The organism is Paenibacillus sp. sgz302114 (assembly GCF_056120345.1).
Genome location: NZ_JBVYOI010000003.1, coordinates 403,701 through 461,371 on the forward strand (window position 1 = coordinate 403,701; position 57,671 = coordinate 461,371).

At 50.8% G+C, this 57,671-nt stretch carries 56 protein-coding genes and 1 other RNA gene (2 of these 57 cut by a window edge); 7 read left to right on the forward strand and 50 right to left on the reverse strand.

Annotated features, from left to right (window positions below):
• From sigG to mraZ, 26 genes are all read right to left on the reverse strand, one after another.
• On the reverse strand, positions 1–272 hold the 5' end (the start) of the coding sequence (gene sigG / locus AC0LWF_RS11105; protein ID WP_090573745.1) for an RNA polymerase sporulation sigma factor SigG. Its footprint begins 511 nt before the window's first position; 272 of the gene's 783 nt are visible here — the first part of the coding sequence; its start codon is at positions 270–272; the stop codon falls past the left edge of the window.
• Between the two features lie 153 nt (positions 273–425).
• On the reverse strand, positions 426–1,643 hold the full coding sequence (locus AC0LWF_RS11110) for a hypothetical protein (protein WP_474651594.1): 1,218 nt from the start codon (positions 1,641–1,643) through the stop codon (positions 426–428).
• Between the two features lie 14 nt (positions 1,644–1,657).
• Positions 1,658–2,500, reverse strand: a complete 843-nt coding sequence (locus AC0LWF_RS11115; RefSeq protein ID WP_474651595.1) for a hypothetical protein — start codon at positions 2,498–2,500, stop codon at positions 1,658–1,660.
• Positions 2,497–3,186, reverse strand: a complete 690-nt coding sequence (locus AC0LWF_RS11120; RefSeq protein WP_474651596.1) for an ABC transporter ATP-binding protein — start codon at positions 3,184–3,186, stop codon at positions 2,497–2,499. The genes AC0LWF_RS11115 and AC0LWF_RS11120 overlap by 4 nt, the downstream gene beginning before the upstream one ends.
• Complete coding sequence (locus AC0LWF_RS11125; protein WP_474651597.1) at positions 3,183–3,599, reverse strand: GntR family transcriptional regulator; 417 nt, start codon at positions 3,597–3,599, stop codon at positions 3,183–3,185. Before AC0LWF_RS11125 ends, AC0LWF_RS11120 begins: the two co-directional genes overlap by 4 nt.
• 154 nt (positions 3,600–3,753) lie before the next feature.
• Entirely contained in the window at positions 3,754–4,608 is an 855-nt protein-coding gene (locus AC0LWF_RS11130; protein ID WP_474651598.1) for a MetQ/NlpA family ABC transporter substrate-binding protein, read from the reverse strand.
• 42 nt (positions 4,609–4,650) lie between these two features.
• Complete coding sequence (locus AC0LWF_RS11135) at positions 4,651–5,316, reverse strand: methionine ABC transporter permease (protein WP_474651599.1); 666 nt, start codon at positions 5,314–5,316, stop codon at positions 4,651–4,653.
• Positions 5,313–6,317, reverse strand: coding sequence for a methionine ABC transporter ATP-binding protein (locus tag AC0LWF_RS11140; protein WP_474651761.1), 1,005 nt, complete (start codon positions 6,315–6,317; stop codon positions 5,313–5,315). Before AC0LWF_RS11140 ends, AC0LWF_RS11135 begins: the two co-directional genes overlap by 4 nt.
• 355 nt (positions 6,318–6,672) lie before the next feature.
• Positions 6,673–7,395, reverse strand: coding sequence for an RNA polymerase sporulation sigma factor SigE (gene sigE / locus AC0LWF_RS11145; RefSeq protein WP_090573739.1), 723 nt, complete (start codon positions 7,393–7,395; stop codon positions 6,673–6,675).
• Complete coding sequence (spoIIGA, locus tag AC0LWF_RS11150; protein ID WP_474651600.1) at positions 7,374–8,378, reverse strand: sigma-E processing peptidase SpoIIGA; 1,005 nt, start codon at positions 8,376–8,378, stop codon at positions 7,374–7,376. The genes sigE and spoIIGA overlap by 22 nt, the downstream gene beginning before the upstream one ends.
• Positions 8,379–8,657: 279 nt before the next feature.
• The gene (gene ftsZ, locus AC0LWF_RS11155; RefSeq protein ID WP_474651601.1) at positions 8,658–9,788 is read right to left on the reverse strand and encodes a cell division protein FtsZ; all 1,131 of its coding nucleotides are present in this window, start codon (positions 9,786–9,788) and stop codon (positions 8,658–8,660) included.
• A 17-nt stretch (positions 9,789–9,805) separates the two neighbouring features.
• Positions 9,806–11,050, reverse strand: coding sequence for a cell division protein FtsA (ftsA, locus tag AC0LWF_RS11160; protein ID WP_090573736.1), 1,245 nt, complete (start codon positions 11,048–11,050; stop codon positions 9,806–9,808).
• Between the two features lie 241 nt (positions 11,051–11,291).
• The gene (locus AC0LWF_RS11165) at positions 11,292–12,056 is read right to left on the reverse strand and encodes a cell division protein FtsQ/DivIB (RefSeq protein WP_474651602.1); all 765 of its coding nucleotides are present in this window, start codon (positions 12,054–12,056) and stop codon (positions 11,292–11,294) included.
• 96 nt (positions 12,057–12,152) lie between these two features.
• Positions 12,153–13,433 carry a UDP-N-acetylglucosamine 1-carboxyvinyltransferase gene (gene murA, locus AC0LWF_RS11170; RefSeq protein ID WP_474651603.1) on the reverse strand — a complete coding sequence of 427 codons (1,281 nt, stop codon included), beginning with the start codon at positions 13,431–13,433 and terminating at the stop codon, positions 12,153–12,155.
• A gap of 15 nt (positions 13,434–13,448) precedes the next feature.
• Positions 13,449–14,354 (reverse strand): UDP-N-acetylmuramate dehydrogenase, encoded by a 906-nt coding sequence (gene murB, locus AC0LWF_RS11175; RefSeq protein WP_474651604.1) that lies wholly within the window; start codon positions 14,352–14,354, stop codon positions 13,449–13,451.
• Positions 14,355–14,560: 206 nt separating this feature from the next.
• On the reverse strand, positions 14,561–15,667 hold the full coding sequence (murG, locus tag AC0LWF_RS11180) for an undecaprenyldiphospho-muramoylpentapeptide beta-N-acetylglucosaminyltransferase (protein ID WP_474651605.1): 1,107 nt from the start codon (positions 15,665–15,667) through the stop codon (positions 14,561–14,563).
• An 8-nt stretch (positions 15,668–15,675) separates the two neighbouring features.
• Positions 15,676–16,773 carry a stage V sporulation protein E gene (spoVE, locus tag AC0LWF_RS11185; protein WP_474651606.1) on the reverse strand — a complete coding sequence of 366 codons (1,098 nt, stop codon included), beginning with the start codon at positions 16,771–16,773 and terminating at the stop codon, positions 15,676–15,678.
• Between the two features lie 45 nt (positions 16,774–16,818).
• Positions 16,819–18,255 (reverse strand): UDP-N-acetylmuramoyl-L-alanine--D-glutamate ligase, encoded by a 1,437-nt coding sequence (gene murD / locus AC0LWF_RS11190; protein WP_474651607.1) that lies wholly within the window; start codon positions 18,253–18,255, stop codon positions 16,819–16,821.
• Between the two features lie 438 nt (positions 18,256–18,693).
• A complete protein-coding gene (gene mraY / locus AC0LWF_RS11195; protein ID WP_474651608.1) occupies positions 18,694–19,650 on the reverse strand; it encodes a phospho-N-acetylmuramoyl-pentapeptide-transferase in 957 nt (318 codons plus the stop codon).
• A 10-nt stretch (positions 19,651–19,660) separates the two neighbouring features.
• Positions 19,661–21,079 (reverse strand): UDP-N-acetylmuramoyl-tripeptide--D-alanyl-D-alanine ligase, encoded by a 1,419-nt coding sequence (locus AC0LWF_RS11200; protein ID WP_474651609.1) that lies wholly within the window; start codon positions 21,077–21,079, stop codon positions 19,661–19,663.
• Entirely contained in the window at positions 21,079–22,563 is a 1,485-nt protein-coding gene (locus tag AC0LWF_RS11205) for a UDP-N-acetylmuramoyl-L-alanyl-D-glutamate--2,6-diaminopimelate ligase (RefSeq protein ID WP_474651762.1), read from the reverse strand. The genes AC0LWF_RS11200 and AC0LWF_RS11205 overlap by 1 nt, the downstream gene beginning before the upstream one ends.
• A 106-nt stretch (positions 22,564–22,669) precedes the next feature.
• The gene (locus tag AC0LWF_RS11210; protein WP_474651610.1) at positions 22,670–24,616 is read right to left on the reverse strand and encodes a stage V sporulation protein D; all 1,947 of its coding nucleotides are present in this window, start codon (positions 24,614–24,616) and stop codon (positions 22,670–22,672) included.
• Positions 24,617–24,908: 292 nt separating this feature from the next.
• On the reverse strand, positions 24,909–27,134 hold the full coding sequence (locus AC0LWF_RS11215) for a penicillin-binding transpeptidase domain-containing protein (protein WP_474651611.1): 2,226 nt from the start codon (positions 27,132–27,134) through the stop codon (positions 24,909–24,911).
• An 11-nt stretch (positions 27,135–27,145) separates the two neighbouring features.
• The gene (gene ftsL, locus AC0LWF_RS11220; protein ID WP_474651763.1) at positions 27,146–27,541 is read right to left on the reverse strand and encodes a cell division protein FtsL; all 396 of its coding nucleotides are present in this window, start codon (positions 27,539–27,541) and stop codon (positions 27,146–27,148) included.
• 40 nt (positions 27,542–27,581) lie between these two features.
• Entirely contained in the window at positions 27,582–28,514 is a 933-nt protein-coding gene (rsmH, locus tag AC0LWF_RS11225) for a 16S rRNA (cytosine(1402)-N(4))-methyltransferase RsmH (protein WP_474651612.1), read from the reverse strand.
• A gap of 57 nt (positions 28,515–28,571) precedes the next feature.
• Entirely contained in the window at positions 28,572–29,009 is a 438-nt protein-coding gene (gene mraZ / locus AC0LWF_RS11230) for a division/cell wall cluster transcriptional repressor MraZ (protein ID WP_116187456.1), read from the reverse strand.
• 224 nt (positions 29,010–29,233) lie between these two features.
• Between mraZ and AC0LWF_RS11235 the strand changes: the two genes are divergently transcribed.
• Positions 29,234–29,485, forward strand: coding sequence for a hypothetical protein (locus tag AC0LWF_RS11235; RefSeq protein WP_474651613.1), 252 nt, complete (start codon positions 29,234–29,236; stop codon positions 29,483–29,485).
• A gap of 89 nt (positions 29,486–29,574) precedes the next feature.
• Here AC0LWF_RS11235 and AC0LWF_RS11240 read toward each other — a convergent pair whose 3' ends face one another.
• From AC0LWF_RS11240 to AC0LWF_RS11265, 6 genes are all read right to left on the reverse strand, one after another.
• On the reverse strand, positions 29,575–30,645 hold the full coding sequence (locus AC0LWF_RS11240; protein WP_474651614.1) for a DUF4349 domain-containing protein: 1,071 nt from the start codon (positions 30,643–30,645) through the stop codon (positions 29,575–29,577).
• Positions 30,646–30,780: 135 nt separating this feature from the next.
• A complete protein-coding gene (locus AC0LWF_RS11245; RefSeq protein WP_474651615.1) occupies positions 30,781–32,049 on the reverse strand; it encodes an adenosylhomocysteinase in 1,269 nt (422 codons plus the stop codon).
• Between the two features lie 56 nt (positions 32,050–32,105).
• A complete protein-coding gene (bshC, locus tag AC0LWF_RS11250) occupies positions 32,106–33,758 on the reverse strand; it encodes a bacillithiol biosynthesis cysteine-adding enzyme BshC (RefSeq protein ID WP_474651616.1) in 1,653 nt (550 codons plus the stop codon).
• 135 nt (positions 33,759–33,893) lie between these two features.
• Positions 33,894–34,289, reverse strand: coding sequence for a DUF3397 domain-containing protein (locus AC0LWF_RS11255; protein WP_474651617.1), 396 nt, complete (start codon positions 34,287–34,289; stop codon positions 33,894–33,896).
• 30 nt (positions 34,290–34,319) lie between these two features.
• Positions 34,320–35,309: a ketopantoate reductase family protein gene (locus tag AC0LWF_RS11260; protein ID WP_474651618.1), complete on the reverse strand. Its 990-nt coding sequence runs from the start codon at positions 35,307–35,309 to the stop codon at positions 34,320–34,322.
• Positions 35,310–35,443: 134 nt separating this feature from the next.
• A complete protein-coding gene (locus AC0LWF_RS11265; RefSeq protein WP_474651619.1) occupies positions 35,444–36,091 on the reverse strand; it encodes an RsfA family transcriptional regulator in 648 nt (215 codons plus the stop codon).
• A 272-nt stretch (positions 36,092–36,363) separates the two neighbouring features.
• On the opposite strand from AC0LWF_RS11265, the gene AC0LWF_RS11270 reads away from it, so the two are divergent.
• Positions 36,364–36,600 (forward strand): DUF2626 domain-containing protein, encoded by a 237-nt coding sequence (locus tag AC0LWF_RS11270; RefSeq protein WP_090573717.1) that lies wholly within the window; start codon positions 36,364–36,366, stop codon positions 36,598–36,600.
• 91 nt (positions 36,601–36,691) lie between these two features.
• Here the strand turns inward: AC0LWF_RS11270 and AC0LWF_RS11275 are convergent, their stop codons facing one another.
• A complete protein-coding gene (locus tag AC0LWF_RS11275; protein WP_474651620.1) occupies positions 36,692–37,882 on the reverse strand; it encodes a class I SAM-dependent methyltransferase in 1,191 nt (396 codons plus the stop codon).
• Positions 37,883–38,004: 122 nt separating this feature from the next.
• On the opposite strand from AC0LWF_RS11275, the gene AC0LWF_RS11280 reads away from it, so the two are divergent.
• A complete protein-coding gene (locus tag AC0LWF_RS11280; protein ID WP_474651621.1) occupies positions 38,005–39,090 on the forward strand; it encodes a coiled-coil domain-containing protein in 1,086 nt (361 codons plus the stop codon).
• Here AC0LWF_RS11280 and AC0LWF_RS11285 read toward each other — a convergent pair.
• Positions 39,061–40,422, reverse strand: a complete 1,362-nt coding sequence (locus tag AC0LWF_RS11285) for an ABC transporter substrate-binding protein (RefSeq protein ID WP_474651622.1) — start codon at positions 40,420–40,422, stop codon at positions 39,061–39,063. The two genes, AC0LWF_RS11280 and AC0LWF_RS11285, sit on opposite strands and share 30 nt — an antisense overlap.
• Before the next feature lie 170 nt (positions 40,423–40,592).
• Between AC0LWF_RS11285 and AC0LWF_RS11290 the strand changes: the two genes are divergently transcribed.
• Positions 40,593–41,105, forward strand: coding sequence for a hypothetical protein (locus AC0LWF_RS11290; protein ID WP_474651623.1), 513 nt, complete (start codon positions 40,593–40,595; stop codon positions 41,103–41,105).
• Positions 41,106–41,111: 6 nt separating this feature from the next.
• Here the strand turns inward: AC0LWF_RS11290 and AC0LWF_RS11295 are convergent, their stop codons facing one another.
• Positions 41,112–42,443 (reverse strand): PhoH family protein, encoded by a 1,332-nt coding sequence (locus tag AC0LWF_RS11295; RefSeq protein WP_474651624.1) that lies wholly within the window; start codon positions 42,441–42,443, stop codon positions 41,112–41,114.
• Positions 42,444–42,561: 118 nt separating this feature from the next.
• Between AC0LWF_RS11295 and AC0LWF_RS11300 the strand changes: the two genes are divergently transcribed.
• Complete coding sequence (locus AC0LWF_RS11300) at positions 42,562–43,110, forward strand: YhcN/YlaJ family sporulation lipoprotein (protein WP_474651625.1); 549 nt, start codon at positions 42,562–42,564, stop codon at positions 43,108–43,110.
• A 75-nt stretch (positions 43,111–43,185) separates the two neighbouring features.
• Here the strand turns inward: AC0LWF_RS11300 and AC0LWF_RS11305 are convergent, their stop codons facing one another.
• From AC0LWF_RS11305 to AC0LWF_RS11335, 7 genes are all read right to left on the reverse strand, one after another.
• Positions 43,186–43,650 (reverse strand): PNPOx family protein, encoded by a 465-nt coding sequence (locus AC0LWF_RS11305; RefSeq protein ID WP_474651626.1) that lies wholly within the window; start codon positions 43,648–43,650, stop codon positions 43,186–43,188.
• 81 nt (positions 43,651–43,731) lie between these two features.
• Entirely contained in the window at positions 43,732–44,748 is a 1,017-nt protein-coding gene (locus tag AC0LWF_RS11310) for an LCP family protein (RefSeq protein WP_474651627.1), read from the reverse strand.
• 14 nt (positions 44,749–44,762) lie between these two features.
• Positions 44,763–45,035: a hypothetical protein gene (locus AC0LWF_RS11315; protein WP_474651628.1), complete on the reverse strand. Its 273-nt coding sequence runs from the start codon at positions 45,033–45,035 to the stop codon at positions 44,763–44,765.
• 2 nt (positions 45,036–45,037) lie between these two features.
• Complete coding sequence (locus AC0LWF_RS11320) at positions 45,038–45,337, reverse strand: YlaH-like family protein (protein ID WP_474651629.1); 300 nt, start codon at positions 45,335–45,337, stop codon at positions 45,038–45,040.
• 176 nt (positions 45,338–45,513) lie between these two features.
• The gene (typA, locus tag AC0LWF_RS11325; protein WP_474651630.1) at positions 45,514–47,358 is read right to left on the reverse strand and encodes a translational GTPase TypA; all 1,845 of its coding nucleotides are present in this window, start codon (positions 47,356–47,358) and stop codon (positions 45,514–45,516) included.
• Between the two features lie 78 nt (positions 47,359–47,436).
• Positions 47,437–47,919 (reverse strand): hypothetical protein, encoded by a 483-nt coding sequence (locus tag AC0LWF_RS11330; RefSeq protein ID WP_474651631.1) that lies wholly within the window; start codon positions 47,917–47,919, stop codon positions 47,437–47,439.
• A 108-nt stretch (positions 47,920–48,027) separates the two neighbouring features.
• On the reverse strand, positions 48,028–48,687 hold the full coding sequence (locus tag AC0LWF_RS11335; protein WP_474651632.1) for a TerC family protein: 660 nt from the start codon (positions 48,685–48,687) through the stop codon (positions 48,028–48,030).
• 145 nt (positions 48,688–48,832) lie between these two features.
• Between AC0LWF_RS11335 and AC0LWF_RS11340 the strand changes: the two genes are divergently transcribed.
• Positions 48,833–49,534, forward strand: coding sequence for a TerC family protein (locus tag AC0LWF_RS11340; RefSeq protein WP_474651633.1), 702 nt, complete (start codon positions 48,833–48,835; stop codon positions 49,532–49,534).
• Between the two features lie 25 nt (positions 49,535–49,559).
• Here the strand turns inward: AC0LWF_RS11340 and thiI are convergent, their stop codons facing one another.
• From thiI to AC0LWF_RS11370, 6 genes are all read right to left on the reverse strand, one after another.
• The gene (gene thiI, locus AC0LWF_RS11345; RefSeq protein ID WP_474651634.1) at positions 49,560–50,780 is read right to left on the reverse strand and encodes a tRNA uracil 4-sulfurtransferase ThiI; all 1,221 of its coding nucleotides are present in this window, start codon (positions 50,778–50,780) and stop codon (positions 49,560–49,562) included.
• A gap of 11 nt (positions 50,781–50,791) precedes the next feature.
• Positions 50,792–51,955: a cysteine desulfurase family protein gene (locus AC0LWF_RS11350; protein ID WP_474651635.1), complete on the reverse strand. Its 1,164-nt coding sequence runs from the start codon at positions 51,953–51,955 to the stop codon at positions 50,792–50,794.
• Positions 51,956–52,062: 107 nt separating this feature from the next.
• Positions 52,063–52,770 carry a lytic transglycosylase domain-containing protein gene (locus tag AC0LWF_RS11355; RefSeq protein ID WP_474651636.1) on the reverse strand — a complete coding sequence of 236 codons (708 nt, stop codon included), beginning with the start codon at positions 52,768–52,770 and terminating at the stop codon, positions 52,063–52,065.
• A 151-nt stretch (positions 52,771–52,921) separates the two neighbouring features.
• Positions 52,922–53,347: a hypothetical protein gene (locus tag AC0LWF_RS11360; RefSeq protein ID WP_474651637.1), complete on the reverse strand. Its 426-nt coding sequence runs from the start codon at positions 53,345–53,347 to the stop codon at positions 52,922–52,924.
• Between the two features lie 5 nt (positions 53,348–53,352).
• Positions 53,353–53,565: a DUF1540 domain-containing protein gene (locus AC0LWF_RS11365; protein WP_090573699.1), complete on the reverse strand. Its 213-nt coding sequence runs from the start codon at positions 53,563–53,565 to the stop codon at positions 53,353–53,355.
• A 53-nt stretch (positions 53,566–53,618) separates the two neighbouring features.
• Positions 53,619–54,119, reverse strand: a complete 501-nt coding sequence (locus tag AC0LWF_RS11370) for a YpuI family protein (protein ID WP_474651638.1) — start codon at positions 54,117–54,119, stop codon at positions 53,619–53,621.
• A gap of 170 nt (positions 54,120–54,289) precedes the next feature.
• Between AC0LWF_RS11370 and AC0LWF_RS11375 the strand changes: the two genes are divergently transcribed.
• Entirely contained in the window at positions 54,290–56,146 is a 1,857-nt protein-coding gene (locus AC0LWF_RS11375) for a S8 family peptidase (RefSeq protein WP_474651639.1), read from the forward strand.
• 73 nt (positions 56,147–56,219) lie between these two features.
• Here the strand turns inward: AC0LWF_RS11375 and rnpB are convergent.
• Both rnpB and AC0LWF_RS11385 read right to left on the reverse strand, forming a co-directional pair.
• An RNA gene (rnpB, locus tag AC0LWF_RS11380) (RNase P RNA component class A) lies at positions 56,220–56,617 on the reverse strand.
• A 58-nt stretch (positions 56,618–56,675) separates the two neighbouring features.
• Positions 56,676–57,671, reverse strand: partial view of a Nif3-like dinuclear metal center hexameric protein gene (locus tag AC0LWF_RS11385; RefSeq protein ID WP_474651640.1) — the 3' portion only. Its footprint extends 126 nt past the window's final position; only the last 996 of its 1,122 coding nucleotides appear in the window; its start codon lies off the right edge, out of view — the gene reads right to left on this strand; the stop codon is at positions 56,676–56,678.

The window sequence follows — 57,671 nt, forward strand, 5'->3', positions numbered from 1 at the left end:
AACTTAACATTCTGACTGAGATCGAAATTGTCGATTGCTTTCATGAGGCCGATGCAGCCGACTTGGAATAGATCGTCGACGAATTCCCCACGGTTGTTAAACCGTTGAATCACACTAAGCACGAGTCTCAAGTTGCCATTGACTAATTTCTCTCTTGCTGCCCACTCATTCTGTGTTTGCAATGCGGTAAATAGCTCGCGCATTTCCGCATTCGTGAGGACGGGCAGTTTCGCGGTATCCACTCCACAAATCTCGACTTTGTTTCGGGTCAACGTGATTACCTCCCAAGGAGAAACATTAATGTTCAGTATCTCCTTGAGACCCCAATTTATTCCCGATTCGACAAGAAGAAACACGAACCGAGCTATGCATAAATGGATTCAAAAAACAAGCCCCGGCGGATTGCCGAGGCTTTACTGCATCTGTCATTTATCAAGATACAACCAAGTAATCTGGAGCTTCTTCAACAGCTCTGTATGCTTGTCGCCTTGCTCATTGATATCAACCGCACCGACGAATACAACCTTGCCTTGCTTCAAGTCAGCAATAATGACTTTTGTTATATCGCCATCCGGTGTTGCCATATAAAGACGGTCGCCATAGACAACGACATTCGAAGTTGGTAAATAGGGGATTTCGAAGGAGCGCTCCGCTTTGGCCGAAATGCTGTATATCTTCGCTTTCGTACCCGCTCCACCACTTGCGAGTTCGATAATCGAATCTCCCGAGACGTATACCTGTGGATTTTGCGAGCTAGTCGACTCCGAGTTGCTTTGAGAAGTGAATGCCGGTACAGCGTCCGTCTTGCCTGATACAAGATTGTAGATGAAAATCGCTTGCTCCGAGCTTTCCACAAATTCATTGCCGTCTTTGTCCTTCGCAAACTTCTGCGTCGTCTGCTGGTACATGAGCCATTCAGATGGCGCCGATATTTGTGAGGACTGCAAAATATTATAAGTCACGATTCTCCCGTCATCCAACCGTTTATCAGCGAGAAATACACGATCCCCGGTGATGCTCTTCTTGCTCAAATCAATCGTGTAAGCGTGTATCTCCTGACCAGGGGTATTCTGCTGATTTCCATTCGCTTTGATCAGATTGTACGTGAGGACTGTCATCGTTTGACCTGTCACCTGCACATCGGAGGTGGATATCCAGTTGTACTTCTCCTGCTCAGGGATCGGGACAGTGAAGCTAGTTTTATCTTTGGTCTTTAAGTCCGATACCGTTGCGCTGATCCGGTAATTCCGGTTATCCAAGTCATTGCCGCCCTTAATATCGGCATACGCCAGTACTTGCCCGTCTTGATAGAAACCGTTGTACGTTTTCTTCCCGCGCAAAAAGTTTCTGTGATCCTTCAGCATTTGCTGTAAATCCGGACTATATTTGAACATTTCGTTCTCTCGGAACGAGTCGAAGAAGGACTTCTCTTGGAAGTACTTGCTGCCTTTCGCATTGATATCTAGTGAACCGTAATCCTTCGATTCACCTTGAAGCACAAGCGATTTCGCTTCGTTGTCGTCACCGGAAACGGTTAAGAGCTTATATTCCGGGAAGCTTCTTGCAGCTGCTGTCACGTAGTAGGTGCCCACGCTTCCTAAGATGAAGATGACGAGCAGAATAGAGAACCAATAGCGTTTCATTCGTTGTTTACCTCCTATACCGAAATCTTCTTATTCATTAAGAAGAAGCTGATTGCTAATGACATGGCACCGATGAGAACTGCAATGATGAGCTCAATGATGAACAGCTCTACCGGATACAAATAATCATAGTTGCTCCGGTTCGTAATTAATATTGGTGCGCACAGGAGCAGAATAGCGATGCCGATATAGATCAGCCCGGCAAGAATGCCCTTTAATCGGTAGCTGCGCTCCAACAGAATCGCCGTGAACAAGATCATGACGAACACTGCGCCACCGCCATACCATAAAATAAACTCTGTAAAAGTGCTCGGGATCAGGATGCGCAGCAGCGAGTGACCTTGAATAACCGTCATCATAGACTCCGTGCCTCCTCTCAAAGCTGGATCGATAATTGCTTTGTACAAGCTGTACTCGAGCGGCAAAATGAGCAGTTGGAACGATACAAGCCCGAGCACGAACAGCAGAATGGCGCTCAGCTTAGCCAAATACATATTACGTCTATCTGTCGGCAGCATCAGCAACCGGTAAATAAACATGTTCTTGCCTGTCCATTCCCTGTACCAAATCAAGAAGACATACAGCGAAAGCGCGCCGATACTGAGTGCGATCGGAGCAAGAAACCATAGGTTAGCGCTGCTTAGAAGATTCGAGAAGCTATTGACGCCGTGCTCCGCAACAAATTTCGCATACGTATCCGTTGTCGGCCCCATGCGGTCATGAACATTAGTCATAAACTTGCTGCTTTCATAATAAATGCCAAAGCCTTGCATAAGCAGTGTCACTGCGAAGAGCGATAAATACAGCTTCCAGAAACGGGCTACCTCCATATGGAGCAGCTTCAAGTAACGATTCATCCGTGGTACACCTCTCTCATAACATCCATAACCGACTTGCCATGTTCCATCCTCATATCCTCACAATTGAATTGACGAGTCACAGTCCCGTTGTCGATTAGCACGACTTCATCAATCAAATGCTCAATATCGTTGATTTCATGCGTTGTTATGATGACGCCTCGATCCTCGACAAGCTTGCTCGTGAATACCTCTGCAATCTGCTCCCTGCTAAAAATGTCGATGCCAGAGAACGGTTCATCCATCAGCACGTAATCTACATCAAGCGAAAGGCCATGGAGCAGATTCAGCTTTGCTGTGTTCCCTTTAGACAGCTCAGCGATGCGATCCGTCCGCTTAAGCTTGAAAAATGCCAGCATCTCTTCTGCACGCTCTTCGTTCCAGCTCGCATAGAAATCTTTCATAAATTGCATGCTAGCCCCAACCGTCATGTTCGGAGGCATCGTTATATTGTCAGGCACATAAGCAATATGTTCGTAAATATGTTTACCGATTGGCATCCCGTCAATGAGAATGCTGCCGCCGTCGATTGGCGTAAGTCCCATGATAGCCTTGAGGACGGTCGATTTGCCCACGCCGTTGATGCCGATGAGGCATGTAATCTTTCCTTTATCCGCCGTGAACGATACGTCCTGAAGCACTTTTTTGCGACCGTATTTCTTGCGGACCGATTTCAGTTCGATCATGCTTGCTCCTCCTTCGTGACTTGATTATACGTGCTCTCCACTTTGTTCTTTACGATGGCGAGCAGCTCTTCAACGGGTACCTGGATCTTTGCTATAGATAACACGAACGCATCCACTGCGTCGGTAATCAGTTCATTCCGAATGAGACTTAATACATGCTCATCTGTCGTTATGCGGCTAGGCGAATTCCCCTCCGTAACAATCAATGCCTGCTCCTCCATTTCTTTGTAAGCCTTCTGCGCCGTGTTTGGGTTAATCTTCAGCTTGCCTGCGATTTCACGTCGTGACGGTATGATCTGTCCCTTCTCGAGCCGTCCCGTCGCAATCTCTTCTTTGAAATACCTGACTACTTGAAGGTAGACAGGATCGCGGCTGTTAAACTTCAACTCCGCACTGCCTTCACCAGCTTGCATACGCTCCAACTCCGTCTTGTTAAGTGTGTGTACTACTTAGTTCATACACTTCATACGTGTACTATACCCGTAATACACTTTGGTGTCAACCATCGGTACCGCGAAAATAGAAAAAGCACCGCTGCCTTATTCAGGCAGCAGTGCTTCATGTTCATTATTTAAAGGCCGGAACGATCGCGCCTTTGTATTTGTCTTCGATAAACGTCTTCACTTCAGGCGATTGCAATGCTTCCGCCAAAGCTTTCATCGCTTCGGAATCTTTGTTGTCCGGACGAGCAACGAGAATGTTCACATAAGGCGAATCTGCGCCCTCGATGAAAAGCGCATCCTTCGTCGGTACAAGACCCGCTTCAAGCGCATAGTTCGTATTGATCAGCGCCAGATCTACCTCGTCAAGGACGCGAGGAAGCGTAGCTGCTTCTACTTCAGTAATTTCGAGCTTCTTCGGATTGTCAACGATGTCGTTCACAGTGCCGGAGATACCAACGCCGTCTTTCAGCTTGATCAGGTTGTTCTTCTCCATGAGCGCCAGTGCACGGCCGCCATTGGACGGGTCATTCGGGATAACGACCTTCGCGCCTTCCTTCAACTCGTCAATCGACTTGATCTTCTTCGAATAACCGCCGAACGGCTCGATATGAACGCCTGCAACGCTTACGAGATCATAGCCTTTATCTTTATTGAATTGATCGAGGTAAGGAAGATGCTGGAAGAAGTTTGCATCCAGCTGCTTCTCATACAGTTGTGTGTTTGGTTGTACGTAGTCGTTAAACTCAACTACTTCAAGGTTGATCCCTTTCTCTTTCAAAGCCGGCTTAATGAAATCAAGAATTTCTGCGTGCGGAACCGGCGTAGCGCCTACTTTCAGCGTTACTTCCTGCTTCGCGCCGTTGTTAACGCCTGCGTTTTGGTTGTTCGCTGTGTTGCTCTCATTGTTGTTTTTGCTGCCGCATGCGGACAGTGCAACGACAATGACGAGAAGCAGCATCGCTAGACTTGCTTTTTTCATCTCTCATTCCTCCATCAGTATGTCTCTCTCTATGTTGAACCCTTACTTCCGGCTAAATCGGCGAACCAGATAGTCGCCTGCCATCTGCAGGAGTTGAACCAAAATGATAAGGAGCACGACCGTTACGACCATGACATCGGTCTGGAAACGCTGGTAACCGTGACGGAGCGCCAGATCACCTAAGCCGCCGCCACCGATAACGCCGGACATCGCTGTGTAGGACACAAGTGTAACCGCCGTAATGGTAATGGATGCGAGCAGGCCCGGTCTTGCTTCGAGCAGCAGCACGCGCCGGACGATATCCCATCTGGAAGCGCCCATAGCCTGTGCCGCCTCAATAACGCCGCGATCCACTTCGCGAAGTGCAGTTTCTACGAGCCGCGCGAAGAAAGGCGCCGCCGCAATGACGAGCGGAGGGATTGTCCCTTTCACTCCGAGCGTCGTGCCTGTAATCATCTTCGTCACCGGCATAATCATAATCATGAGTATGACGAATGGCACCGAGCGCAGAATGTTCACCACAATCGACAGCAAGCCATACACGAGTCGCTGCTGAAGCAGCTGCCTACGGGAAGTCAGGAATAGAATAACGCCGAGAATCAAGCCAAGGATGATCGTGAAGAGCAGCGACACACCCAACATGACAAGCGTATCCTTCGTTGCTTTCCATATCTCTTCCGGAATGATATTACCTGTCTTCAGCATCATGACAGATCACCTACTTCCAATCCTTTGTTACGCAGATCTGCTATGACTTTCTCAATGTCTGCATCATTGCCGATAAACTCAATGACAAGCTGGCCATATGGCGTGTTTTTCATCCGTGAGACCGTTCCCTGCAGAATCGTAAATTGAACCGAAGTCTCTTTTACGGCATTGAACAGCAATGGCTCATACGTGATCTCGCCGACATAGTCGACCTTAATCAAACGTCCGCTGCGCGTCGCAATCAGCTCTCTCGGATCGAAGGAATCTGCAATTTGGCTCACAAAATCCTTCGTCACTGGATGCTGCGGCTTCAAGAACACATCCAGTACATCGCCCATCTCGACCACTCCGCCACCATCAATAACGGCAACGCGGTCACAGATCGAACGAATGACATGCATCTCATGCGTGATCAGCAGAATCGTAATGCCAAGCTTCTGGTTGATGTCCACAAGCAGCGACAAAATCGAGTTCGTCGTTTGCGGATCAAGTGCAGAAGTCGCCTCGTCACAGAGCAGTACATCCGGGTTGTTCGCTAATGCGCGCGCGATGCCGACCCGCTGCTTCTGACCGCCTGAGAGCTGCGCCGGAAACTTGTCTCCATGCTGCTCCAAGCCAACGAGCGCAAGCAGCTCGTCCACTCTCTTGTTCATTTCCGCCTTAGATAATTTCGCGAGCTTGAGCGGAAACGCAATGTTATCCCGCACCGTTGCCATCGAAAGCAAATTAAAATGCTGAAAAATCATGCCGATTCTGCGGCGCTCCTGCTGCAGCTGCGTAGTCGACAGCTTCGTCAGCTCAACGTCACCGACCTTAACCGAGCCTGTTGACGGACGCTCCAGCAAATTGACGCAACGCAGCAGCGTGCTTTTGCCCGCGCCGGAGTGGCCAATGATGCCGAAGATTTCACCTTTATCTATCGTAATGCTTACGTTACTTATTGCTTCTACTGCGGTAGAGCCGGTACCGTAAGACTTGCTTATGTCTCGAAGCTCAATCAGTTTTATTACCTCCTGCCGTCCATTCATGCGAGCAATGGTAGAATTCCCTGCAAATGCTATTCTCAACCTTATATAAAACGTCTGCAAACAAGCAAAAACGCCTTCAGCCTTCTGTCCAGGCGAAGCCGTTCTGTGTGAACAAGTGAAAACGGCTGTCGCCGTCCTTTCGGCAAAGGCTTCCGTTTCGCGGAGACATTATAGAATATAAAACGGGTGAAATTAAAAATTCTATAATGTGAACAAATTGCATTATAAACAAAATCGCTATAACCTGTCACTGGAAGCAAATGTAATTACGCGCAAAAGAAGCCCACTTTCCCCTATTCGCGGGGTGTAGTAGGCTTTTGTTCACGAATTAGACCATTTTGTTGAACTCTTTGCGCAATCGTTTAATAATCCTCTTCTCCAGCCTGGAAATATACGACTGCGAGATGCCAAGCAGGTCCGCAACATCCTTCTGGGTCTTCTCATCCCCGTCCGCAAGTCCGAAGCGAAGCTCCATAATGATTCGTTCCCGCTCCGTCAGCTTATCGAGCGCCTTGTGCAGCAGTTTGCGATCCACCTGCTCCTCGATATTGCGATAAATCGTATCATTCTCCGTCCCGAGTACATCGGAGAGAAGCAGCTCATTGCCGTCCCAATCGATGTTCAGCGGTTCATCAAACGACACTTCAGTGCGCGTTTTGCTGTTGCGACGCAGGTACATCAGAATCTCGTTCTCAATACAGCGGGAGGCATAAGTCGCCAGCTTGATTTTCTTCTCTGGATCAAACGTATTGACTGCTTTAATAAGGCCGATTGCACCGATAGATACCAAATCCTCGATATGAATGCCTGTATTCTCAAACTTCCGTGCGATATAAACGACTAGCCGCAAATTGCGTTCGATGAGCATCGCTCGGATCGCTGAATCTCCAGTGGGCAGCTTCTCCAGCAAGTACTCTTCTTCTTCGCGGGTGAGCGGTGGAGGCAGTGCTTCGCTTCCGCCAATATAATAAATTTCCTCGCTCTTTAATCCGAATAAAAACAAAACACGATAATAGTATAACTGAAGGATCAGTTTCCATTTGACGAGCATGCTGCTCCATCCCTTCCCGAAGTACTATGAATGGTTTCGACCGTGACGCTTCGATTTTGAAGTAGTGACGGATGGATAATGGCCTGGTACGTGCCGTCATGAGCCAGTTTGCCGGCATCTAGGCCAATGAGCACTTTCTTGGATTCGAACAATTCTCCATCCCGGTCTATCGTTACAAGATCGGGCTTAATGGCAAGCATGAATTGCGCACCTCGGTTAACGCCGCGGTAAGGCACCAGCCTCAGCCGATCACGCCATATGAAAGGCTCCTCATCTGTCATGCTCGCTAACAGTTTATCGACCTGTGCTTCCCGAATCTGACGAATCCAGGAAGCAGGCAACACATCCTGCCACACCGCGGCCTCCATCACCATGACAGGCGTTCGCGTCAACGGTTCATACAACTGATTGCCTGTGTCGATGAGTCCGGTGCAGGTATGCTCCACGCCATCAACTCTTACTTTCACCTCCGCAAGATGAGTAGTGACCAGATCACGCTCCTTACGCTGCGTCATCACAGAACGGTAAATGTAATAGCCGACACCGACAAGACAGAAGACAAAGAGCATGGAAGATTTGAGCATGAAACTTGGGGACCCGTTTACGGAAACAACCGTTTGCCACAGCTTATTCGAGCTGTTCATCAGCAAGTAATGCGCGCCGAGGACAGCCCCTGCTGCTGCAAAGTTAACGCCGTAGAAGGCACCTACGTTGCGGACAAAATGCTGTACGCTTCCAAATCCGAACGCTGTGAGCAGCATGGCAAACGAAAGCGCAATCTTGATGACAATCGTAAACAGAAACGACAGCGGCGGAAAAACAATCAAAATGGCATACAACGAACCGATTATCGCAGCAAGCAGCACACGCCACCACTTTGCCCGAATGCTACGCACCCAAGCGGTCAGCAGCAGATTTGAGCCGTCAATGAGCAGGTTGACCATGAATAATACGTCGATATAAACAGCATCCAGCGTATTCACCTTCCTGCAGCATTTCGTATAGCATTCCAGCTCTTAAGCGCTCCATAGCGAGGATATGCGGCTTGTGTCTAGTATAGTTAAATCCTATTACAATGTCTGTCTAAACATGCCGTCAGGAGCGATCTTTTTTTGTCGATGACGCACCAACCCAAGCTCATCGTTCACTGGCGGCAGACAGGGAATGCAGCATTCTTAATCACCAAGCCAAGCGCACAAAAAAGCCTCACACTCGTAAATGAACGAATGTGAGGCTCCGATTGTTGTCGTTATAATCGCTTATTAACGATCGTTGCGGCGGTTGCGCAGGAACGCTGGGATATCCAGCTGATCGCTCGATACCGTGTTGCCAAATGGCTTCGGACCTGTGCTTGGTGCCGATTGGCGAGGCGCTTCATTGTTGACGTTATTCGTTTCAGCAGGCTGTCCAGCTCCAGGACGGCGAACAGGTGCTGAAGAAGTGTTCTCGAAGCCAGTTGCGATAACCGTAACTTTGATTTCTTCCTTCATGCTCTCGTCAATCGATGCGCCGAAGATCATATTCACGTCTGGATCAGCAGCTGACATTACGATCTCAGCTGCTTCATTTACTTCATAAAGCGATAGATTATTGCCGCCGGTAATATTCATAATAATACCGCGTGCTCCATCAATAGACGCTTCGAGCAATGGGCTCTGAATCGCCTTCCGTGCAGCTTCCGAAGCACGATTCTCGCCAGTCGCAAGACCAATACCCATGAGGGCTGAGCCGCGCTCTGTCATGATCGTCTTCACGTCAGCAAAGTCGAGGTTGATTAGGCCCGGGAAAGCGATAAGGTCGGAAATACCTTGTACCGCTTGCTTGAGCACGTTATCCGCTTCGCGGAACGCTTCAAGCATAGGAGTCTTCTTGTCGACGATTTCAAGCAATCTTTCGTTCGGAATGACAATTAGCGTATCTACTTTTTCTTTGAGTGCCTCGATACCAATCTCAGCTTGAACGGAACGCTTGCGTCCTTCGAACATGAACGGTCTAGTAACGACACCAACCGTCAATGCGCCGCATTCACGGGCAATCTCGGCAATGACAGGAGCTGCGCCAGTTCCTGTACCGCCGCCCATGCCTGCAGTAACGAACACCATGTCTGCGCCTTTGAGCGTATTCATAACCGTCTCGCGCGACTCTTCAGCCGCTTTCTTGCCAACTTCCGGATTTGCGCCAGCGCCAAGACCGCGTGTCAGCTTATCGCCGATTTGCAGCTTCTGCTCTGATCTAGCAAGGTGCAACGCTTGCGCATCTGTATTTACAGTAATAAATTCTACGCCCTTGACACCATTTTCAATCATTCGGTTGACGGCATTGCTGCCACCTCCGCCAACGCCAATGACTTTGATTTTGGCCATTGACTCATTCTCGAAATCAAATTCCAACATCCTTACATATCCCCCGATCAAATAAATTCACTAAACATCGTTTTTAGTCGTTCGAATAGACCAGGCTTTGAGGGCGAACTCGGTGAACTCGCCTTCCGGCTTACGCTCTTCTTGGGGGCGGAGACGGTACGGCCTCGCATATACTTCGAAACATATTGGATCATCCCTACTCCGCTCGTGAAAGCAGGGTCGCGTACACCGATATAATCCGGAACTGCAATACGTACTGTCGATTCCAGCTCATGCTGGGCCAGCGAGAGCGTGCCCGGCATCGTAACCGTTCCGCCTGTCAGCACATATCCGTTCACTTTGTCAGCGTAGCCAAGCCGGCGAACCTCTTGGCGAATCAAGTGGAAGATCTCTTGCATACGCGGTTCGATAATGTTCGCAAGGTCTACTTGTGAGAATTCCTTCTCCATATTGCTTCCCATGCGCATCACTTTGAACTTCTGATCTTCGGCTGCATCATCAATCATGGCGCAGCCAAATTTCTGCTTAATCTTCTCCGCTTGATCGGTTTGAGTGCGAAGACCGTATGAAATATCGCTTGTTACATACTCGCCGCCAACAGGCAGCGTTGATGTCGCAACGATACCGCCTTGCTCAAAAATTGCAATAGTACTTGAGCCAGCGCCTATGTCGGCAAGGACAGTACCCATCATTTTCTCATCTTTGGTCAATGCCATCTGACCGGATGCCAGTGACATAAGTATGATTCCGGCAATATGCAAATTAGCTTTCTCTACACACCGGGCTAAATTATGTATCGCTGTTTTGGCCCCGGTTACTACTGTGGCTTCGACTTCGAGCCGAACGCCAATCATGCCTCTAGGATCAGAAATGCCTTCGAGTCCGTCCACCAAGTATTGCTTAGGCACCAGATTAATAATTTCTCTCTCTGGAGGCAGCGCAACTACTTTAGCCGCCTGCAACACGCGTTCAATATCTTCTTCGCCGATTTCACGATCTTCATTCGAAATGGCTACAACGCCGTGATTCGTCTGCAAGCCGATATGATTGCCCTGAATCCCCACGTAAACATCGGATATTTGAATACCGACCATCCGTTCGGCGTGATCCACTGCATTACGAATGGATTGTACCGTTTGGTCGATGTCGACGATTGCTCCTTTGCGAATTCCTTCCGAGTCGGCAGATCCAACTCCAATAATATTAATGACTCCGTTATTCACTTCGCCAATAATAGCACGAACCTTGGATGTACCGATGTCCAAACTAACGATGATGTCATTGCTGCTCACCCACTGGCACCTCCGTTTCACCAAATAATAGGGTCTTCACATAATCAAAACAATGCATGTTGCGATCTACATCTCTAGTACATTCAACGCAGTATCCAGTATCCCTCTTTTTTCTACAATTTTTTCAACATTTATTGTGTATCCATCCCATGCGCCTGGCATGTTCCGGCTATTGGAGTACCGAAAAAATGCAAAAGGGGCAAATAAAGGTGCATAAAAGAAATTCTATCATTCTTTCAAGCTATTGAGTAGTCTCTTTTTCCTGAATGCCTTGATTTTCTGCGTCTTCCGGGGTGAAAGAAGCGTATTTGTCTGCAAGCAGCATCGTAACAAGACCAGGAGGCTGAATCTCGATGACGGCATTCAGTGTCGGGATCTTCTCAGGCAGCAAGGAGACGGCTGTGATGACCTCAAACCGCGTCCTTGTGTAGATCTTGATTCGGTCTGGGTATGACGGCGATGGCGACGGTTTAATCTCGGAGAAATCAGTTATGGATTGTTCTGGAATATTCGCAAGTATTTTGCATAAATCAGCTAGAACAGGGTCACCATCCTTCCATCCGGACAAGATCGGTTTATCGACAATACTGTCGGATCCTGCTGCTATGCTCGTTCCATTCGCCAACATTGCGGTCAGTTCGCCATTCTTCGATAAGGTGTAGGCAACAGTCTTGTACTCCTTCACTTTGATCGTCACACTGCCCGGGAACGACTTCGTTACTTTCACCGCTTCGATCTGCTTCAGCTGACGAATTCTAGATTCGATCTTGCCTGCAGTTGTGCCGAAGAACGCGTCGCCTGCCACGATGCCCGCCGTCTTCCGAATCGTATCGGCCGACAGGAAATGCTGGCCTTCAATCGTCACGGTTGAAACCTTGCTGATGGATGAATTAAAGAAAAGCACGCCCAGAATGACGATAAAAAGTAAAAAGAGCACCGCTAACAGCTTCTTGCCGCCTCTGCGCCGCTTCTCTGGCTCCCGCAGCACGGGCATCTTCTCTTGCATGGCTTGTCCCCTCTTTGTATAAATGTGAGGGCGGCATCTAGCCTAATAACAGGCAATAGCCGTCCACACACATGCTGTATCTTGTTGGCATGATCGTTAAGGCACGATCGGGTTGCTTTCAACAGGTGAATAGCGGGTAATTCGGGCACCTAACCGTCCCAGCATCGATTCAATCCGGTCATAGCCGCGATCGATATGATGCACCTGCTCAACGACCGTTTTTCCTTGTGCAGCAAGCCCTGCAATGACGAGCGCCGCGCCTGCGCGCAAATCTGTCGCTTCTACGGTAGCGCCGTACAGTCTGGAGACGCCGCGGATGTACGCGGAGCTGAGGTCCACACGAATATCGGCTCCCATCCGAGAGAGCTCATCGACATGCTTGAACCGTCCTTCAAAAATCGTCTCCTTCATCACACTTACCCCATCGGCAAGTGCAAGAAGCACCATAATCTGTGATTGCATATCTGTTGGAAAGGCAGGATACGGCGATGTCACGATGCGGTCGACCGCTTTAGGCCGTGCCGCTGCGCCTACTTTGATTATATCACCGTCTACTGCTATTTGAACACCTGTGCGTCTAAGCACATGGATGAGTGAGGTTAAATGCGAAGGACATGTATTGAGCAGCGTCACTTGACCGCGTGTTGCAGCGGCTGCAACCATAATCGTCCCGGTTACGATCCGATCCGGAATGACCTGATAGCGGCAAGGCGTCAGCTTCTCTACCCCTTCAATCGTAATCGTATCGGTGCCCGCCCCTATAATTTTGGCACCCATGCTGTTCAAGAAGTTCTGCAAATCTTGAATTTCCGGCTCTCTGGCAGCGTTGCTGATCGTTGTCAGCCCTTCAGCAAGCACTGCGGCCATCATAATGTTCTCCGTAGCTCCGACGCTCGGGAGATCGAGGTGAATCTCCGCACCTTTCAGCCGTTTCGCATAACATGTGATGCGGCTGTCTTCTTCAACGATCCGCGCGCCTAATGCTTGCAGCCCGCTTAGGTGCAGATCGATCTTCCTCTCTCCGATCGCGCAGCCGCCAGGCTGATAAATCGTTACTTCGCCAAATCTTGCCAGCAGCGGTCCCATAAGAAAGATGGATGACCGCATCTGACGCATAAGTGCTTCAGGAATGTGGGAAGAATGCAAGCTTGCCGTGTCGAGCTGGACGGTTTCGTCCACGTGCTCTGCCCGGCAGCCAAGCTCTCGCAAAATGTTAAGCATGACGTCAATATCAAGCAGTTTGGGCACATGCTCGATCGTAACGAATCCTTCTACCAGCATACTTGCAGCTAAAATCGGCAAAGCGGCATTTTTCGCGCCTTGGATAACAATGGTTCCTGAGAGTGGTTTCCCGCCTTCAATCACCAATTTGTCCAATTTATCACCTCCGAGTTACCGCTCACCCACTACGTACACTTCCGCCACCAGTTCAATTCCAAAATTTTGTTGAACGGTGCTTCGAATGATTGACATGAGGGTGAGGACGTCTTCAGCTTTCGCTTGCCCGGTGTTGACAATGAAATTGGCGTGCAATGTCGAGATTTCCGCTGCGCCTTGGCGCAATCCTTTCAATCCAGAAGCTTCAATGAGCCTTGCGGCAAAATCATTCGGCGGATTCCGGAACACACTGCCCGCACAAGCGAGCGTGAGCGGTTGAGTAAGCAAGCGACGCTGTTTATAAGCAGTCGTAGTGGCCGTAATATCTTTACGGTTTCCTTGCCCAAGCTCAAATACGGCACCAATGACGATCCCCGGCTGTTCATGAAGACAGGAATGACGATAGGAAAACTTCATCTGCTCGGCATTGAACCGAACCAATTCCCCTGTTTCCAGCACAATGTCAGCTGATTTGAAGATACGTGACACATCCGACCCATGAGCGCCGGCATTCATATACACCGCTCCACCTACCGAGGCTGGAATTCCCCCCGCGAATTCAAGTCCGGTAAGACCTTCCCTCGCTGATAATACCGACAGCTTGATCAGGGAATAAGCGGCGCCTGCATAAACGAACGTGCCATCAAATCGTGCATAGTCGAAGCCTTCGCCCAGCTGAAGTACGACGCCACGGATTCCTTTGTCGCTGATCAGCAAGTTGGAGCCACGTCCGAGATTGGTCCACTGCACTCCGTGCTTATGGAGCAAACGGATGACAGCTACCAGCTGCTCTTCTGATTCGGGAATAATAAGTACATCTGCCGGTCCGCCGATCTTCCAAGTCGTAAAATCTGCAAGCGGCTTATTATAAGAGACACTTCCGGCGTCAATTTGGTTTAGTTCCGCCAAAAACTGCTCCATCTGCGTAAACCTCCTTCTGCGATAGCGCGATTGTCCTCTATACGGCACTCGTTCATTCAACTAGGGCGACCCTTATCTGTTGGCATGCATGGCGTAATGCTCTGCTTCTCAGAATCTGAGCCCGCTTAGGTGACGGTCACGATTATGCAATATACTATGCCTACTCGCATAGGAGTGTGACAATCGCCCACTTGACAGGCACATGTTCATCCTGCCGTTAATTTTTTTAGTTCATTTACAATGATTGCTGCCGATTCCGGCATGCCGAGCGTTCGCGCAGCAGCGCTCATCGCCTGCTGCTGTTCCATGCTATTCATAATGTGTGCGATTCGCGTAAACAGAAGCGAACCGCTCAGCTCGCGTTCAACGATCATTTCAGCCGCGCCTACATCAACCAAGCTCCTCGCATTCGCTTCCTGGTGATTGTTCGTCACGTTCGGCGAAGGGATAAGGATGGATGGGACGCCGAGCGCGGTCAGCTCCGCCAGCGACGATGCCCCAGATCGGCCAACAACGAGGCTCGATACAGCAAGCACCTCTGCCATGTGATGCAAATAGGGAAGCACTTGAAGATTAGGAGGTAACGTAGGCACGGCTGCCTTCAACCGGCTCATCGTACCCTCGTAATAGCTCTCTCCGGTTACAAACACAAAATGGACATCTGGCATCCGCAGCAGCTGCGGTGCCAAGTCCACCATGACGTCGTTTATCGCTTTTGCCCCGCGACTGCCACCGACTAGCAGCACAACCTTGCTGCCGACAGCTACGCCAAGCCTTGAATACCCTTGCTCTTTGCCTGCGCTGACGACGTTCGTCGCGCAAGGATTTCCGGTATAAAGCGTGTTCTTCGCCTTGCTGAATGCAGATAATGCTTCTTTGAAACTCACCGCTACGCAGTCCGCATAGCGGGATAGAAATTGGTTCGTCAGTCCAGCGACCGCATTCTGTTCATGAATAAGAGTCGGAATGCCCAGCTTGGCCGCGGCATAGATGACGGGACCACACACATAGCCACCTGTGCCGACGACGACATCTGGCTTGAATTTGCGAAGCAGCTGCTTCGAGCGCTGCACGCCTTTGAGAAACCGCATAATGGTCTTCACATTCTCGAAGCTTAGCTTCCGTCTGAAGCCTGTTATTTCAACCGGCTCGAATGCGATGCCTTGCGCGGGAACGATCCGGCTCTCAAGGCCATTCGGCGATCCGATGTAAAGGATCTGCGAACCCGGCTCTTCCTCTTCCACCTGCTTGCCAATTGCAAGCGCAGGATAGATGTGGCCGCCTGTTCCGCCGCCGGTCAATACGATACGCATCTGTTAAGTCACCTCGAGTAACGGGATATATTCAGCAAAATACCAAGCGCGGTCAGGAGCAGCGTAAGCGACGAGCCGCCATAACTTACGAGCGGCAGCGTAATGCCGGTTACCGGCAGCATCCCGATAACAACGCCGATATTAATAAAGACTTGTACGGCTACGATGCCGATAATGCCGACAGCCAGCAGGCTGCCAAACGTGTCGGGCGCCGCAATAGCTGTGCGCATGCCTCTCCAGAGCAGAATGGCAAACAGCGTAATGATCGCAGCGCCGCCGATGAATCCAAGCTCTTCAGAGAGGATGGAGAAGATAAAGTCGGTTTGCGGTTCCGGCAAGTAGTTGAACTTCTGCCGGCTCATGCCAAGGCCAAGTCCGACAAGACCGCCAGGTCCAATCGCATAGAGCGATTGAATAGATTGATAACCTGCGCCGAGCGGATCTGCCCACGGATCGAGAAAGGCGGTTATCCGCTGCAGCCGATAAGGAGCAGCCAGTATAAGACCAACGAGCCCGGCTACGCCGACAAGGGCTAGTGAACCAAGATGCGCCATACGCGCTCCGGCCGTGTAGATGACAATCAGCGAAGCGCCGATCATAACTGCGCCAGTACCAAGGTCCGGCTGCATCATGATAAGGCCGAAGGCAAGGCCGAGAATGCCGAGCGGCGGCAGCAAGCCCTTCGTGAACTGCGTCACCGCTTGCTGCTTCTCGCCAAGCAGCTTGGCCAAGAAAACAACCATGGCAAGCTTCATAAACTCTGACGGCTGAATGCCGAACGAGCTGATGCCGAGCCAGCTGCGCGCACCGCCGCGCACAACACCGATTCCCGGTATAAGGACCAGGAGCAGCAAGCCGAAGCATATGAACAGCCCGAGCTTCGCCCATTTGCGCCATATCCAATAATCCGCATTCATGGTGACGATCATTGCGCCGATTCCAAGCGCGGCAAATAACATTTGCCGTTTTACATAGTAGAACTTGTCCCCAAATTCATGGAATGCGAGCACCGCACTCGCACTGTACACCATCACAAGACCGATAGCGAGAATAAGCACGATCGAAATAATCATCCACATATCCGGGGCGGACCTGGCTTTTGCCATAGCACGAACACCTCTTGCAAGCTTAAGTAGGGACAAGCCCCCTACTTACAAGTTATGCGCCGATTGCTTAAAAATGCTCCCCCGCTGCTCATACGATTTGAACATATCCCAGCTTGCGCAAGCAGGCGAGAGCAGCACGGTATCTCCCGGCTCCGCGAGAGCTGCTGCTTCGCGGACAGCGAGCGAAAGCGTGCTCTCGGCGTCCTCCACAGGTTCGACGACTTTGATCATCGATAAACCTGCGAGCTCCGCGACATGAGCGATTTTGTGACGTGTTTCGCCAAGCGCCACGACCGCCTTGACCCGGCTACGGAAATGCGGCAGCAGCTCCATGTAATCGGAGCCGCGGTCCAGTCCGCCTGCGATAAGCACGACGCCTTTTGTGAAGGAGTGCAAAGCGATAATTGTCGATGCGCCGTTCGTCGACTTGGAATTGTTAAAGTATTTGACGCCGCCGCGTTCACAGACGTACTCTAAGCGGTGCTCAACGCCGTGGAAAGTGCGCAGCGGCTCGCGTAGCTGTTCGATGCCAGCGCCTGCTGTGAGGCATGCTGCGATGGCTGCGAGCGCGTTTGCCGTGTTGTGGCGGCCTGGCAGGCCAAGCTCGTTCACCGGAAGCACCTCATGCGTTACGCCCTGCTCATCGCGGTATACGATGATGCGCGGCGAGCTGTCCACCGGTGCTGTCAGATCCGCCGGATATGGCGGCATGACGCAAAGGCCGTATGTAAGCTCCTGTGAAGTCGAGAACGGGAGCAGCTTCGCCAAGATGGAGCCTGACTTCATCAGCTCTTGGCAGACTGGATCGTCTGCATTGAGAATGGCCGTATCCGCTGCTGTCTGGTTTGCGAACAGCTTCGCTTTGGATGCGACATAGTCTTCCATCCCGCCGTGATAGTCAAGATGCGTCTCGACGACGTTGAGCAGCATGGCGATACGCGGACGGAATTCGCAAGTGCCTTTCAGCTGGAAGCTGCTTAGTTCTGCGACGATCCAGTCCGATGGCTGTGCGGTCTGCGCAGCTTCGCACAGCGGCGTGCCGATATTGCCTGCAACGATGGGATTGATGCCCGCTGCTTCAAGCAGCTCGCCAATCCATGTCGTTGTTGTTGTTTTGCCATTGGAGCCAGTGATGCCAATGATCGGCGCCGGCGAGAGCAGATAAGCAACCTCGACCTCCGTTACCATTTCAATGCCGAGCTCCAATGCGCGCTTGACCGGCGGAGATGTGTACGGAATGCCCGGGTTCTTCACTACAAGGGCAGTTTGCTCCGTTATCAACCCTTCCGGATGACTGCCGCATATAACAGAAACACCCAAAGCGTCTAGCTCGTCCGCTTCGGGAGATAAATGGCGTTCCTTCATATCGTTGACGGTGACGTTCGCGCCGAGCTTGCGGAACAGCTTCGCGACGCTTACACCGGACTTTGCAAGACCTAATACGACTACGGTTTGATCCTTGTATAAGGATGGGTGGTTCAAATTATGTTCACTCCCAACATTTGATCCCCCTAAATCCCCCTTGGAAAGGGGGACCCCGAGGGTTTACCAACCCTCTGGACACCCGGAAGATATAACGTCCGAGTGACAGAGGCGCTCCTAGCGGTGTTTGGTGGATATGCTCGAAGTCCCTTGCGGGACTAACTTTACGATTTACGCGCCTGTGCTACCTGGACTTCGTCATGACGAACTTCCGGGCTGCAGAGGCGCGATGAGCTTCATGCGGCGATTGGATCGCTTTCGTCCCTCGCGGGACACGCTTCCAGCTGGTGCTTGAAAGTTAGTTTGTCGGCAGCTGCGCTGCCTCGTCCCTGCGGGACCTCAGAACAAAAAACTAAACCCCAAACATCATCGGCAGCTGAGCTGCCTCGTCCCTGCGGGACCTTACAGCAAGAGCCCCCTGCGGGGCTCCCACTTCCATTAGCGGCCCAACAACAACCCGATCGCCGCGAACAGAATTCCTACAATCCAGAACGAAGTGACAACCTTCCACTCCGACCAGCCGGACAGCTCGAAATGATGATGAATCGGGCTCATTTTGAAGATCCGCTTGCCTCTCAGCTTGAACGAACCAACCTGCAGAATAACCGACAGCATCTCGAGAACGAACACGCCGCCGATAATAACGAGCAAAATCTCCGTCTTCGTCAATATCGCCACAGCCGCCATGCCCCCGCCTATGCCAAGTGAGCCTGTGTCGCCCATGAACACCTTCGCCGGATGAGCGTTGAACACGAGGAAGCCCAGCATCGCGCCGATCATTGTTGCTGAGAAGATTGCCGATTCATGCTCGCTTGCATGCAGAGCGAGAATCGCAAACGCCGCGAACGCGACTGCGCCTGTCCCTGCCAGCAAGCCGTCTACTCCATCCGTGAAGTTGACCGCATTGGTCGTACCGAACAGCATAATGACGACGAACACATAGTAGAACCAGCCGAAGTCCAGATCAAACGACGTGCCTGGAATGCTAACTACCGTACTGTGATGCATCTGATGAAGCAGTATACATATAATAACGGAAAATAACAGCTGACCAATTAGCTTCTGCATCGCAGTCAGGCCGAGAGACCGTTTAAATACGATTTTGATATAATCATCTAGGAATCCGACAAGTCCAAATCCTAGCGACGCAATGAGCAGCACCCAGAATTCCGACGTCTTATCAGAGAATTTCAAGAAAGCCAGAAGCACGGCGAGCATAATAATAACGCCGCCCATCGTTGGCGTGCCTGATTTCTTCAAATGGCTTTGCGGGCCGTCTGTACGGATCTGTTGACCGAACTTCAGCCGTCTCAGCAGCGGGATGAACAAAGGTCCGAACAAAATTGCAAGCATGAAAGAAGCGCCGATAGACAGTAGAATGACCTTTACGTCCATAATTTCACCCCTACACGCTTTGCAGACTATGGACGATTTCTTCCATGCGCATGCCGCGTGACCCTTTCACCAACACGAGATCCTCCGGCGCCAATCGCGCGCGGAGCCATTGTGCAAGTTCATTTTTATCTTCGAACGCACACACTTGCTTTTCCCCCTGAACAGCTATTTTTCCCTCAAAATGCTTCGCAGCCTCTGATGCCGTATGCTGCGACAGCGGGCCGTATGTAAGTACGGCATCCACTTTATCCGGTGTCACATATGCGCCGATTTCCCCGTGCATGGCAGCTTCGTCTGGTCCCAGCTCTAGCATATCGCCGAGGACGAGCCACTTGCGTCTGTAGCCGGATAAGCCGGCAAGCAGGTCAATCGCAGCGCGGACAGCTGTCGGATTCGAGTTGTATGCATCGTTAAGCATCATTGCTCCATTATACGCACGAGTAGGTTCAATGCGCATGCCAGTCAGCTTCAGCCCATGAATTCCTTCGCGAATGACGTCATCTTGCACGCCAAGCTTCTTGGCAGCTGCAATAGCTGCCAAGACATTAGATACATTATGAGCGCCTGCAACCGGGAGTGCAATACGCAAGAGCCCATTTTGGCCTTTCACGTCAAACGTCGAGGAGATCGCATCTCCTGTCACCGCTTCTGCCGTCCATTGATTACCGCTGCCTAGCCCGAACGTCTGTACCTCTACGCCTTCAGGGAGCGCCGTCTGCGCAAGACCCTCATGCAGCAGCGGCTCATCGCCGTTAATGAGCAGCAAGCCGCCCGCCCGCAAGCCTGCGACAATTTCCAGCTTCGCTATGGCAATGCCTGCGCGCGAACCGAGCTGCTGCATATGCGCATCGCCAATATTCGTAATGATGGCAACGTCCGGCTTAGCCAGACGAGTAAGCAGGTCGATCTCGCCGAACTCGCTCATTCCCATCTCAAGCACGACCGCGTCGACATCCTCGCTCAGATCGAGCAAAGTCAGCGGCAAGCCGATGTGATTGTTATAGTTGCCGTCTGTCTTATGCACGCGGAAAGCGCCAGACAGCACTGCAGCGACCATATCCTTCGTCGAAGTCTTGCCATTGCTGCCCGTCACGCCGACGACACGCAAGTTCAGCCCATCCCGATAAGCAGCGGCAAGCTGCTGCAATGCCGTTGTTGTGTCGTCGACAAGCACGACCGGCACATTCGCCAGCGCTTCCGGAAGCTCCTTATCCCGCTGCCACAGCGTGCCGACCGCACCGTTCTCTATCCCGGACACGGCAAAATCATGCCCGTCGAAGTTTTCGCCCTTAATCGGGATAAACAGCTGCCCGGGCGTTACTTTGCGCGAATTGATCGTAACGCCGCTGACTTGCGGATCTCCGGCATTATTATGATGAATCGTCCCGCCGCACATGGCGGCAATCTCGCTAATCGTTCTTCTAATCACTATGAAAGACTCCTTATCGCTTCTTTAGCCACTTCGCGGTCGTCGAAGCTATGCTTGACGCCGCCGATATCCTGGTAGGTTTCATGGCCTTTCCCCGCAATTAATACTACATCGTCAGGACCAGCCATTTCAACCGCTTTTTGTATCGCAATCCGCCTATCTTCCAACAATTCGTAGCGATTGCTTGCGACTTCATCCTGGATAAGCCCCGCTTCGACATCAAGCAGGATACGGAGCGGATCTTCAGTGCGCGGATTATCAGATGTAATAAAGCTATAATCCGCATAACGCGCGGCTATTTGCCCCATGAGCGGACGTTTCGTTCGGTCGCGGTCGCCACCGCAGCCAAATACGCAGATAAGGCGTCCGGCCGCGAAATCCTTGACCGCAGCAAGCACGTTCTCGAGTCCATCCGGCGTATGCGCGTAATCGACGATAACCGCGAACGGCTGTCCGGCTTGCACCGCCTCGACTCTACCCGGAACGCCTGGAAGCGATTCAAGACTCTGCTTGATTTGCGACAAAGGAATACCTTCAATTAGAGCAGCACTAATCGCACAAAGCGCGTTATAGACGTTATACTTGCCGGCCATACGAAGCGTAATATCCGCCGAGCCCGCGAACGTATCGACATGGAATGCGGTTCCGTGCGCTGTAATGCGGACTGCGCTAGCCCGGACGTCAGCGTCATGGTCAAGACCATATGTGATGACTTCTGCCGCTGTCACACTCGCGTACTTCGGCGATGCATCATCATCTGCGTTGAGCACGGCATATAGCCGTTCCTCCGGAGCTGCGCCGAACTCATTGCCAAGCCTCGAGAAGAGGAGACTCTTTGCGGCTGCGTATTTCTCCATCGTCTGATGATAGTCGAGATGATCCTGTGTCAAATTCGTAAAAATCGCGGTCCGATACCGGCTTCCTTTAACTCTACCTTGCTCAAGAGCGTGCGAAGACACTTCCATTACGCAGTAATCGCAGCCGCTCTCCACCATGGAAGCAAGCGAACGCTGCAGCTGAAGCGCCTCGGGTGTCGTCCCTGACATCGGATATGTGCTGCCTGCATACCTCATCTCTACGGTTCCAATTACGCCTGGCGAATGTCCTGCATCGCTCAATATTCGCTCAATGAGATACGTCGTCGTCGTTTTGCCATTCGTGCCAGTCACCCCAATCAGCTTCAGCTGCTTGCTCGGATGCCCATAATAATGATCGGCGATGACTGCCATCGCGTGACGGCTGTCCTTCACAACAATCTGCGGGACAGGCAAATCAAGCAGCCGTTCGACGACAAGCGCCGAAGCTCCACGCTCCAGCGCCTGTGCCGCAAACTGATGGCCATCCACTTTGTGTCCCCGTAAACAGATGAACAGCGCACCGGCTGTAACTTCACGGGAATCAATCTCTATACTGCTTATTTCCGCTGAACCCTCTCCGCAAAGCACGGCGGTGAGCAGCAAAGCGGCCAATTGTTCCACTCGCACCATCTCAGTCGTCCCCTCCCATGAGCAGATCAAGCTGAGTGCGGCCCGCTAGCGAAGCGGCCTCACGCGTTCTTTCGTACGCAGCCTACTTCTCTATCTATACTCATTATGGCCTTGGAACATTGCTTTCATCTTCGTCTTTTGCCAAATAAATCCGAATGGTTGACCCTCGATCCACCCTTGTTCCTGGCGCCGGCGACTGCCGAATGACGGTATCTCCGCTGCCTGCCGATGACAGATTGAAGTTCATATTGAGATCCTCGTATATATCCGACACCGTCTTACCGACAAGGTTCGGCACTTCTACGATTGGCGTCTCGCCATACTTGTACTCCTTGCTAATCTGCGTCTTTCTAGGAGCAACCCCCAAATACGGGAGAGAATCTTCCAGGATGTTATGGACAATCGGCGCTGCCACTACGCCCCCGAATTGAATGCCTTGCGGGTTATCAACGGCGATATAGACGACGATCTTCGGATCATCCGCAGGCGCAAAGCCGACAAACGATACGATGTGCTCGTTAGGAGAATAGCGACCGTTAATAACCTTCTGCGCGGTACCGGTCTTGCCGCCTACACGATAACCGTCAATGAACGCGTTGCGTCCTGTTCCTTTGGCTACGACGCTCTCAAGCGCTTCTCGCACCTGCTTGCTCGTATCCTCCGAGATGACTTTGCGGACAACTTCCGGCTCTACTTTGCTAACCGTCTCCCCCGTCTCGGGATTTATGAAGCCTTTGGCAACATGCGGCTTATACAAAGTACCCCCATTAATCGCGGCTGAAACAGCCGTAATCTGCTGAATCGGCGTTACGGATACGCCTTGACCGAATGCAGTTGTCGCCAGTTCAACCGGTCCGACCTGGCTCATTTTGAACATGATGCCGTTCTCTTCGCCGTTCAGGTCAATACCTGTCTTCTTGCCGAAACCGAAGTTCTTAATATAGTCAAAAAGCTTCTCTTTGCCGAGTCTGTTACCAAGTGCAACGAAGCCAGGGTTGCAGGAGTTCTGCACCACTTCAAGGAACGTCTGGCTGCCATGGCCGCCTTTCTTCCAGCAGCGCAGCCGTGCCCCGCCAATTTCCACCGCGCCGGGATCGAAGAAATGGTCGGTCTTCAAATTCACTTTGCCCTCTTCAAGCGCCGCTGCGAGCGTGATGATCTTGAACGTGGAACCAGGCTCGTACGTCATCCAAATCGGCAGATTGCGGTTGTAGATTTGCGGATCGACGTCGCGATATTTATCCGGCTCAAAGGTCGGTCTGCTCGCCATGCCGAGAATTTCCCCGTTGTTCGGGTCCATCGCGATGGCGATAATATCGTCGGCTTGGAACTTCACCATCGCTTGATCGAGCTCGCGTTCAATAATGGTTTGCACCTGTTTGTCGATGGTGAGCTCCAGATTGAGCCCGTCCTTCGGCTTCAAATACGTATCCGCCGAGCCCGGCATCTGGTCGCCTTTGTTATCCGACAAGTACGAAATGTTGCCGTTTATGCCTTTGAGCTGATCATTATATTTGGCTTCAAGGCCGGTCAAGCCTTGGTTGTCGATGCCAGTGAAACCGAGAACGTGGGAAGCGAGGCTGCCCATCGGGTAATACCGTTTGTTATCCTCCGCTACGACGATGCCCGGCAGGTTCAAATCGCGGATTTGCTGCGCTTTCTCCGGAGTGATTTTGCGGCCTCCCGGCTGAATCCGGACGATGAGCTGCTTTTTCTTTATCGTGGTGAATATCGTATCCTCAGTCATGCCTAGCACGTTCGACAGCTTCGTCGCTGTCGTCTTCGCATCCTCAATCTGCGCGGGAATCGCCATGATCGTCGGTGAGCTTATATTATACGCTAGCATGGAGCCGTTTCGGTCCAATATCTCGCCGCGCTTCGCCGAGAACGGAATCTCCCTGCGCCAGGAATCCTCCGCCTTCTCCGACAGCTCGCCACCCTTGTACAGCTGCACATAGCCAAGTCTCGCAGCAAGCGAGCCGAATGCAAGTACACCAATGAGAAGCGCCGTGAACAGACGGCGCCTGATCGTAACGCTTGATACTTTCACCACATAAATCCCTCCGCTCGCTCGGTATGGACAGTACCGGTGCGCTGCTTATTTCTCGGTGGCTCCGCTCCGCACGTCAATCTCGATGGTCACTCCCGTGGTGCTTCGCACCAAAGTCGTTCCCATTCGAGATTGCCGACGCTGCGCTCCAAACCGATAAATAAGCAAAACATCGGATAGACCATGCCTCGCTCGTGCAGCAAAAACAGCAAAGCAGGCCCTTGTCCGACCGTTCCTAATCCAAGCCTATTCGCAGAGAAAGAGGGTTAGAACAAGCTAACCCTCTCACGTCTTACTCGCTATTATTGTCTTCGGCTCCGATTGTTGCGTTATCGTCAGCTTCATCCGTACTGGATTGCTGCTCGATCTGCTCTTTTGGAGGAGACAGCGTAAGCTTCAGCTGCTTGACGCCTTTTTCGTTGACTAGTGTTTGTGAAGTAACGAAGCCTTCGCCCGTGGTGACACACTTTATCTGCAATACGGAGCACATCTCCAGCGCATCGCGGAGCGATAAGCCGATCATATTCGGAACCGGCAGCTTAGAGCGGTCCTCCGTCAGCAAGTAAATCCGCTGTTCCGGACTTACAGGCGTGCCAGCCTTCGGAATTTGCTTGAGCACCGTTTGTCCTTTGCCGACGGTTTCATAATCCAGCTGCTTCGCTTTCAGCTTGTCCGTCGCTTCTTTTACACTCACATCCTGCACATCTGGAACTTCAACGGTCTGCTCCTTGTTCTCCGACCCTTCGGTCGTTGTCGTCATAGGCGTCACCGGATCAACGCCCATATGGCGAAGACTTTGCGACACGATTTGCTTGAAGAGCGGGGCCATGACCACACCGCCGGACGCCATGCGGTCATTAGGTTCGTCCATAACGAGATAAAGCACGATCTTTGGATTGCCTACCGGGGCAAAACCGATAAAGGAGATGACGTATTTGTCCTCGGAATATTTGCCGCCGATAACCTTCTGCGCTGTACCTGTCTTACCCGCCACTCGGTAACCATCGATAAAGGCTCTGCGGCCTGTACCGATCTTCTGGTCGGAGACGACTTGCTCCAGATATTCATCGACTTGATTCGCCGTCTTCTCAGAAATAACTTGGCGTACGACCTGCGGCTTAATGACTTGCACTTTCTTCGTAACCGGATCTTCGATCTCTTTCACGAGATGGGGAACGAGCAGCTTGCCGCCATTCGCTACAGCGGCAACGGCAGCAACCTGTTGAATCGGCGTTACTTGAACTCTACCTTGACCGAACGCAGCTGTCGCAACCTCTGTAGGGTAGCTCGGGTTGAAGCTGATGTCACCTTTGATTTCGCCTGGCAGCTCGATGCCTGTCTTCTGGTTGAAGCCGAACTTCAGAATATAATCCATCAGCTTGTCCGCCTTCAACCGCTCGTAGCCTAGCTTGACGAAAGCCACGTTACTCGAGCGCTTCAGACCTTCCAGGAACGTGATCGTCCCCCATCCGTTACGCTCAATATCGTGAATTTGTCCGCCGGGTAGCTTGATTTTACCGGATTTGTATGTCTCGTTCGGATTGAACATCCCTTCCTGAACAGTGCCGGAGAGTGTAACAATCTTAAACGTAGAGCCCGGCTCGTACAACGATTTTATCGAATGATCATAAAAGTTCTCTTGCGGTGCGGTCCAGTACGAATTCGGATTAAAATCCGGCATATTCGCCATGCCGAGAATTTCCATTGTTTGCGGATCAGCGGCGATTGCCGTAATGCTCTTCGGCTTATATTTCTCGTACGTTTCCCTGAGCGCATCTTCAATGTAATGCTGAATATCCGTATCGATCGTCAGCTTCACGTTTTTACCGTCAACCGATGGAGTGAAGTTGACAGTCCCATTGTCCAATATGACGCCGTTGCCGTCGCGTTCATACTTGATATGGCCTTCCACGCCGCTAAGCTCCTTATTAAGCGACGCTTCGAGTCCCATAATGGCGTTGCCGTCCTTATCCTCGTAACCGATAACATGAGAAGCGAGGTCACCTTTCGGATAAAACCGCTTCTTCTGATCAATTAAGTAGATGCCGACATCCTTCTGCCCCGTCTGCTTCTTCAGATCCTCACGGAATTTGACGATGCGATCAGCGACAGATTTATCGATCTTCCAGCCTTCCTTACGTACCTCCCGCTGCTTATAATACTCGCCGTTCTTCTGCTTCTCATCAAGCAGATCGCGAAGCGAGCTCTTCGACTTGCCGAGCACGACGTTTAATTTGTTCACGATTACATCTTCGAGCTTCAACGTATGAATGACTTGCGGATTAAGCGCGACCGTATACGCCGATACGTCCATTGCGAGCACATTACCATTCCGATCCGTAATCTCTCCTCGCACCGGAACCAATGTCTCAGACCTTGACCAAACCTCTCTTGCTTTCTCCGCCCAGAAGTCTGCCTTTACAACTTGAACCCAATAAATTCGCCCAACAAGGGAAACAAAAAGGAGGGTGATAAACCCTCCGATTAGCAGCGTCCGTAATTTTATTCGTTTTGTCATCGCCGCTTCACCTATTTCTGCGCGCTTGCTAGCGGATTATCTTTGTTAATGCTGACGGTTATCTTCTCATCACTGCGGGCTAAACCATTCTCTTCTGCTTTTTTCATAATGCTCTGGGGATCATTCAGCTTCTCATATTGCGACTTCAAATCTGCCATCTCCACGACAAGCTCGTCATGCTGCTTCGTCAGCTGCTTAATTTGCAGCTCCATCTGATAGATTTGAGCATAGCGGAAAATTATAACGCCGGCGACAACAACACATACGAGGATCGTAAACATGTACAGCAGCTTCTCTTGTACCGGCAGCGATTTGCGCCGTACGACGACTTTTTTGGTCTCGCGAAACTGCGGCTGCTGTTTCGGATCCGTTTTGCGCTTCGGCTGAAGCGCAAGGTTTCCATTCACATAAGCCAACCCTATATCCTCCTTAATTGGTTGCTGAACCTTAAAGTTTCTCTGCTATTCTCAGTTTTGCCGAGCGTGCTCTCTTGTTCTGCTCAAGCTCAGCTTCGCTTGGAACAATTGGCTTGCGATTGACAAGCTTCAGCTTGCCATTGCCGCTGCACACGCACATCGGAAAATCGGGTGGACAGGTGCATCTTTCAACAAATTTCGCAAACAGCTGTTTACAAATCCGATCTTCCAAGGAATGGAACGTAATGACTGACGCTCTGCCTCCGGAATTAAGCACGTCGATCGTTTGTGCAAGCCCTTCTTCCTCTGCGCCCAATTCGTCATTAACTGCAATTCGCAAAGCTTGAAACGTACGCTTCGCAGGATGCGGTCCTGTTCTTCTGGCAGCAGCAGGAATTGCAGTCTTTATAATGTCGACGAGCTCGCCAGTTGTGGCAATCGGCTTCGACTCTCTTGCGGCTACAATTTTGCGCGCGATGGAACGTGCAAAACGCTCTTCGCCATAATCCATGATAATGCGAGAAATTTCCCGTTCTTCCCATGTATTTACAATATCATCAGCTGTCAGCATGCCGTCTTGATCCATCCGCATATCGAGCGGCGCATCATGATTGTAGCTGAACCCACGCTCGCCCTCGTCTAGCTGCGGGCTGGAAACGCCTAGATCAAACAAAACTCCGTCAACGCCATCAATACCTAAATCGCGCAGCACATGCGCCAAGTAGCGGAAATTGCTCTTTACGAGCGTAACCCGATCCATATAAGCCGCCAATCTCACCCTTGCATTGTCAAGCGCCCAATCATCCTGATCCAGAGCAATTAGCCGGCCGCTTGGTCCTAGCTGCGATACGATCAACTCGCTATGCCCTGCTCCTCCAAGCGTACAATCCACATAAATGCCATCCGGCTTGATGGCGAGTCCATCAACCGCTTCCTCCCTTAGCACCGTTATATGTTGAAACATGCTGTATACCTCCCGGCCCTAAGGACGCCGTAAACTTCCCACTTAACGACGAACGAGCTAAAAATTAAAATCAAAATCAACCAACTTCTCTGCAATTTCATTAAAGGTCTCTTCCGACTGTTTGAAGTAGCCTTCCCAAATCGGTTTGCTCCAAATTTCCACCCGGTTCGATACACCAAGCACGATACAATCTTTATCTAGCTTCGCATATTCACAGAGCGTATTCGGTAAGTTTACCCTTCCCTGTTTGTCGAGCTCACATTCCGTAGCCCCGGAGAAGAAAAACCGGGAAAATGCCCGCGCGTCCGACTTCATCATCGGCAGCGACTTCAGCTTCTGTTCCAGCAAGCTCCACTCACTCTCAGGATAGACGAACAAACAGTTATCCAGTCCTCTCGTGACAACAAAGCGTTCACCAAGCTGTTCGCGGAATTTGGCTGGAATAATAATGCGGCCCTTCTCATCAATGCTATGTTGGTACTCGCCCATAAACATGTGACCGCTCCACCTCTTCCCCCAAAACCACCACTTGGCCCCACTTTCCACCACTTAGCTTGAACTATTCGCCACTCGACTGGATATTCCTGCTTCTTTAGCAGGATTTTAAAAAATATTTCACGGGATTAACCTTGTTACGATTTTGAAACTTTTTAGTACTTTCGTTCGTGTACACTAGAAATGTAAATGCTGGATGAATCATTCATGGAGGGGGTCTGCCTATGACTGGCGACGCTACCTTAGACGATAAAATAGTACTATTGCGCACCGTAGAACCGCTTGTTTTTCAGGTTTCGCTCTATCTGCTCGGCAATGCGAATGAGGCTGAAGCCGCAGCCAAAGAAGCTTTGCTAACCCTCTATAGCTGTCCCAAGTTCAGCTCAGCGAAGGATGAAGATCGCATGAATATAGCGAAGCGGAGCGCAATGACCGCTGCCGTCAGTCGCTCGTTGTGCAGGAGCAAACGGGCTTAAACGCCAAGAAGAGCTGCTCCGTCAGCCTTGCGGGGCTGATGGTGCAGCTCTTCTTCGAACCAAACGTATTGAAGTTAATTGTTCTTTTTCTATTCTTTGCTTTCTTTGCCTTCTTCCAATTGAACCACATCTGGCGCAGATGGCTTCGTCACGTTAACAACAGGCCGGTTGCGACGATAGTTTCTATACATCAGATAGAGTGGAATCCCGAAGATAACAAGGATAACGAGAACTGGAATGGCCCCGGCAATGAAGACGACAAGACCTTGGAAGAACGCATAGATCACATCTGTGCTCCCGTTTATTGCATCCTTTATTCGTTGAACAAACTTCGGGTCATCTTTCGTAACTTGAGGCCCAGCCTCGAGCACTTGATATAAGCGAAGGTCAATCGTCGAGTACGCAACATTGTTGTCCAAGTATTGAATGCGGCCCTTAATCCGTTCAATCTCCGTCTGTACCTCGCCAAGCTGTTTGGAAATCTCCAGCAGATCCGATGTCTTCGTCGCTTTCTCCATGAAGGCGAGCAGTCTCGCTTCTACCACTTTGCGCGCTTTCAGCCGCGCTTCCATGTCTACATACTCGGACGTAACATCTGTTCCCTGCGCGCTGCTCTCGAAGCTGACATGCTTCATTTTCTCAAGCTCGGTGATGAAGCCGTCGAAGCCGGAAGCAGGCACTTTCACTGTATAGGTGCCGCCAAGCTCGGAGGTCGTCTTCTTATCGGCGAACTTCAGCAAGTAGCCGCCTGATAAATGGATCAAATTACGAAGCGAAGTCTGTGCCTTATCGAAACTTTCCACCTCCATGTTCACGTTCGCTTTATAAATAATTTTCCGATCGACACCTTCCTCAGGTGCTGTCGTCTCTCCACTTCCCTCCACCGCGCCTACTTCACCGGAAACCGTCGCCGCTGCATCTGTTGCCGGAGCCGCATCTGCTGCCTTTTCTTCGACCGCTGAATTAGACATTGCAGCGGTATCTGTCGACGCATCATTCGTAGAAGCTGATAACGCCTTCATGTTCATGTTCGCGTTCCCGCCGTCCATGCTTGCCGATGCCGTATCATTGCTGCTGTTTCCACCGCATCCGGCCAGCAGCCCCATCAGCATCGCAACAACTCCGATTAGCACCAACCATTTCATTCTCTGTCTGTTCATAGCATGACCCCCGATATTTGGTATTTGTCTGCCTATCTACCAAACGCCAGAGCTAATACAGAAGTTGCAGCAATGCACAAAAAAAGAACGCATGGACGCTCACGCATCCACACGTTCTTATATAATTATTCCGAATTAATGCTCCTGCCAGCTGTCGAGGTATGCGATCTGTTCATCCGTCAGCTTGTCGATGCCAGTACCGATCGCTTCAAGCTTGTAGCGAGCAACCTGCTCATCAAGCGCATACGGCACGTTAACAACTTTCTTGCCGATTTCCTTATAGTTGTCGTTCACATATTTAAGCGACATCGCTTGCAGCGCGAATGTCATATCCATAATTTCTGCCGGGTGACCGTCGCCTGCTGCAAGGTTAACCAAGCGGCCTTCCGCCAGCAGGTAGATGCTGCGTCCGTCCTTCAATTGGTACTCCTCGATGTTGCGGCGAACAACGCGCTTGTTCTTCGACAGCGCTTCGAGCTCTGGCTTGTTCACTTCGACGTCGAAGTGGCCTGCGTTCGACAGAATCGCGCCATCCTTCATCACTTCGTAATGCTCGCCACGGATAACGTCGCGATTGCCTGTTACCGTTACGAAGAAATCACCATGCTTCGCAGCTTCTTTCATTGGAAGCACCGTGAAACCGTCCATGTATGCTTCAACGGCACGAATAGCATCGATCTCGGTTACGATAACTTGCGCACCAAGACCTTTTGCACGCATTGCTACGCCTTTACCGCACCAGCCATAGCCGACAACAACGACTGTTTTGCCTGCTACAACAAGGTTTGTCGTCCGATTAATGCCATCCCATACCGATTGGCCTGTGCCGTAACGGTTATCGAACAAGTATTTACAGAACGCATCGTTCACGGCAACCATCGGGAAGCTGAGCGAACCGTCCTTCTCCATCGCTTTCAAGCGAAGAATACCTGTTGTCGTTTCTTCAGCGCCGCCGCGAATATTCTCCATCAGGTCAGGACGCTCTGCGTGGAGAATCGATACGAAATCGCCACCGTCATCAATAATAAGATCCGGTTTTGTTTCGAGCGCTTTAACAAGCAGCGACTTGTACTCTTCCGGCTCTGGATTGTACTTCGCGAATACGGTAATGCCATCTTCAACGAGCGCCGCACATACATCGTCTTGCGTGGATAGCGGGTTGCTGCCTGTGATCGTTACTTCAGCGCCGCCGGCTTGAACGACTTTCGCCAGATAAGCAGTCTTGGCTTCCAAGTGCAGGGAGATTGCAACCTTGAGTCCTTTGAACGGCTGCTCTTTCTCGAACTGCTCGCGGATACGGTTCAGCACAGGCATATGCGCCGCTACCCAATCAATCTTCAGATGGCCTTCTGGCGCAAGCGCCATATCTCTAACAATACTGTTCTGTTTCGCGTTCACTGTCATGGTCCAAATCAGCATCCTTTCATAACATGCAATTGTTATCATTTCTTTAGCGGTATTTACAGATAGATTATCCAGTGTCCGCCCTGATTGCTATATGGCGCTTCCAGTAACTTGTCTACCCAGGATAAACCATAACGGTTCCAGAAGTCGGTCATGTTAAGCACTCGCTCCTGCGGCTTACCATCTGGCCATAGCGATACTGCAGCCCAGTCCATCTGACTAAGCGCTGTATCAAACCGGCGAGCATGAGCATCCTTCGTCCTTGCTTCCATATAGGCGAGCTCGCGTTCGATGCGCTGTAAATTACTCTCCGACAGGTCACGCAGCCCCTGCTGAATTCCAGCAGCCATATCCATCACAGGCTGATAGACTGCTTTGAACTGCTCCTTCACTTCAGCGAATCGCGCTTCGATGCCCAGCTCGTCCCGCTCCTTCAGCCAAGTCTCCCGACGGGCGGCATAACGGTGAGCGATATCGTCGAACGATAGCTCGAACTTCGACATGTACTTCGCAGCCGTTTGTTCCACAAGGGTATAGGACATCCGCGGAACGACAATTGGCATTTCCATTCCCAGTACGTGAAAAGCACGTCCCGTCAGCGACCAGTAAGCAATCTCGCCCGGCCCGAGTACAACGGCTAGAACCGGCAGCACATAGTCCTGCATGATCGGTCTCGTCAGGACATTGTTGCTGAGCTGCTGCGGCTTGTTTCTAGCCAAGTCCAGCAGCTCTGCGGAAGTCCATGACTTGGTCGATTTACGATTGCGGAAGCCGCCTTCTTCTTTATGCAGCAGCACCCGCTCACCTTCATCGAACATAAACAGGTTCGCGCTGCCTGGCGTTACATCGGCCGAAAGCTTAAATCCGAGCTCTTGCACATCACTTGCTGCACCGACATAGGCCGCTTCAAGCTCATCGTTCCGCGCAATCATCTGCTCGAACATCGGCGCTTCCAACGCGCGAATGACCGGATCATCGGCATCGAGGAGCACTAGGCCATACTTGCCGAAGAGCAAGCCCATCGTTGCCGCGAACAGGTCGCTGAGCGATTCTGCCTGCTTCGCGGCTTGTTCTAGCTGCAGCAGCATATCTGGCTTAAACTCCGTATCCGGCAGTTCTTGGCTCAGGCGCTGCAAAGCATCTACCCATGCATCCGACGCAAGCTTTGTCCGGCTTACCGACGTTCTGACCCCGCTCGGCCGCTTAATAGCGACGCGGCTCAGCCTCGCCGACTCCCCATTTCCGCTGATACTCGCGCTACGCACGAATGCATGGTTCGCTTCGTCCCAGTCATGATCTTCGCCAGCGATCCAGAATACGGGCACGACCGGCGTGCCTAGCTTGCTGGCCGCTTCTCTCGCAGCAGCAATAACCGTCACCGCTTTATGTATAACAAGAAGCGGACCTGTCCATAGCCCCGCCTGCTGGCCCGTTACGACGACAGGCGCGCCAGCTCGAATGGCGTCGATATTCGCATTCACGGCAGGCTGGTTGTTCGAGACTTCATTATAACGGGCTAGCGCATCTGCAAGACCACCAGCCGATGTACGCTTGTCGGCGTGGTTGTTTAGCCAGTTCAGACGCTTCTCCCAATGTGCGGCTTCGGCGGCATGGCTGCCGAACAAAGCTTCGACGCCTGGATCGCTTCTGTTTATATATGCTTCGGTAATTGGCTGACCGAAAGGCAGCTGTACAGACTCAATTTTCATGGACAGTCTCTACCTTTCATCCACGATCTATAGTTCTAATAATGAATGCAGTTTTTCTCATTCATTGTACACAACGTAAAGCACACCGTCAAAAAAAAAGTCCCCCTCAAATACGGGAGACGATTGTACGCAGCATTACACCATGAACAAGCTTTTACCAAGTCCAATACACATAAGAATAAGATAGCAGAACGCCATGACGAAAAATCCGAGGCGCCATATTGCCCGCATGATTCGGCGAAAATCAACGTTGCCTTTCAACCGATATTGCGCATTGCCTAACAATCCGCCTCCAAGCAGAAGCACGAGCAATATACCGTAAAGCCCGAAATTACTATTGAATAAAAGGTTGAACAGCACCGCAACGCAGCCAATGAGCAGCGCTGTCGTCACGTCCATCGCGATTCGGAACGCTTGCTTGCGGTCGCCAGTATATGCTGCATAGCCAAAATAAACGAGTACAAAAGGTATAATCGGAAGAACGGCCAAAAATGCATAGATGTGCTTAATGCTCTCCCAAATCCACAGCATTCTTAGATCGCTCCTCTCGTATGTAGAAGATTAATCATTAGGTACATTAATTCGCGCATGAAGTTCAAGTGTCTTAATCATCGTCACAACCGCATCATTCATTGGTGTTGGCAAGCCTAGCTTCCTCGCTAGCGAAACGATGCCTCCATTGATCCAATCCACTTCGGTGATTCGGCCGCCTAGCACATCGCGAAGCATGGACGATTCGTTGCGTGCAGTCGCTTCGCAGACCTGGAGCACACGCTGCCAGCTATCACCTTCACTTGCCATTCCGGACGCGAGCAGAATTCCCTCGCTCTCCTTATGTAGCGCCTCCATAAATGCTCTGCGCTGCGGATTAAGCGGCAGGTCGCCGTTTCGTACACCGAATATCGCCGTAAGCGGGTTAATGACCGCATTAATGAGCAATTTATGGAAAACACGATTCTCAATCTCATTCGACAGAATCAGTTCAATTCCTGCACCCTGCATCGTTTTTAGCAACATTTTTTGAGGTTTGCTCGTTTTTCCGCTACTTTTCGGCCATATGCCGAGCATGATGCTCCCGCTTCCCGTATGGTGCACCGTATGTCCGCCTTCTCGCAGTGCTCCCTCTGTCGTGACGGCCGCGTACAAAGGTGCTTGCGGCATCGCAGCGCGCAGCTTGTCCATATGCCCGATCCCATTCTGCAAGGCGATGATTGGCGCCTGACTACGACTTTCCAGCACGGCCAGCTGCGTTATCATCGCTTCATCGAGATGTGCCTGCTTCACTGCGATCCAGATCCAATCGGACTTGTCGTGCCCGTGTCTATCATCTAGCCCTGCTTCAACCGCAGCTGAATAGGCATGCAATGAAGCCGCCTTCACCGAAATTCGACTTATGAAGCTCTCAGCTTCAACCAAGGCAATCCCTTCGCCATTCAGCATCTCAGCCTGCTCTTCCGAATGCGTAAGCATCAGTACGTCCACACCTGCGCGCGCAAGTCTTGCGCCATAGAGCAGGCCGAGCGCTCCGGCGCCGACAACTATGATTTTCAACTGTGGCAACCTCTTCCCTATTTCCGCTTTAAACGTTATGTATAGCTCCATCGTATCAGATACAAACTAAAAAATCTCGCCGCTCCTTTTACAGGTCCGGTGAGATTTTTGAGAACTGCCTTCAAACAGGCGCACTATTCAATGCGTTCCAGGTTGCCATTCGCATCCATTTTGAAGCGGGGCTTTGCATCGTCTTCTTCCGTCAGCACCGTTAAACGGCGCGCACGGTCCATAATTTGAATCAATGTTTTGTAATCATCATTGACTGCACGGTAATCGGATTGCGCATTGTTCACTTCATGCGATAGCCGTTCATTCAACTCGCGCAAGGTGTAAAGCTCTTCGTCCTTCTCGCGCAAATCGCGTTCAAGCGTCTTGATTTGACGATTAAGCTCCTGGTAAGTCCCTTTCCATTGACGCAGAAACCGGATAACGGTATCAATAGATAACGATTCTTCCGTCAACGGATCATTCTTGTACGCACGCTCGTCGGTGTCGATCAAATTAATGGAGGACACATGTGGTGTAGCGACGTACGTCTGTTTCTTCATATAATTCCGCTTCTGGCGCTGCTGCTTTGCAATTTGTATCGCATCTTCATAGCGTTTGCGGACACAGCTGTTCCAGCGAAATCCGCAGGCGGCCGAGGTTCGGCCAATACGCTCTCCTACTTCTTCAAACGCGGCTAGCTGCGTACTACCTTCACGAATATGCCGCAGCGTTACCTCGGCCAGGATGAGATCGTCATCTGGACTCCAGGCATCTTGTCTGACTGCTGTCATGCAACCAAAACCTCCTAACATTAGGCGCTTACTTTATCTCTATGCCCTTGGTAGAGTTCATAGAATCTATCGGATACTAATTTGTATATCCATTTTTTTTAAGGCTCATACATGTTTTTTCACAAAATGAAGCAAACTTCTATCCGAGGGGCTAAACGAACGAAAAAGTTTGCCAATTCGTCACGTTTGAAACAGTTTACACTTGTTACCTTAAACGATATAATGGGCAATAGAAAAATGGACCAGAGACTAACAAGAAGGGGGATGAAATCATGGCACGAATGTTCCGAGTGCTCGGCTTCTGGACGCTTGTAATCGCGCTTATGGCGTTTGCAGGTCATATGACCGAGATGTCACTCTTGTTCTTTATTCAAACCGCTGTGTTTGTCCTGTTAGGCTATTTGAACTTTTCTGAAAGAACCTATATGCTGATGTTCTGGGGATATATGTTTATCGCGTTCGTCGGCTTCACGTATTGGACCGTTTTTGTAATGGGCAACCCATTCTAAAACATCACTTTCTGGCCAATAGCCAAAAGGCTGTTTCGAGGAGACAAGCTCTCCAATCGAAACAGCCTTTTTCATTTTTTTTGATTCCAGCCTATTTGCGCAGCATCAATACTTTGAAGGATTCGCTCATCCCGTCACTGAGCAGCAGCTGGCGGATCGCACGATTGCGCCTAGCCGCCTCGCTGAACGGATTCATGCCATCATGCGAAGCGAGATCCTGCAGCAGCCCATGATCAATGAGAAACTGCTTCTGCGTATCGTAATAATGGACATGCCAGCCAGATGCTTCCGCAGCGGATTTGCAACCGGTAAAGTTGACATGGGCTGTAATATCCTGCTCGCCAGGAGCGAGGAATGGCTGATCGTACGCGACATGGTCCTTATAACAGAGCATCGTCCCGTGCATCCGATGTGGCGCGGTCAGCTCCGCTGCCTCGTGGCCATAATCGATTAGCAGCAACACACCTTCTCGAATGAGTTCCCCCATCAATGCAATCCATTGCTCCGCAGCAAGATTAACCTCCGCAATCTGACCTTCCCTCAGCTGAATTCCGTCACGCTCCAGAACCACTGAAATTTTATCGTCTGTTAGCGGCATATGAACATACTCGAACGGCTCTCTATTATTTACGGATAAAGCCGATGTAACACCAAGCTCCCATAATCGTCCATGCTTCTGCTGAACTCGGTGAACCGGGAACGCATCCAGAAGCTCATTGGCAATGACGACGATATACTCGCCTTTATCCTGCACGTTACTTAATGCGATTCGCGCTTCATCGGGAGACATGAAGACGATAACGCCTTCCTCCCCTAACCTCTCTTGCACCTGTTCCATCCGGTTTCGCGCCTCGTCTAAATGCACGGGATTACTATCAACGACCACATATCGCAGCTTCGCCAGCCAAGGGAGAGAAGAATCAAGCCAAGCCGTCAGCATCTGCCTAGACAACGCTCCTGTGCCCGCTCCCCACTCCACAATGGTCAGACGACGATCCTGCTCCTCGCCATCAATCAGCTTGGCGATACAGCCCGCAAGCTTCTCTCCCATCAATGAGCCGATCTGCGAGCTCGTGTAGAAATCGCCGTCTTTGCCTACCCGGACTTTACCTGACTTATAGTATCCATCTGTCTCGTCGTAGAGACAGCGATCCATATAATCGCGAAACGAGATACAGCGAATATCCTCGCCTCTATCAGGATGCGGGGATATCCAACCATAACGATCGCTTTGCACTATCTCTCTATGTATGGAAGCGGTCAAACGCTCCGAATGATTCATGCAGACAGCCTCCAAATCAACGACAAAATTACTGCTTCAAGATATAATAGATTCGGTCATAGCATATAGTAGTGCATGCGGGCAAGCGTCCCAACAAGACAGAGCAGAAAGGGGAGCCTTGCGTGAAAGGAATAAAGCGCCGCCGGAGCGCTGCGATTGTCATCGGCCTGCTGGCCTGCTGGCTGACGATTTACCCCGTGTTCGCAGACCCAGCAACTCCTAAGGATGAAGAAATTAGACGCATCCTGGAGAAGAGTCTCTCCGTCGTCGAGATCGACAAAGAAATAACGCGGATTCAGCAGGAGCAGCAAGCGATCACCACTCAGCTAACGAATTCGAAGACCAAGCTCTCCGAGCAGGAGCAGGCGATAGAGAAACAGCGCGAAAATGCCGGCAAAGTGCTCCGCGCCTACTATACCGGTGAGCGGGATTTTCTACTCACGGCTATTTTCAACACGGACAACCTATCCGAATTGTTTACGCTGCTTGACTATTTCGATCTTATTTTCTCTTCTGATAAGCTTACCTTGAACACATACACGAAGCAATATCGAGAGCTGAAGCAAACCATCAGCAAGCTGGATACGAAGTCGCAGGAGCTTACCGAGGTCGAGACGAGGCTGAAGACGCAGCGGGATCGCGTCGTTGCCCTGCAGAATGAGGTTAATTCTGATCTAAGCGGTCGTTCCGACGCGGACAAGCTGCGTACGCTTATCAATGAATTTACGAACTATTGGCAAGATACAGGAATCGTAGAAGTAAGGCGATACTTCAATGCCCTCTCCAAAGCGATGGGCAAAATGCCAGGATGGATTCAGAACGATAAAGAGATGCTGTCCATCGACGGCCTCAATTACACGCTTACCGTGCCGGAAGCGAAGCTTAACAGCTTCCTTCGCGAGCAGAACCCGATCTTCGACAACTTCTCCTTCGTTTTCAAAGAGAACAGCGTCATCGTTTCCGGCAAACGCGAAGATATGTCCATTGAATTGGACGGCCACTATACGCTGGAGAAGAACGGCGCGATACTGTTCCATGTCGATGCGCTTATCTTCAACGGACTGGCGCTCCCTGACACAACCAGACGAGAGCTGGAGCGTGAATTCGATCTTGGCTTTAATCCGTCCAAGATGGTCCCTTTCCTTAAGACCAAGTCAGTAACGACCGAGGATGGCCAATTAGTGGTTAAGCTCGGCATTAGTTTTTAGAGACTCTTGAAGCGGCGCCTCGGCGCCGTTTTCTTCTGGTTCCATGTTCCACTGCGCGATAAACTTCGACGCAGCCGATTTACTGAAAGGCTGCGCATTGCCGCCAAGCTGAGCGCATAATTGCGAGAAGCGTTCCCATCGCTCATGCCAAGCCGGATCCGAAGTCGCTTGTGCGCTCTGCCCAAGCAAGTTCACAATAAAATGCGGCGGACGATCTGTAATCAGGCTGTACTCGTACTCCTTAGTCATCGCCGATATACGCGAAGGAAGCCGTTTCATCCGCTTATATCTGTCAAGCTGTTCGCTTGTCATCGTCACTTCGTTTATATATTCTCTGGCTTCGGTCAGCCTCTCCGTGTCAGCCATTAACACAAAGCTTCTGCCATTGGTTCGAACGATCGGTCCATTCAACGAGCTAACCAGCAGCAAGCTTCTCTGATCGTTCGATAACGATTGATAGACAGACCAAGGAATTACTGCTGACAACAACTTACCTGTTTGAAAAGCTTCCATCAGCTGCGTTCTCTGCTGCACAGGATCAAGTCGATAGATGATCGCTTCCTGTTGTGCTGTATACTGAAGCTGCTGCTTCTCGCTAAGATTGAATGCGTTCAAGTCGCCTGCTGGCTCCCCGTTCTCCCGAAACATACCAAGCCATGCAATCATCTGCTTCGCATCCGCTGTATTGAGATTGAATGGACTTACACCTTCCGGTACGATCTGCGCAAGCTGCTCCAGAACAGAACGTAGTGCCTGCAAGTTAACAGGCGGTGAAGTGAGCCCGCCAGACCTCAGCAGCTCCTTCTGCCACACAATGAGCAGTGGATCACAATCCAGCGGCACGCCCCATAATGAGCCGTTCCACTTGACAACGCTTGTTAGCGCTTCCAATTGATCGGCGGCAGCGTCACCTGTGACGACCTCATCGGCCGGAAGCAGGAAGCCCTGCACGGCGAATTCGCGGACCCGATCATTGTCGAGCAGCATCATATCGTAAGGCTCGTTCGCCTCCGCCGCCTGTTTGCGCGCTTCATCGGCATCCATGCCGCGAATATTCGTCATATTGATGCTGATCTGCGGATGGCTCCGCTCGAACAACTGATTTTGCTTCTTCCAATAGTCATATTCAGCCGTATCCATAGACACGGCAATCGACAACGTCATCTTATTCGCATCGTCACTGCCATCGATCACTTCCGGCTTGCTCGCCCAAGGGATGCCGTCGTTTGCCGGAGTGACCGGCGAACCCGGCTTGCCGAACATAGGAACAAGCAGTGCCGTACAGATCGTAAACACGCTAAGCACGAGCATGACATATCTTCTCCGTGACACCTTGTCCCTCCTTGTTCAGCACCTATTTGAGCTAAGCAATATTGTAGCAAGAAAGCGCTTTTTTGTCGCGTCTCTTTTAATGTTGATGGCGTTTCGTTGCGTCTTCGCCATAAATACAATAAGATTACCTTCAGTTATGATTAACGCCATTTAAGGAGAGTAGAATTAGGATGCAGACGGTCTACAGTGTTGAAATGCAGCTGCCCGAAGACAAACAACCCGGCTTCTATGCGCAAATCGTGAAAGGTATCGCAGACATCGCTACCCTCGTCGATCGCGACAAGACGATGCTGTTCGTGAAGACTCCTGAAGATGGCGATGCGATTATCGCGTTTGCAGCCAAATATAAGGTGCAGTGCGAATGCGGCACATGGCTCCTGCTCGACGAGCCAGGATGGCGCCCTAACCCTCAGTTGTTTACCGACTATGGCATCGTAACGCGATCGGACAACCATTTCCTCGATCTGCAGCTTGCGGCGGTAGTCAATCTCTATGCGCCGACGGCATCGGCACAAGAAGGCACCCCCGAGCTCGCAGCCGCGCTTGAACAGGCTAGTGAGCACGCTTTGGCCGAGCTGCCAAGCGAAGACGGCCCATGGCTCATTGCCATCGACCGTCATCACGTCCCGCTTATGGAAGGCATCGCCCGCGCTTATCGCTGCCGCGCTGAGCTTATCCTCTAGTTAAACTTACAGCAAGTCAGCAGCCAGCTGCGCCAGCTTGGAGCGTTCGCCCTTCTCGAGCGTCATATGACCGCTGACACTCTCTTGCTTGAACCGCTCCACGATATGCGTGAGGCCATTGCTGATCGAATCGAGATACGGGTGGTCGATCTGCTCCGGATCGCCCATCAGTACGATCTTGCTGCCTTCCCCGACACGGGAGACGATCGTCTTCACTTCATGCCGTGTTAAGTTCTGTGCCTCATCGATAATGATGAATTGCCCCGGAATGGAACGGCCCCGAATGTAGGTCAGCGCCTCCACTTGGATGCTTCCGAGCCCCATCAATATTTTATCAATATCGCCCGACTTCTTCGTATCGAAGAGGTACTCCAAATTATCATAAATCGGCTGCATCCACGGACGCAGCTTCTCATCCTTCTCGCCTGGTAAATACCCGATATCTTTGCCCATTGGGACGACCGGCCTTGCAATGAGCAGCTTCTTGTATTTATGCTCATCCTCGACCTTCATCAGCCCGGCTGCGAGCGCAAGCAGCGTCTTGCCTGTGCCTGCCTTGCCCGTCAGCGTCACGAGCGGGATATCATCGCTTAGCAGCAGCTCCAGCGCCATTCGCTGCTGAGCATTGCGTGCCGTTATCCCCCATACCGGATCATTGCTTAAGTAGAGCGGCTCTAGCCTTGCACCGTCTTGGCTCACCTTGAGCAGTGCTGACTTTGAAGTGCCCATCTCATCGCGCAGAATGACGAACTCATTCGGATGCAGCCTCGTACCAAGCAGCAGATTTTTGATGGTGAGGAACCGGTACGTGTAGAATTCGTCTATGACCGATGGGTGCACCTTCAACGTTAAATACCCCGCATATACATCCGATGGCGCTACGACCTGATCCGACAAGTAATCCTGAGCTTCAAGCCCGAGCACATCCGCCTTGATTCGCACTAGCACGTCTTTACTGACGATAATGACTGGACGGGGATTCCCCTTGTCTACTTCCTCCAAATGATAGTTGAGTGCAACGGCTAAAATCCGATTGTCGTTGGACATTTCACCGAACATTTCCTGTACCCGAATAAAACTGCGATGATTCAATTCAACTTTCAGAACGCCCCCGTTATCGAGTCCAATCCCTTCGTGCAGATGACCAATCATCCGCATCTGATCAAGCAGCCGCGACACATGTCTTGCATTGCGGCCAAGCTCATCAGCAAGCCTTTTCTTTGAGTCGATTTCTTCCAACACCACCGCGGGAATAATGACCTCGTTGTCATCGAATGCAAAGATTGCTTGCGGATCATGTAAAAGTACATTGGTGTCGAGCACGAATATTTTTTTCAATCGTGAGCCCTCCTGGCGTTGGAAATTATCATTCAAAGGCATACATAGCGCTACCGGCATTTAGGCAAACTATGCTGGAACAATGAAGTGCGATATTCAGAAAGGTCAGGTGGCGAATATGAGCAAGTGGCTGGTGTCCGCTATTATCCTTTGTTTGCTGGCAACAGGTTGTAACACTGTCGCCCGCAACGAGACATCACCCTCTCCACAGAATGATAATCGCGTACGAGCACAACAGAGCGCTCCACAGAAGAAGCAAATTAGCAGTCCAAAACAAGTTGCAGCTCATCTGGAATCATTAGCGCGCGGTGTACCCGGCGTTAAAGCCGCTCATTGTGTCGTTTTCAAAAATACGGCGGTTGTCGGAATCGACGTGGCAGGCAATCTGGATCGTTCACGAGTAGGTACGATCAAGTATGCCGTTGCGGAAGCGTTTCATAAAGACCCTTATGGCATTAACGCCATCGTTACAGCCGATATGGATCTATCGACGCGGCTGAAGGAAATACAGGCCGATATGAAACGAGGCAGGCCGTTTGCCGGCATCGCTGAGGAGATGGCCGACATTATCGGACGGATCGTTCCGCAGCTGCCACGTGATGTGCAGCCAATGAAGATGGAGGAGCCGAATAAGGCGAATCAGAAAGGCTCTCACTCCAAGCTCTAAAACTAACCATCGCACCAATGCCGCCGCTGTTTGTGAGAAACCGTATAAGAACACAAAAAGCCTAGTGATAAGTCACTAGGCTTTTCTCATCGCAGCAAACACCTGTCCATCCAGCTTGTCTGCAGCTCTTTGATCATACGTTTTCTCAAGTTCAGGTGTTGCGGACAAGCGCACGCCATCAAGCATCGCATCGCAATTGAAAGCGATTTCGTCAGCTAATTGTGCGTGCTTGTGAGGCATCTGTTGAAGAGCCTCTGGTACAAGCCCTGCTGTGCCGTAGATCGTTTGTACGGTTCCCGGCGCAAACACAGCTGTGCTTACATCATCATACGGCGAAGCCATGTGCATTGTAGGGCGGGAGCATCCGTTGAGTTCCACAGACCGCAGGGCAGATCGGTTGACCGCATCAACCTGCGATATGAAGCTCAAGGTCGGATAATCGTCGCTCGCATCCAGCGTATACGGAAGAACGAATGGCACTCCCACTTGTCGTAGGCCATACAACAGCTCGTCAGTAAGTACGGTGACGGATTCGGACATCCGCATACCCTCCTTGCTACAGTGTCGACATGTCTGCTTCGGTACTTTCATTATAGCATAGGAGGGTCTGTACTACCACCGTCATTCAGCTAGTTTTGACTGCAGTGCCGACTTCGCTTCTTCCAGCTTAGCTTCGTTCAATCTTACATATGGGCTCTTCCATACGCCTTCAAGCGGAATAAACGTAATATTGCTGCGGCTTATTCCGAAGTATGTAGAGATCATGTTCTCCACTTCGCTTGTCGGAATGTCCATACGCATATTGTTGCCAACTGCTTTAATAACCCCGGCGATCTTCGTCACGCTGGAGAACGATTTCAGCTTATCAGCAATTTCGCCTAGCACTTGGCTTTCGCGCTTATTGCGGTCAAAGTCGCTCGACATGTTCGTGCCGTCATTCGATTTACGATACCTGACGAAATCAAGCGCATCATCGCCTTTCAGCGTCTGCTGACCTTTCTTCAAGTCAATGTTCGTACCGTCTGCATTATCAACGTAATGCATATCCATATCGACGTCTACATCAACGCCGCCAAGCGCATCGACGACATCAACGAAACCTTGGAAGTTAATCGTTGCCGTGTAATCAATGGGAATGTCGAAGTACTTACTGAACATCGTGCGCATATCCTGCTTGGCTTGCTTCTCTGCTTCTTTCTTTTTCAATCCGTCTTCATGGAGAGCATTGGAAAGAAACTTCGAGTAGTACGCGTTCGCTTTTCGCACCTTATAGCCGGACAGCTCAATCATCGAGTCGCGTGGAATCGAGACAACGACTGCGGACTTTGACTGTGGATTGAATGCAGCGACCATCATTACATCGGTGTTCAAGCTGCCTGTTTCTTTGCGAGTATCGACGCCAAGCAGCATAATAGTGACTGGCTTTACTTTGACCGATTGGTCTTTCGGTATAACGATCGTCGGATCGGCATCCGTCGTTATATCACCGAGCGCATCCTTCGACACCTTATAAATATAAGTCAGATAACCTGCTACCCCAATCAAAAGTACCAGAAATACGACCATGATCCGACGAAGCAAGTATTTGCCCTTGCCCTGCTTACGTTTCTGCTCAGACTTAGCTGATCTGCTATTCATGACTTCCACCTTCGTCAATTGTATTTCGGGTTTTCATTAATATCATGGAGAAGCTGTTCACCTGATTCGCGGGGAATCATCTGAAGCTTGGCGCGGCCATCCTTGTCATACCGAAGATGAATCATCGTATCATCGACCTTATGTATGTGCAGATTCTCAACATGGTGATCTTCCGTCAAAATTTGCAAAAAAAAGTCACGTGTATCGGCAGCAGCATGATCATCCGGTCTTGCATCCGCTACAATTTGAATTTGCAGCCAGTTGAACAAGGCATCCTCAAGTCGCAAAATTATGCCCCTCCCGGATCGGAGCCGTCAGGCTTGCCATTACCTTTGAACTTATCGTATAGCTGTCTTCCGCGAAGCATCGCCATCATGAGCACTGCTACGGACATACACTGAATGATTGGCAGCTTGTCAAACTGCAGAACGAACAGTACGAAGGAGCCGAGTGCCATCACGAGATGCACGACTATTTCTTTCAGTATCGGCAAGCGGCCGAGCCGAAATACCGCGTTAAAAATATAAATCGTAAGCCCTAAAATGATTAAATACGTCAATATGGGATGACCGTGAAACCAGCTTTGCATGGTAGCTTCAACCTCCGGTTTAGCCTTTTAAAATGCGGCATGTCTTGTGACGCAAACGGCAGGGCATCAACGGCTTCACTATCGGTTGCTCACCGAAAGAAGTCGCTGTTACCCTGCCTGAACGTCATGCTTGCCGCTCTCGGCAAGGATTATTTAATTGATATATCTACTTAAGATTATACTTGCGCAGCTGCAGCTGTTTTGCGTTGTTTCTCCGCACGCTCACGCTCACTCTTGTTAAGAATCTTCTTACGAAGACGGATCGACTTCGGCGTTACTTCGCAAAACTCGTCGTCATTCAAGTACTCAAGCGCTTGCTCAAGGGAGAACAACACTGGCGTTTTCAAACGTACAGTATCATCTTTACCTGCGGAGCGGATGTTTGTCAGAGCCTTCTCTTTACAGATATTGACGATAATGTCGTTATCGCGATTGTGTTCGCCAACGACCATACCTTCGTATACTTCAGCACCCGGCTCCAGGAACAGCAAGCCGCGGTCTTCGACGCCTTGCATGCCGTAGAACGTCGATACACCGTTCTCGCTGGAGATCAGCACGCCTTGGTGACGTCCGCCAACCGACGAACCTGCAAGAGGGCCGTAGCTATCGAACGCATTGTTCATAATGCCGTAACCGCGAGTCAGTGTCAGGAAGTTCGTACGGTAGCCGATCAGGCCGCGCGCAGGGATGATGAACTCGATACGCACTTGGCCATTGCCGTGGTTGATCATGTTAACCATCTCGGCTTTACGCGTTCCAAGGCTTTCCATTACCGCTCCCATGCTTTCTTCCGGTACGTCGATAAGAAGACGCTCGTAAGGTTCGCATTTCACGCCATCGATTTCTTTCACGATAACTTCTGGTTTGGACACTTGAAGCTCGAAGCCTTCACGACGCATATTCTCGATCAGGATACCAAGGTGAAGCTCACCACGGCCGGAAACGATGAACGCATCTGGGCTATCTGTTTCATCGACGCGAAGTGCAACGTCTGTCTCAAGCTCGTTGAATAGACGCTCGCGAAGCTTACGGGATGTTACCCATTTGCCTTCACGGCCCGCGAACGGACTGTTGTTAACGAGGAATGTCATTTGCAATGTCGGCTCGTCGATCTTCAGAACCGGCAGCGCTTCTGGCTTCTGCGGATCAGCGATCGTTTCGCCGATGTTGATCTCACGAATACCCGCAATCGCAACGATATCGCCTGCGCCTGCTTCTTCAACCTCAACGCGCTTCAAGCCTTGGAAGCCGAACAGCTTCTCAATGCGCGCTTGTTTCGTCACGCCTTCACGGTTGATAACTGCAACCGATTGCCCTTGACGAACTACACCACGGTTAACACGGCCAACAGCGATACGGCCGAGGTACTCATTATAATCAAGCAGCGTTACGAGGAATTGGAATGGATCCTCTACGCTCTCTGTCGGCGAAGGAATTTGCTCGATGATCGTCTCATACAGCGCCTGCATGTTTTCGTCTTGCTTATCCACGTTCATGCTTGCAGTACCCATAAGGGCCGATGCATAAACAACTGGGAACTCCAGTTGCTCATCGTTCGCGCCTAGCTCGATGAACAGATCAAGCACTTCGTCGACAACTTGCTCAGGGCTTGCGTTCGGACGGTCGATTTTGTTCAATACGACGATTGGCGTCAGGTTGCTCTCAAGCGCTTTACGCAATACGAATTTCGTTTGCGGCATACAACCTTCGAAAGCATCAACGACAAGAAGAACGCCGTCTACCATCTTCATGATACGCTCAACCTCACCACCGAAGTCGGCGTGTCCAGGTGTATCTACGATGTTGATCAGGTAATCCTTGTAGTTAACTGCTGTGTTCTTCGCCAAGATTGTGATGCCGCGTTCACGTTCCAGATCATTGGAATCCATTGCGCGCTCTTGTACCGTTTCATGATCGCGGTACGTACCGGATTGTTGAAGAAGTTTGTCAACTAACGTTGTTTTACCATGGTCAACGTGAGCGATGATGGCAATATTTCTGATGTTTTTTCTTGCTTGCATTACGAGTATCCACTCCACTTTTTTATATTTAGTTTGTTGTCTCTGAGCTTACATCAAACGTGTTAAACAATTGCACTGCTACCAGCGGGCTTTGCGCCCTACAACCAGCCATGCGCCGACTGCCAGGAACACTGCCGCAATCAGGTACATACCCCAGCCCCACACAAGCATAATAACAAAGAATGATGCCGCTGTTAGGAGCATGACGATTGCAAGTGTGCGCGGTAATTTAGGATGATACGTGTCGAACAAATGATACTCATATAATCCTACTGCGGCCGAGACAATAAAGATAGGCCACAAATACTGCATATTGCTCCATCCAAATGCAATGCAGAAGAAGAATAAGAAAGCATTAATTGTCAAAATCGCACCAGGTATAAGCACTAAAGGCGGAAGCAGCCGTCCAAAAAACAGCACATGCAGCAAAATACCGGGGATTAACAAAAATAACGGCCAGAAGTTCGTTCCGATGAACGAGAAAAAGCCGATCTTTCCGAGTAAGATTACAGCACCGGCGATCAGAAAAAGGAGACCAACGGTGTATTGATTTCTGGACATGCCTATGTTCCTTCTTTCTCTTTGGCACTTTTAACATTACTAGTGTAATGGAACACACGGCAAAAAACCAGTGTCAGCTGAAATATTTACTCAAAAATATAGTTTACCTTATCTTTTAATTCGCAGCAATGCCACAATTATGACAAATGGAATGGACAAGAGCGGAATCGCCTTCGTCAAAACAGCGAGCGAACCGGTTAGCCAATCATGAATCGCAGGGTCGTGAACAAGCATCTCACCGGCTGCATATCCGAGCAGTCCTCCGCCAATGTACACGAAGGAGGGAAACTTGCGCAATAAGGTACTTAATAACTGACTTCCCCATATTATCATCGGAATGCTAAGGGCGATACCGAGCAGAATAAGGACGGGTTCTCCTTCGGCAACCGCAGCTATGGCAAGCACATTATCGAGACTCATTATAAAATCAGCGACGACAATCGTTCGAACCGCACTTGAGAGAGAGGTAACTTTGCGCATGTTGTGAAATTGCTCGGCGTGTCCGGAAGCATCGGTCACCAGCTTAACGGCAATCATGAAGAGCAGCAAGCTTCCGACTGCCTGCAGATAGGGCACTTGCAGCAGCGTGAGCGCAACTAAAGTAAGAACACATCGCAGGCCAACAGCTGCAACCGCGCCCCACAGCACCGCTTTTTTCCTCTGGGCATGAGGAAGTTGCTGACTCGCAAGAGCTATAACGACGGCATTGTCACCGCTTAGCAGCACATTGATAAACATTATCTGGATAAAAATGATCAAACTGTCCATTGCTCTACCGCCTCCTTGGAAAGCTTCCATTTATGAACGGTATGTCCCAATTGGACAGGTTATGTTTTTTTGTGAATCCTTTTTTTCATTCGTCCGTATAATCGAGAAACATCATAGCTCGCCCGAAAGGAGGACAGGATTCATTATGGACATCTTATCGCTGGAATTTCTATCTGCACTCATTACGATCGTCTTCATTGACCTTATACTCGCAGGTGATAACGCCATAGTCATTGGGCTTGCCGCTCGTAAGCTGCCGAAGGAGCAGCAGACGAAAGCCGTCATATGGGGCACTGTCGGAGCCGTAGGTATCCGCGCAATCGCCACTGTGCTGGTCGTCTACTTGCTGAATGTGCCTTGGCTAATGCTCGCAGGCGGGATATTGCTGCTGTGGATCGCATATAAGCTGCTTGTCGATAATGCAGAACATGACAATATTACAGCAGGAAACACGCTCTGGCAGTCCATTCGGACAATCATTATTGCAGATGCGGCAATGGGGCTCGATAACGTTATTGCAGTTGCAGGCGCATCACACGGCAGCGTACCGCTTGTCTTGCTGGGACTTATCATCAGCATTCCGATCGTCGTCTGGGGAAGCACGCTGTTCATCAAGCTGATCAACCGTATCCCGTGGATCGTTTATGTTGGCTCCGGTGTACTTGCTTACACAGCCGCTAAGATGATCACGCACGAGATGAAGCTGGAGCAATTCTTCAAGGACAATCCGGCGTTCGAATGGTCGTTCTTGATTCTTCTGGTCATCGTCATCATCGTTGCAGGATTATGGAAGAACACATCACGAAGCAGAGCGAACAGTATGGAAAAAAGCAGGGGAACCCACTAGGCTCCCTGCTTTTTCTTTTTGTAAATTAAAACCAATGATCCTCGCCTGCCGTTTGAGAGACAATCGGCTTTTCCGGCGAAATCTTCATTACCTCGGTCGTTGCAACCGCCTCTGCAATCATCTCATGAAGATTTGCAATCGTTGCCTCACACTGCTCGACAGTGGCAAGATTCGGATTGGTGCTTGGTGACTTTGGCACGAATAAGGTGCAGCAATCCTCATAGGGCAGAATCGACGTCTCGAACGTATCGATTTGCCGCGCGATCTTGATTATCTCATTCTTATCCATCGTCAGCAGCGGTCTCAGCAGCGGGAGATCCGTTGTCCGTCCGATAACATTCATACTGCCGAGCGTCTGGCTCGCTACTTGCCCCAAGCTGTCGCCTGAAACAATGCCGAGGGCATTGACCTTCTCAGCAAGCTGAGTCGCAATACGAAGCATCGAACGACGCATTAGTGTAATTATAAGCGAATCATGGTCGGTCTGTGCGAGCGCCGTTTGAATATCGGTGAAAGAAACCAGATGCAGCTTAATCGGTATGCCGCTGTAGTGCGATAGTCTCCGAACGAGATCGATGACCTTCTCCTTTGCTTTCTCGCTAGTGAACGGATAGCTGTGGAAATGCACCGCTTCCAGCTCAAGCCCCTGCCTCATTGCCATATAGCCTGCTACGGGGCTGTCAATGCCGCCTGAGAGCAGCAGCACCGCCTTGCCGTTCGTTCCATAAGGATAGCCGCCAGCTGCCGGAACAACCTCACTGAAGACGTATGTGCCTTCCGGCTGAATTTCGATGCGAAGCTCTACCTCTGGCTCGCGCACATTCACTTTCAAGCCCGGGAATGCATGTAATACATGCCCGCCTACCAAATGGTTCAGCTCCTGTGTATCATGCGGGAACTTCTTGTCCACGCGCTTGACCGCGACCTTGAAGGTTGCCGGCTGCTTCGGGAGCGATTGCATGACCTCCACTGCTGTCCTGCGAATTTCCTCGAACTCGCTCACGATTTTACGAATCGGACTGAAGGATGCAATGCCGTAAATATCTTTCAGCCGCGCTGCAATTTCAGCATAGGGCTCCCCGTTCAGCTCCAAATAAATACGGCCAAATGTATGTGATACATTGACTGCCGTATAGGATGCTATAGCTCGCTTAACCTGCTGCAGCATCTTTTTCTCAAACATGCCTCGATTTTTGCCTTTAATCGTGTACTCGCCGAAACGGATTAAGATCATATCTGGGTTCATGCTGTCTAATGTCACTCCTTCCGCTCCAGCGGCTTTAACTTTTGAACAACCATACGAAGCATAAGGCACAGCCATTCCAGTTCGGTAGCGCCGTGCTCATCGCCGAAGCTGATCCGAATGCCGCTTGCTGCGCGTTCTCTGGATGCCCCCATCGCAAGCAGCACTCTACTCGGATCGTCGCTCTTAGAAGAGCAAGCGGACTTCGTGGATGCTAAGATTCGGTGCTTCTCGAGCATGTGCACGATGACCTCCGGCTTCATGCCGGGGTAAGAGAAATTAACGATATTCGGAGCTGCGACGCCTGCTGTGTGATCCATGCTGCCGTTCAGGATAAGCTCTGGGATCTCCGCGATGCAAGTCAGCAGCCGCTCTCTGTGGGCATACATGCGCTCAGCCCGCTCAGGCTGGCTCTCAAGCGCCATACGAAACGCTTTTGCCGCTGCAACTATGCCTGCGACATTCTCGGTGCCTGGACGCTGTCCGCGCTCCTGGCTGCCGCCGTGGTAAAGCGGCTCCAGCATGACGCCTTCGCGCACATACAGCAGTCCAACGCCGCGCGGACCGTTCACTTTATGGGCAGATGCTGAGAACAAGTCGATGCCGCAGCTTTGCAGATCTATTGGTAGTTTGCCTACGCTCTGTACACCGTCTACGTGGAATACGGTTGAGCGGCGCTGCTTCAGCAGTTCGCCAATCTCTCTGATCGGCTGTACAGCGCCTGTTTCATTGTTGACATGCATCACTGAAACAAGCATGGTTTCATCGGTTAGCGCTTGTTCGAGCGCTTCCATTGAAACTACACCATCTGAGTTAACTGGCAAAATCGTTACTGAGAAGCCCTCCCGCTCCAGCGAGAGGCAAGTATCGTAAACAGATGGATGCTCGACCGCGGTCGTTATAATATGCTTGCCCCGTTTGCTGTAGGCACGAGCAGTTCCCGTAATGGCAATGTTGTTGCTCTCCGTGCCGCCTGAGGTGAAGATCCACTCCTTCGGATCTGTTCCTCGGAATGCCGACGCGATGACCGATCTGGCGCGTTCCAGCAAGTTGCCCGCTTCATGCCCGCCTCTATGCAGCGAGGATGGATTCGCATAATGCTTCGCCATTACTTCCGCCATCGTTCGAATGACATCTTCATGCGGCGGCGTCGAAGCGGCGTGGTCAAAATAATACATGCTTCAAGCTCCCTCTCCTGCACAACAAATGAAAAAGATCAACGGAAGAAAGCTGGCTATGCCAGCGTTTCTCCGTGATCTTTGTATTGTTTCCTTAATAGCCAAATCTAAATGGAATATTTGTCCGCCTGGTTCAACACTTTCGAAACGTAACGCTGCGTTTCCTTCGGGAGTAGATGCGCGAGATCATCGAAATTCGCACTGCCTGTAATGCCCGAGCGATCTACCCGGCCCGGTCCTGCATTATATGCTGCAAGAGCAGATTGCACATTCCCGTCGTACTTGCGAAGCAGATAAGCAAGGAAGCGTGTGCCGCCCTCGATGTTCTGCTCAGGATTGAAGGAATCGCTGACGCCAAGTCCGCGAGCCGTTCCGTCCATGAGCTGCATGAGCCCTTTCGCTCCAGCAGAAGATTCCGCATTCGGGTTGAAGGACGATTCCGTATGTATAACGCCTTTAATGAGCGAAGGATCGATGCCATATTTTGCTGCTGCCGCATTAATAATTGAATCATAGTCGGTTGGCTTACTTCCCGCAGAATCGTTGCCGATATTTTCTGCATTAGTGATCATCGGTGCGATACCGCCGAGTGCGCCAAGAGAAAGCGATCCAAGGGATGAGGAGTTATCTCCATTCAAGGCATCCGTCGTCATGCCAGCGCCGCCTGCCATATATTGTTGCAGCAAAGAATCAAACATCGAAGAGCCATCTGTTCCCGTTGTAGATGACAGCACGTTGCCATTTCCGTTCAAATCCAAGCTGGGCATGAGCTGCAGCTGAAGCAGCGATTTCATAATGCGCGGATCAATGCTCATGATGTACCTCCATAACTCTAGTGAGTTCGACAGTAGTTAACACCATTTTACATCTTTTTCACTAGATTCGCTAGTGAGACATTAGACCTAGACGCTGCACACAACATAAAAAATAGTGATACAGCGCTGAGCTGTATCACCATTTTCCTTACTACGTTATCGCATAATAAATGGGAACGAGGACCAAGTAAGCTGCAGCTGCGATGAAGCCAAGCGTAATCGACCAGACGCCGAGCCCTCTCGCACCTTGTCGGTAAGCGATAAAACCAAGAACGATTGCAGTTGCGCCAAGCAAGACTGGCCATATAATCCATGAAAGTATTGCGATAATGAATCCTGCCCATCCGGTTGCCCGGCCTGCAGACTTCGTTTCTCGCACCGCTTCGTTCGTCAGCCTTATCCGCTCAGAACTTGGATATCGGTCCTGATTGGGATAAAAGCTGTTCACGGAACGCGGCACAGCGATCTCAGCAGCGTATTCTTCGTTATACGCATTCATGTCAGGATGGTACAAAGGATTCGTTGATGTGTCATCATGCGGACTGTGCAAATTATGCCCTTCCGATTCACGCTCCATCAAACTCACTCCTTCGGTTTAAACGTATGACAGCATGTCGATGCACTCGACTTCGCGGTGTCTTGATGCTCGCCGCCAAAGCCTTCCTGAGCAAATTCAGCACCAAAATGAGCAGTTGCGTGGCTATCGATGTCGACTTCGATTTTGTTAGCACCACACTGGTTTCCGTCTTTCCAGAATGAACAGTTGGCAACGCTGCAGCTTACGCCCTTCGGCATAAAAATCACCCCCGGTATCAAGTTGCCCGTACCGGGGGTGTAATATGCTTTCCTTATTTTTGACCCTGCATGCGACGCTGAGTCATATAGTCGCTTTCGTAGTACGAAAGATCGTCGCGAAGTTCTTCGAAAATTTTTGAAATCGTAAGTACGATGTCACGCGCTGCACGGATCGGCTTCTTGCGGAAACGGATCGCATCTTGTCCTGTGTATGCGTAACGGCCATCCTCGGAATAGCATTCGTTCTTCGGATAAAAGAATGCATTAACACATTGATGATAAACGTCGTATAGTCCACGCTCAGCGAAATCAATATCGAAATTAGGACGTCTCAGCGCTACGCCAAGCTTCTCATAAGCAACTTCCGAGAAAACGAGCATATGGCGTAAATCAGCCAACAAACCTTTATAGAAAAGCTCGGAATCGCTTCCTTGATCTTCTGACGTTAGCTGTGGAAGCGCGTATTGGTTTAGAAACGTTTCCAAATGGCCGACCGCAAGTTTTAATTTTTCTCTCGTTGACTCGCTAATCGCTTTTACGTTAGTTGAAGGCATTGTGGTAGATCCCCTTTCATCATCGCAAACAATCTAAAATCATGAACATGATACCACAAAATGAGAACAGATGGTACTGCCTTATGTCTCAAGACAGTCGTATATTTTCCCCCAAGCTTCGTTACTCTAAGACATACAGCGTACTGTAAGCTATTCAGGGAGGAATCACGATGACGCGAAGGAAGTGGATCGGCTGGTTTGCCGTACTGGCAGCTCTTGCCCTGCTCATACCGCTAACCCCATGGTTCAGTGGTCCAAATTCGGCACCAAAAGAGAAGAAATCCGAGCTGCGGACGATGTCTGTGCATAAGGAAAAACAGATGAAGCTCCAAACCGTCCAGAGGGATATGGAAGCAACTGCTCTGCTGTGCAGATCGGAGTGTGCGAAAAATTTCCAGAAGCTGATCAAGCACGAAGCGTCTCATACAACGAATCAGGCTCATTTAAAACATTTGATGGGCATGCATAAGCAGATGATCTACGTTTGGTGGCGCCATCAAGGGCAATCCATTACGGAAGGCGCCAAGCCGAATCAAACGGAGCTCGTTAAGCCTCTTGCCCTTGCCCGTGAGCATGTACTTCGAGGACAAGCCTATGCTTCCGCACCGATTCAAACGAACGGTCACCGTTACATGGTCATTGGCGAACCTGACGCGCGCGATAAAGGCGATGGAATAGTTGGCATTCTGCTGCAGGACATCGTAACCCACGTGGAGAGCCACCAACGGCGCAACATGCGCCTCGTGCCTTATCCGGCGGAGGGCAAATACAAGATTGAATCTGTAAAGCCGAATTCAACGGTTGATATTACGGTGAAGACAGGTGAAGATAACGGCAATGCCAGCCATTATCATCAGAATGAGGTGGTTGTCAAATTCCGCCAAGAGCCGACGGTTGACGATTTAGCTCGCATTAAACTAGACATTACCGCGTTAACGGTTAAGAAGCTTGGCTACACATATGTGTTCCGCTCGCGTGTTATGGGAGCTGAAGACATGATTCGGTATTTTAACAATACCTGGCATGTCGTCTATGCCGAACCACACTATTTATATATGACTAACGATGTCACAACGTCGAGCAGCTCCGGTATTATTCCGAACGATGCGCTCTACTCGGAGTACCAATGGAACCTGCCGGTTATTGAGGCCGAGAAGGGCTGGAATGTGTCCAAAGGAAGCAACAACGTTCTTATCGGCGTACTGGATACCGGTGTGCAGATGAATCATCCTGACTTGAAGGGCAAGCTTGCGGAAGGGACGAATCTCGTCGCCGCGGACAGCCCCCCAGAAGATGATGTCGGCCATGGCACACACGTCTCCGGCATTATCGCCGCTGCCGTCAATAACGGCGAAGGTGTTGCAGGTCTGACTTGGTATAACAAAGTACTTCCGGTCAAAGTGCTCGATAGCAGCGGCGCAGGCTCCACGTATACGGTGGCGGAAGGCGTCATCTGGGCGACTGATCACGGAGCCAAAGTCATTAATATGAGTCTTGGCAACTATGCAGAGGCTGCATTCCTGCACGATGCAATCAAGTATGCGTATGATCATGACGTCGTGCTCATCGCCGCGAGCGGCAATGACAATACGGAACGGCCGGGGTATCCTGCAGCCTACCCGGAAGTATTCGCAGTCGCTTCAACGAATTCCGATGGGACAAGATCGCCTTTCTCTAACTTCGGCGATTATATCGACGTCGCTGCCCCTGGAATGAGCATTGCCAGCACGTATCCCGGCAGCCAATATGCGGCGCTCTCCGGCACTTCGATGGCTAGCCCGCATGTCGCGGCGCTCGCAGGGCTCATCCGATCCATCAATCCGGACCTCACGAACGTCGAGGTGATGGACATTATGCGCAAGACTGCGAAGGATCTCGGCAACAAAGGGAAAGACAACTATTTTGGCTATGGGCAAATTGATATTGTTCAAGCTCTTCAAGCCGCTCAGCAATCCAAGCTGTCTTTGCAGCAGTTCCCTGCTCTCGTGGAACGCAGATTAGCGCAAATTGCAAGCCAGTACGAATAGCGGAGTAGGTCCCAATATCCGAAAACAACGAAATAACCCGCAAGGCATAATGCCTTGCGGGTTATTTGAGCTTGTGGAAAGCTTGCCGTAAGCCGGGTTCTGTACTTCGCGTGGTCAAACGGGGGCTACCCTCCCACTTGTGAAGCGACAATCATCTATCTAGGCCAATCATTGCTAATCGGCTCAAGCGACACACCCGAACGCGCCCCGGGCAAGGGCATACGCGTTCTCTCGGTCTTGCTCCAGATGGGGTTTACCAGCACCATTGTCACCAATGGTCCTCGTGGTCTCTTACACCACGGTTCCACCCTTGCCTGTGCTATAGCTTTGCAGCTAAGCCATCGGCGGTCCATTTCTGTGGCACTATCCTTCGGCTCGCGCCGACTGGACGTTATCCAGCATCTTCGCCCTACGGAGCCCGGACTTTCCTCTCGCAGCAACAAGGCCGCCAGCGATTGTCTGTCAAACTTTCCGTGTACAACACAGTATACTCATTCTTTCGCAAAAGCTCAAGCAAGAAACTTTTCCTCTACAGGAATTGGAATGGTTCTGTACTCAGCGTTGACGCAATTGCTTCGGTTGCATACTTGCGCTGCTGCAATTCGCTCTGCAGATAAGAAGCCAACCGAGGCTTCATCAGCTTCTCGATATTATGGCCTGGATCAATGATCGCGAGGCCTGCCTGGGCTGCATCATGCGCCGTGTGATAGTCGATATCGCCTGTCACGAGCACATCTGCGCCTGCGAATAATGCATGACGCACATATCTGCTGCCCGCCCCTCCAAGTACTGCAATTTTGCGCACATCCCGGTTCAAGTCGCCAACGACACGCAGCGCAGGCACGTCGAACGCTTCCTTCGCCTTCTCAGCGAGTTCCCGCAGCTTCACGGATGCCGCCAGCTTGCCGACACGGCCAAGACCAAACACGCGGCCCTTCAATTCAACCGGATACAAGTCAAAAGCAACCTCTTCGTACGGATGTGCTTTCAGCAGCGCCTGAACGACTTTCCGGTGTACGCTGTGCGGCACAACCGTTTCAATTCTTACTTCCTCGACTCGCTCCTGCTTGCCTTGCTCGCCTATGAAAGGTTGCGCGCTGTCGCCAGGCTTAAAGGTGCCGATGCCGTCGATATTGAAGCTGCATTGGCTGTAGCCGCCGATCTGACCGGCACCGGCATTCCAGATCGCTTGCAGCACTCGCTCGTGATGGCTCTTCGGAACGAAGACGACGAGCTTATACAGCTTGTCTGTATGCACGTCCTCAAGCGAAGAGCGGCCTTCTGGCGGAATGCCGAGCATATCCGCCATCCAATCGTTAATACCGCCATCCGCGACGTCGAGATTTGTATGTGCGATGTACACGGCGATATCGTTCTTGATCAGCTTCTCATACAGCTTACCGGCAGGAGTCGAAGTGTCAAGCTTCGCCAGCGGACGATAGATGATCGCATGATGCGCGATAATAAGCTGAGCGCCAATTGCAATGGCCTCATCGACTACTTCATCCGTTACGTCGAGCGCAAC

Coding starts and splice junctions, on each gene's coding strand:
- AC0LWF_RS11115 (WP_474651595.1), bottom strand. CDS start 2,500: ATGAATCGTTACTTGAAGCTGCTCCATATGGAGGTAGCCCGTTTCTGG.
- ftsZ (WP_474651601.1), bottom strand. CDS start 9,788: ATGTTGGAATTTGATTTCGAGAATGAGTCAATGGCCAAAATCAAAGTC.
- AC0LWF_RS11240 (WP_474651614.1), bottom strand. CDS start 30,645: ATGAACAGACAGAGAATGAAATGGTTGGTGCTAATCGGAGTTGTTGCG.
- thiI (WP_474651634.1), bottom strand. CDS start 50,780: ATGAACCCAGATATGATCTTAATCCGTTTCGGCGAGTACACGATTAAA.
- AC0LWF_RS11275 (WP_474651620.1), bottom strand. CDS start 37,882: ATGAATCATTCGGAGCGTTTGACCGCTTCCATACATAGAGAGATAGTG.
- AC0LWF_RS11290 (WP_474651623.1), top strand. CDS start 40,593: ATGCAGACGGTCTACAGTGTTGAAATGCAGCTGCCCGAAGACAAACAA.
- AC0LWF_RS11165 (WP_474651602.1), bottom strand. CDS start 12,056: ATGCAAGAGAAGATGCCCGTGCTGCGGGAGCCAGAGAAGCGGCGCAGA.
- AC0LWF_RS11330 (WP_474651631.1), bottom strand. CDS start 47,919: ATGTCCAGAAATCAATACACCGTTGGTCTCCTTTTTCTGATCGCCGGT.
- mraY (WP_474651608.1), bottom strand. CDS start 19,650: ATGGACGTAAAGGTCATTCTACTGTCTATCGGCGCTTCTTTCATGCTT.
- AC0LWF_RS11335 (WP_474651632.1), bottom strand. CDS start 48,687: ATGGACAGTTTGATCATTTTTATCCAGATAATGTTTATCAATGTGCTG.
- AC0LWF_RS11320 (WP_474651629.1), bottom strand. CDS start 45,337: ATGCAAAGCTGGTTTCACGGTCATCCCATATTGACGTATTTAATCATT.
- AC0LWF_RS11215 (WP_474651611.1), bottom strand. CDS start 27,134: ATGACAAAACGAATAAAATTACGGACGCTGCTAATCGGAGGGTTTATC.
- bshC (WP_474651616.1), bottom strand. CDS start 33,758: ATGAAAATTGAGTCTGTACAGCTGCCTTTCGGTCAGCCAATTACCGAA.
- AC0LWF_RS11340 (WP_474651633.1), top strand. CDS start 48,833: ATGGACATCTTATCGCTGGAATTTCTATCTGCACTCATTACGATCGTC.
- sigE (WP_090573739.1), bottom strand. CDS start 7,395: ATGCTCGTCAAATGGAAACTGATCCTTCAGTTATACTATTATCGTGTT.
- AC0LWF_RS11305 (WP_474651626.1), bottom strand. CDS start 43,650: ATGTCCGAATCCGTCACCGTACTTACTGACGAGCTGTTGTATGGCCTA.
- AC0LWF_RS11365 (WP_090573699.1), bottom strand. CDS start 53,565: ATGCCGAAGGGCGTAAGCTGCAGCGTTGCCAACTGTTCATTCTGGAAA.
- AC0LWF_RS11135 (WP_474651599.1), bottom strand. CDS start 5,316: ATGATGCTGAAGACAGGTAATATCATTCCGGAAGAGATATGGAAAGCA.
- typA (WP_474651630.1), bottom strand. CDS start 47,358: ATGCAAGCAAGAAAAAACATCAGAAATATTGCCATCATCGCTCACGTT.
- AC0LWF_RS11350 (WP_474651635.1), bottom strand. CDS start 51,955: ATGTATTATTTTGACCACGCCGCTTCGACGCCGCCGCATGAAGATGTC.
- AC0LWF_RS11120 (WP_474651596.1), bottom strand. CDS start 3,186: ATGATCGAACTGAAATCGGTCCGCAAGAAATACGGTCGCAAAAAAGTG.
- AC0LWF_RS11255 (WP_474651617.1), bottom strand. CDS start 34,289: ATGCTGTGGATTTGGGAGAGCATTAAGCACATCTATGCATTTTTGGCC.
- AC0LWF_RS11110 (WP_474651594.1), bottom strand. CDS start 1,643: ATGAAACGCTATTGGTTCTCTATTCTGCTCGTCATCTTCATCTTAGGA.
- AC0LWF_RS11355 (WP_474651636.1), bottom strand. CDS start 52,770: ATGAGCATTGATCCGCGCATTATGAAATCGCTGCTTCAGCTGCAGCTC.
- spoVE (WP_474651606.1), bottom strand. CDS start 16,773: ATGGCAAAAGCCAGGTCCGCCCCGGATATGTGGATGATTATTTCGATC.
- AC0LWF_RS11310 (WP_474651627.1), bottom strand. CDS start 44,748: ATGAATAGCAGATCAGCTAAGTCTGAGCAGAAACGTAAGCAGGGCAAG.
- AC0LWF_RS11125 (WP_474651597.1), bottom strand. CDS start 3,599: ATGCAAGCTGGTGAAGGCAGTGCGGAGTTGAAGTTTAACAGCCGCGAT.
- AC0LWF_RS11270 (WP_090573717.1), top strand. CDS start 36,364: ATGGCACGAATGTTCCGAGTGCTCGGCTTCTGGACGCTTGTAATCGCG.
- murB (WP_474651604.1), bottom strand. CDS start 14,354: ATGGAGCAGTTTTTGGCGGAACTAAACCAAATTGACGCCGGAAGTGTC.
- mraZ (WP_116187456.1), bottom strand. CDS start 29,009: ATGTTTATGGGCGAGTACCAACATAGCATTGATGAGAAGGGCCGCATT.
- rsmH (WP_474651612.1), bottom strand. CDS start 28,514: ATGTTTCAACATATAACGGTGCTAAGGGAGGAAGCGGTTGATGGACTC.
- AC0LWF_RS11360 (WP_474651637.1), bottom strand. CDS start 53,347: ATGGAGCGTGAATCGGAAGGGCATAATTTGCACAGTCCGCATGATGAC.
- AC0LWF_RS11300 (WP_474651625.1), top strand. CDS start 42,562: ATGAGCAAGTGGCTGGTGTCCGCTATTATCCTTTGTTTGCTGGCAACA.
- AC0LWF_RS11130 (WP_474651598.1), bottom strand. CDS start 4,608: ATGAAAAAAGCAAGTCTAGCGATGCTGCTTCTCGTCATTGTCGTTGCA.
- AC0LWF_RS11370 (WP_474651638.1), bottom strand. CDS start 54,119: ATGCCTTCAACTAACGTAAAAGCGATTAGCGAGTCAACGAGAGAAAAA.
- murG (WP_474651605.1), bottom strand. CDS start 15,667: ATGCGTATCGTATTGACCGGCGGCGGAACAGGCGGCCACATCTATCCT.
- AC0LWF_RS11375 (WP_474651639.1), top strand. CDS start 54,290: ATGACGCGAAGGAAGTGGATCGGCTGGTTTGCCGTACTGGCAGCTCTT.
- AC0LWF_RS11245 (WP_474651615.1), bottom strand. CDS start 32,049: ATGACAGTGAACGCGAAACAGAACAGTATTGTTAGAGATATGGCGCTT.
- AC0LWF_RS11235 (WP_474651613.1), top strand. CDS start 29,234: ATGACTGGCGACGCTACCTTAGACGATAAAATAGTACTATTGCGCACC.
- AC0LWF_RS11265 (WP_474651619.1), bottom strand. CDS start 36,091: ATGACAGCAGTCAGACAAGATGCCTGGAGTCCAGATGACGATCTCATC.